The 57671-nt window shown below is 65.1% G+C and carries 47 protein-coding genes (2 of these 47 only partly in view); 23 read left to right on the top strand and 24 right to left on the bottom strand.

Going from position 1 to position 57671, the window contains the following annotated elements:
• The 4 genes from ACXYMR_RS03165 to ACXYMR_RS03150 all read right to left on the bottom strand — a co-directional run.
• Nucleotides 1-970, bottom strand: partial view of an efflux RND transporter permease subunit gene (locus tag ACXYMR_RS03165; protein WP_458941301.1) — the beginning only. Its footprint begins 2246 nt before the window's first position; 970 of the gene's 3216 nt are visible here — the first part of the coding sequence; its start codon is at nucleotides 968-970; its stop codon lies beyond the left edge, outside the window.
• Nucleotides 967-2040, bottom strand: coding sequence for an efflux RND transporter periplasmic adaptor subunit (locus tag ACXYMR_RS03160; RefSeq protein WP_458941300.1), 1074 nt, complete (start codon nucleotides 2038-2040; stop codon nucleotides 967-969). Before ACXYMR_RS03160 ends, ACXYMR_RS03165 begins: the two co-directional genes overlap by 4 nt.
• 141 nt (nucleotides 2041-2181) lie before the next feature.
• Nucleotides 2182-3363 (bottom strand): BaiN/RdsA family NAD(P)/FAD-dependent oxidoreductase, encoded by a 1182-nt coding sequence (locus ACXYMR_RS03155; protein WP_458941299.1) that lies wholly within the window; start codon nucleotides 3361-3363, stop codon nucleotides 2182-2184.
• A complete protein-coding gene (locus ACXYMR_RS03150; protein ID WP_458941298.1) occupies nucleotides 3360-4328 on the bottom strand; it encodes an alpha/beta hydrolase in 969 nt (322 codons plus the stop codon). Before ACXYMR_RS03150 ends, ACXYMR_RS03155 begins: the two co-directional genes overlap by 4 nt.
• 93 nt (nucleotides 4329-4421) lie before the next feature.
• Here ACXYMR_RS03150 and glpK point away from each other — a divergent pair, with 93 nt between their 5' ends.
• On the top strand, nucleotides 4422-5918 hold the full coding sequence (gene glpK, locus ACXYMR_RS03145; RefSeq protein WP_458941297.1) for a glycerol kinase GlpK: 1497 nt from the start codon (nucleotides 4422-4424) through the stop codon (nucleotides 5916-5918).
• Here glpK and ACXYMR_RS03140 read toward each other — a convergent pair.
• The 8 genes from ACXYMR_RS03140 to cysG form a co-directional block, all read right to left on the bottom strand.
• Nucleotides 5840-7081 (bottom strand): trans-sulfuration enzyme family protein, encoded by a 1242-nt coding sequence (locus ACXYMR_RS03140; protein WP_458941296.1) that lies wholly within the window; start codon nucleotides 7079-7081, stop codon nucleotides 5840-5842. The two genes, glpK and ACXYMR_RS03140, sit on opposite strands and share 79 nt — an antisense overlap.
• Nucleotide 7082: 1 nt before the next feature.
• Entirely contained in the window at nucleotides 7083-8021 is a 939-nt protein-coding gene (gene metX / locus ACXYMR_RS03135; protein WP_458941295.1) for a homoserine O-succinyltransferase MetX, read from the bottom strand.
• Between the two features lie 193 nt (nucleotides 8022-8214).
• On the bottom strand, nucleotides 8215-9042 hold the full coding sequence (locus tag ACXYMR_RS03130) for a ferredoxin--NADP reductase (protein WP_458941294.1): 828 nt from the start codon (nucleotides 9040-9042) through the stop codon (nucleotides 8215-8217).
• 32 nt (nucleotides 9043-9074) lie between these two features.
• Nucleotides 9075-10097, bottom strand: a complete 1023-nt coding sequence (locus ACXYMR_RS03125; RefSeq protein WP_458941293.1) for a cysteine synthase A — start codon at nucleotides 10095-10097, stop codon at nucleotides 9075-9077.
• 47 nt (nucleotides 10098-10144) lie between these two features.
• Nucleotides 10145-11257: a phosphoadenylyl-sulfate reductase gene (locus ACXYMR_RS03120; protein WP_458941292.1), complete on the bottom strand. Its 1113-nt coding sequence runs from the start codon at nucleotides 11255-11257 to the stop codon at nucleotides 10145-10147.
• Complete coding sequence (locus tag ACXYMR_RS03115; protein WP_458941291.1) at nucleotides 11244-12881, bottom strand: nitrite/sulfite reductase; 1638 nt, start codon at nucleotides 12879-12881, stop codon at nucleotides 11244-11246. Before ACXYMR_RS03115 ends, ACXYMR_RS03120 begins: the two co-directional genes overlap by 14 nt.
• The gene (locus tag ACXYMR_RS03110; RefSeq protein ID WP_458941290.1) at nucleotides 12881-13159 is read right to left on the bottom strand and encodes a DUF2849 domain-containing protein; all 279 of its coding nucleotides are present in this window, start codon (nucleotides 13157-13159) and stop codon (nucleotides 12881-12883) included. Before ACXYMR_RS03110 ends, ACXYMR_RS03115 begins: the two co-directional genes overlap by 1 nt.
• A complete protein-coding gene (gene cysG / locus ACXYMR_RS03105; RefSeq protein ID WP_458941289.1) occupies nucleotides 13156-14559 on the bottom strand; it encodes a siroheme synthase CysG in 1404 nt (467 codons plus the stop codon). The genes ACXYMR_RS03110 and cysG overlap by 4 nt, the downstream gene beginning before the upstream one ends.
• Before the next feature lie 115 nt (nucleotides 14560-14674).
• On the opposite strand from cysG, the gene gcvA reads away from it, so the two are divergent.
• Nucleotides 14675-15610: a transcriptional regulator GcvA gene (gcvA, locus tag ACXYMR_RS03100; protein WP_458941288.1), complete on the top strand. Its 936-nt coding sequence runs from the start codon at nucleotides 14675-14677 to the stop codon at nucleotides 15608-15610.
• On the opposite strand, the gene ACXYMR_RS03095 is transcribed toward gcvA, so the two are convergent.
• The 3 genes from ACXYMR_RS03095 to ACXYMR_RS03085 form a co-directional block, all read right to left on the bottom strand.
• Complete coding sequence (locus tag ACXYMR_RS03095; protein WP_458941287.1) at nucleotides 15607-15990, bottom strand: DUF302 domain-containing protein; 384 nt, start codon at nucleotides 15988-15990, stop codon at nucleotides 15607-15609. The two genes, gcvA and ACXYMR_RS03095, sit on opposite strands and share 4 nt — an antisense overlap.
• A gap of 143 nt (nucleotides 15991-16133) precedes the next feature.
• A complete protein-coding gene (locus ACXYMR_RS03090; protein WP_458941286.1) occupies nucleotides 16134-19187 on the bottom strand; it encodes a S8 family peptidase in 3054 nt (1017 codons plus the stop codon).
• Nucleotides 19188-19405: 218 nt separating this feature from the next.
• Nucleotides 19406-22288 (bottom strand): S8 family peptidase, encoded by a 2883-nt coding sequence (locus ACXYMR_RS03085; RefSeq protein ID WP_458941285.1) that lies wholly within the window; start codon nucleotides 22286-22288, stop codon nucleotides 19406-19408.
• A 335-nt stretch (nucleotides 22289-22623) separates the two neighbouring features.
• On the opposite strand from ACXYMR_RS03085, the gene ACXYMR_RS03080 reads away from it, so the two are divergent.
• From ACXYMR_RS03080 to ACXYMR_RS03055, 6 genes are all read left to right on the top strand, one after another.
• Complete coding sequence (locus ACXYMR_RS03080; RefSeq protein ID WP_458941284.1) at nucleotides 22624-24420, top strand: FAD-dependent oxidoreductase; 1797 nt, start codon at nucleotides 22624-22626, stop codon at nucleotides 24418-24420.
• Nucleotides 24417-26258 carry a 2-oxoacid:acceptor oxidoreductase subunit alpha gene (locus ACXYMR_RS03075; protein WP_458941283.1) on the top strand — a complete coding sequence of 614 codons (1842 nt, stop codon included), beginning with the start codon at nucleotides 24417-24419 and terminating at the stop codon, nucleotides 26256-26258. The genes ACXYMR_RS03080 and ACXYMR_RS03075 overlap by 4 nt, the downstream gene beginning before the upstream one ends.
• 1 nt (nucleotide 26259) lies before the next feature.
• Complete coding sequence (locus ACXYMR_RS03070) at nucleotides 26260-27312, top strand: 2-oxoacid:ferredoxin oxidoreductase subunit beta (RefSeq protein WP_458941282.1); 1053 nt, start codon at nucleotides 26260-26262, stop codon at nucleotides 27310-27312.
• 151 nt (nucleotides 27313-27463) lie between these two features.
• On the top strand, nucleotides 27464-28228 hold the full coding sequence (locus tag ACXYMR_RS03065) for a helix-turn-helix domain-containing protein (protein WP_458941281.1): 765 nt from the start codon (nucleotides 27464-27466) through the stop codon (nucleotides 28226-28228).
• Between the two features lie 91 nt (nucleotides 28229-28319).
• Complete coding sequence (locus tag ACXYMR_RS03060) at nucleotides 28320-28799, top strand: MarR family winged helix-turn-helix transcriptional regulator (RefSeq protein WP_458941280.1); 480 nt, start codon at nucleotides 28320-28322, stop codon at nucleotides 28797-28799.
• Nucleotides 28796-29716, top strand: a complete 921-nt coding sequence (locus ACXYMR_RS03055) for a S41 family peptidase (protein ID WP_458941279.1) — start codon at nucleotides 28796-28798, stop codon at nucleotides 29714-29716. The genes ACXYMR_RS03060 and ACXYMR_RS03055 overlap by 4 nt, the downstream gene beginning before the upstream one ends.
• A 66-nt stretch (nucleotides 29717-29782) precedes the next feature.
• Here the strand turns inward: ACXYMR_RS03055 and ACXYMR_RS03050 are convergent, their stop codons facing one another.
• Entirely contained in the window at nucleotides 29783-31525 is a 1743-nt protein-coding gene (locus ACXYMR_RS03050) for a M28 family metallopeptidase (protein WP_458941278.1), read from the bottom strand.
• 193 nt (nucleotides 31526-31718) lie between these two features.
• Here ACXYMR_RS03050 and ACXYMR_RS03045 point away from each other — a divergent pair, with 193 nt between their 5' ends.
• Together ACXYMR_RS03045 and ACXYMR_RS03040 are read left to right on the top strand one after the other, a co-directional pair.
• Entirely contained in the window at nucleotides 31719-33461 is a 1743-nt protein-coding gene (locus ACXYMR_RS03045) for an MFS transporter (protein ID WP_458941277.1), read from the top strand.
• Nucleotides 33458-34330 carry an alpha/beta fold hydrolase gene (locus ACXYMR_RS03040; protein WP_458941276.1) on the top strand — a complete coding sequence of 291 codons (873 nt, stop codon included), beginning with the start codon at nucleotides 33458-33460 and terminating at the stop codon, nucleotides 34328-34330. Before ACXYMR_RS03045 ends, ACXYMR_RS03040 begins: the two co-directional genes overlap by 4 nt.
• Nucleotides 34331-34446: 116 nt before the next feature.
• Here the strand turns inward: ACXYMR_RS03040 and ACXYMR_RS03035 are convergent, their stop codons facing one another.
• Together ACXYMR_RS03035 and kdsB are read right to left on the bottom strand one after the other, a co-directional pair.
• Complete coding sequence (locus ACXYMR_RS03035; RefSeq protein ID WP_458941275.1) at nucleotides 34447-35079, bottom strand: histidine phosphatase family protein; 633 nt, start codon at nucleotides 35077-35079, stop codon at nucleotides 34447-34449.
• On the bottom strand, nucleotides 35076-35858 hold the full coding sequence (gene kdsB, locus ACXYMR_RS03030; protein ID WP_458941274.1) for a 3-deoxy-manno-octulosonate cytidylyltransferase: 783 nt from the start codon (nucleotides 35856-35858) through the stop codon (nucleotides 35076-35078). The genes ACXYMR_RS03035 and kdsB overlap by 4 nt, the downstream gene beginning before the upstream one ends.
• Before the next feature lie 156 nt (nucleotides 35859-36014).
• Here kdsB and ACXYMR_RS03025 point away from each other — a divergent pair, with 156 nt between their 5' ends.
• Genes ACXYMR_RS03025 through argC form a run of 3 tightly spaced genes read left to right on the top strand, consistent with a single transcriptional unit; the run spans nucleotide 36015 to nucleotide 39285 of the window.
• A complete protein-coding gene (locus tag ACXYMR_RS03025; protein WP_458941273.1) occupies nucleotides 36015-37025 on the top strand; it encodes an N-acetylornithine carbamoyltransferase in 1011 nt (336 codons plus the stop codon).
• Nucleotides 37022-38359 carry an acetylglutamate kinase gene (locus ACXYMR_RS03020; protein ID WP_458941272.1) on the top strand — a complete coding sequence of 446 codons (1338 nt, stop codon included), beginning with the start codon at nucleotides 37022-37024 and terminating at the stop codon, nucleotides 38357-38359. Before ACXYMR_RS03025 ends, ACXYMR_RS03020 begins: the two co-directional genes overlap by 4 nt.
• The gene (argC, locus tag ACXYMR_RS03015; protein WP_458941271.1) at nucleotides 38356-39285 is read left to right on the top strand and encodes an N-acetyl-gamma-glutamyl-phosphate reductase; all 930 of its coding nucleotides are present in this window, start codon (nucleotides 38356-38358) and stop codon (nucleotides 39283-39285) included. The genes ACXYMR_RS03020 and argC overlap by 4 nt, the downstream gene beginning before the upstream one ends.
• Here the strand turns inward: argC and ACXYMR_RS03010 are convergent.
• Complete coding sequence (locus ACXYMR_RS03010) at nucleotides 39282-40826, bottom strand: ArnT family glycosyltransferase (protein ID WP_458941270.1); 1545 nt, start codon at nucleotides 40824-40826, stop codon at nucleotides 39282-39284. The genes argC and ACXYMR_RS03010 overlap by 4 nt on opposite strands.
• A gap of 327 nt (nucleotides 40827-41153) precedes the next feature.
• Between ACXYMR_RS03010 and ACXYMR_RS03005 the strand changes: the two genes are divergently transcribed.
• From ACXYMR_RS03005 to aguB, 4 genes are all read left to right on the top strand, one after another.
• The gene (locus ACXYMR_RS03005; RefSeq protein WP_458941269.1) at nucleotides 41154-44357 is read left to right on the top strand and encodes a TonB-dependent receptor; all 3204 of its coding nucleotides are present in this window, start codon (nucleotides 41154-41156) and stop codon (nucleotides 44355-44357) included.
• Nucleotides 44358-44450: 93 nt separating this feature from the next.
• Nucleotides 44451-45473 carry an agmatine deiminase family protein gene (locus ACXYMR_RS03000; protein ID WP_458941268.1) on the top strand — a complete coding sequence of 341 codons (1023 nt, stop codon included), beginning with the start codon at nucleotides 44451-44453 and terminating at the stop codon, nucleotides 45471-45473.
• The gene (locus tag ACXYMR_RS02995) at nucleotides 45470-46789 is read left to right on the top strand and encodes a serine hydrolase domain-containing protein (protein ID WP_458941267.1); all 1320 of its coding nucleotides are present in this window, start codon (nucleotides 45470-45472) and stop codon (nucleotides 46787-46789) included. Before ACXYMR_RS03000 ends, ACXYMR_RS02995 begins: the two co-directional genes overlap by 4 nt.
• A gap of 3 nt (nucleotides 46790-46792) precedes the next feature.
• Nucleotides 46793-47653, top strand: coding sequence for an N-carbamoylputrescine amidase (gene aguB, locus ACXYMR_RS02990; protein ID WP_458941266.1), 861 nt, complete (start codon nucleotides 46793-46795; stop codon nucleotides 47651-47653).
• Here the strand turns inward: aguB and ACXYMR_RS02985 are convergent.
• The gene (locus tag ACXYMR_RS02985) at nucleotides 47626-47823 is read right to left on the bottom strand and encodes a hypothetical protein (RefSeq protein WP_458941265.1); all 198 of its coding nucleotides are present in this window, start codon (nucleotides 47821-47823) and stop codon (nucleotides 47626-47628) included. The genes aguB and ACXYMR_RS02985 overlap by 28 nt on opposite strands.
• A 110-nt stretch (nucleotides 47824-47933) precedes the next feature.
• The gene (locus ACXYMR_RS02980; RefSeq protein ID WP_458941264.1) at nucleotides 47934-48569 is read right to left on the bottom strand and encodes a MarC family protein; all 636 of its coding nucleotides are present in this window, start codon (nucleotides 48567-48569) and stop codon (nucleotides 47934-47936) included.
• Nucleotides 48570-48747: 178 nt separating this feature from the next.
• Here ACXYMR_RS02980 and ACXYMR_RS02975 point away from each other — a divergent pair, with 178 nt between their 5' ends.
• From ACXYMR_RS02975 to ACXYMR_RS02965, 3 genes are all read left to right on the top strand, one after another.
• On the top strand, nucleotides 48748-49299 hold the full coding sequence (locus ACXYMR_RS02975; RefSeq protein WP_458941263.1) for a hypothetical protein: 552 nt from the start codon (nucleotides 48748-48750) through the stop codon (nucleotides 49297-49299).
• On the top strand, nucleotides 49292-49783 hold the full coding sequence (locus tag ACXYMR_RS02970; RefSeq protein WP_458941262.1) for a GNAT family N-acetyltransferase: 492 nt from the start codon (nucleotides 49292-49294) through the stop codon (nucleotides 49781-49783). Before ACXYMR_RS02975 ends, ACXYMR_RS02970 begins: the two co-directional genes overlap by 8 nt.
• A gap of 165 nt (nucleotides 49784-49948) precedes the next feature.
• Nucleotides 49949-51448, top strand: coding sequence for a sensor histidine kinase (locus ACXYMR_RS02965; protein WP_458941261.1), 1500 nt, complete (start codon nucleotides 49949-49951; stop codon nucleotides 51446-51448).
• An 83-nt stretch (nucleotides 51449-51531) separates the two neighbouring features.
• Here ACXYMR_RS02965 and ACXYMR_RS02960 read toward each other — a convergent pair whose 3' ends face one another.
• From ACXYMR_RS02960 to ACXYMR_RS02950, 3 genes are all read right to left on the bottom strand, one after another.
• A complete protein-coding gene (locus ACXYMR_RS02960) occupies nucleotides 51532-52578 on the bottom strand; it encodes a 1,9-bis(guanidino)-5-aza-nonane synthase (protein ID WP_458941260.1) in 1047 nt (348 codons plus the stop codon).
• Entirely contained in the window at nucleotides 52575-53819 is a 1245-nt protein-coding gene (locus ACXYMR_RS02955; RefSeq protein ID WP_458941259.1) for a type III PLP-dependent enzyme, read from the bottom strand. Before ACXYMR_RS02955 ends, ACXYMR_RS02960 begins: the two co-directional genes overlap by 4 nt.
• A gap of 166 nt (nucleotides 53820-53985) precedes the next feature.
• Nucleotides 53986-54468 (bottom strand): prepilin peptidase, encoded by a 483-nt coding sequence (locus ACXYMR_RS02950; RefSeq protein WP_458941258.1) that lies wholly within the window; start codon nucleotides 54466-54468, stop codon nucleotides 53986-53988.
• A gap of 69 nt (nucleotides 54469-54537) precedes the next feature.
• Between ACXYMR_RS02950 and phnC the strand changes: the two genes are divergently transcribed.
• From phnC to ACXYMR_RS02935, 3 genes are all read left to right on the top strand, one after another.
• Nucleotides 54538-55332 (top strand): phosphonate ABC transporter ATP-binding protein, encoded by a 795-nt coding sequence (gene phnC, locus ACXYMR_RS02945; RefSeq protein ID WP_458941257.1) that lies wholly within the window; start codon nucleotides 54538-54540, stop codon nucleotides 55330-55332.
• Nucleotides 55332-57350 carry a phosphonate ABC transporter, permease protein PhnE gene (phnE, locus tag ACXYMR_RS02940; RefSeq protein WP_458941256.1) on the top strand — a complete coding sequence of 673 codons (2019 nt, stop codon included), beginning with the start codon at nucleotides 55332-55334 and terminating at the stop codon, nucleotides 57348-57350. The genes phnC and phnE overlap by 1 nt, the downstream gene beginning before the upstream one ends.
• A gap of 251 nt (nucleotides 57351-57601) precedes the next feature.
• Nucleotides 57602-57671 carry the 5' end (the start) of an OprO/OprP family phosphate-selective porin gene (locus ACXYMR_RS02935; protein WP_458941255.1) on the top strand. It continues 1118 nt past the right edge of the window, so only the first 70 of its 1188 coding nucleotides appear in the window; the start codon lies at nucleotides 57602-57604; its stop codon lies beyond the right edge, outside the window.

The raw sequence follows: 57671 nt of genomic DNA, 5'->3' as shown, positions 1-57671 counted from the left end.
AGGTTGACAGGTCGAGGCTGAAGTCATGACGGACGGTTTCCGGCCAGTCGGCCGTGACCTCGGCGGTCAGGCGACGCACTTCCGCGCTCGTTTCCATGATGTTTTCGCCGGAGCGGCGTACCACCTGGAGCGTATAGGCAGGGTCACCATTGTAGCGCGCAAAGCTGTCGGCATCCTTGAAGGTACGGCGTACGCGAGCGACGTCCTGCAGGGTGACGACAGTGTCGCCGGAGGTGGCGATGGGAAGCTCCAGCGCGTCCTCGGCGCTTTCGAACAGGCCGGGCACCTTGACCTGGAAACGGGCTTCGGAACTGTCAAGCGCGCCGGCGGCGATCAGCCGGTTATTCGATTGCACCGCAGCGAACAGCTGGTTGTAGGTGACACCGTAGGTTTCCAGCAGGGCCGGGTCGATGGTGATTTCCAGCAGTTCCTCGCGCAGCCCCTGAATGTCGACCTGGAGGATTTGTGGCAGGGCCTCCAACTCGTCCTCCAGCTCGCGCGCCAGACGGTAGAGGGTGCGTTCCGGTGCCTCGCCATAGATCTGTACCGCGATGGTCGGGGCCTCTGCCGAGTTGAACTCCTGGATCACCGGCTCGCGAACATCCTCCGGAAATTCACGGCGTGCCATGTCGACGGCTTCGCGAACATCGAGCACGGACTGGTCTGCGTCGAAGGGCACGTCGAATTCCGCGACCAGCGTGCCGGAGCCTAGCGAGGCCGTGCCGTTGAGCTCGTCGAGGCTGTCAATGGTGCGCATCTCGGTTTCCACCGGGCGGACGATCAGGCGCTCCGCGTCTTCCGGGGAAATGCCGTCCAGCGGCACCACGACAATGACAAAGGGGAAGGGGATGTCCGGATCGGCTTCGCGCGGCAAGGTCACGAAGGCGACCAGTCCGGCAAGCAGGGCGCAGACGAAAATGGCGAGCACCATGCGGGCCCGGCTGATGGCGAAATCGACTATGCCGGTCATGGCGTCGACGCGGCGTCTGCGACTCGCACACGGGTTCCGTCAGAGACGAAGTCCTGGCCCAGCACGATGACCTGAGCCGGGTCTGGCAGGCCGGCGACCCAGACGTGGTCACCATCGTCGGATAACAGGCTGACGGGAACAAAGCGAACCATGTCGTCGCCGATTATAATGCGCACGCCCAGCTCACCATCGGAATTCAGGGCCAGTACAGAAGCGGGCAATTGGTGTGCCGGCTCGGGGGTCAGATCGAGCCGGATCTCGGCGGTAACGCCGGACCGGATGGCACCATCCGGATTATCCGCTTCCAGCTCAACGCGGAAGGTCCGCGTGGCCGGGTCGGCGCGGCGTTCGACAAAACGGATCGTCCCGCTCACCGTCTCCCCGGTGACCAGACGCGCCGTGCCGGCCATGCCCATCCGTATCGAGCCGACGTTGCGCTCGGCGACTTCGGCGATGATCAGGATAGGATCCAGTTCGACAACAGTGCCGCACGCATCGCCCTGGCGCAGATAATCGCCGATTTCGGCCTCGCGCATGTCGAAATAGCCGTCGAAGGGCGCCCGGATATTGAGGTTGTCGAGTTCCTCGCGGGCCGCAGAGAGGCGGGCCCGGGCAGCGTCGCGGGCGGCTTCGGTGGCAGCGACCTGGTTGATCGACCGGTGTCCGCGATTCGCCAGTTCCGTGGCTGCTTCGTGTTCGAGTTGGCGGGCGCGTAGCTCGGCTTCGGCTTGGCTCAGCGCTGCGCCACGGGCGTCGATATCGAGGCGGCAGAGGATGTCCCCCTGGGCCACGGGCCCGCCTTCTCGGGCGGGGGCCTCGGTAACCCGGCCGCCAGTCTCGGCCCGGACCACAACTTCGCGAGCTGCCGCGGTACGCCCGCGCAGAGTCAACCGGGCCGGCCGCATTTCGCTTTCGACGGTCCGGGTGACGACCTCGAAGGGCTGGTCGCTCTCGGCGAGATCGGAGGACGCACCATTGGCATGACCGCGAAACAACGTGCCGATCGTGAAGAGGACAATCACGGCGGCGAGTAATATTAGTGCGGCGCTGTAGGAACTGGTGATTTTCATCGTGTTACGCTTTGTGCGTCGCGTCGCGACCCAGTTGATCTCTGGCCAAATATCGACCGCTGTTCAGTGGCTTATCAATATCGCTCGCTCTGTCGAATAGCGAGCGGTTTCCAGTTCTCCCGCCCTGGTTGTTGCAGTGCATCAAGCCGCCTGTCCGGCGCTCCACCCTGATGACCATGCCCATTGAAAATTAAATCCCCCTAACCAACCGGTAACATCGACACATTCGCCGATGAAGTACAGCCCTGGCACGTCCCGGCATTGCTGGGTGCGGCTGTCGAGGGCGTCGCAGTCGACGCCCCCAAGCATGACTTCGGCGGTGCGGTAGCCTTCCGACCCCGTCGGGCGAATCGGCCAGGCGGAAAGACGGTCGCAGAATTCCTGCAATTTACGGTCGGACTGATCGGCAAGGTTGCCGGCCAGACCTGCCTCTTCGACCAGGAGCTGGGCCAGGCGGCGCGGCAGGACTTCTGCCAGTGCAGTGTGGACCGACTGCCGCCCATGGGCCTGTCGCGCCGCGCGCAGGCTGGCAAAGATGTTGGCATCGGGACGGAAGTGGATGTGCACTGTGTCGCCCTCCCGCCAGAATGACGATATCTGCAGGATCGCCGGACCGCTCAGTCCGCGATGGGTGAACAGCATGGCTTCCGAGAAGGCCGTGCCATCAAGCGAAACGCGGGCATCGACGGCGACACCGGCCAGCGTTTTGAAGTGATCCAGCTGCTCGGGGTCGAGGGTAAGCGGGACCAGTGCCGGTCGGGTCTCGGTCAGCGGCACGCCGTACTGGCGTGCTACGTCGAGTCCGAATCCGGTGGCGCCCATTTTGGGGATCGACTTGCCGCCGCTGGCGATGACCAGGGACGAGCAGGCCAGCCGGGTGCCATCGTCCAGGGTTACCCGAAACCCGTCGGCGGTTCTCTCGTGCTCGGTGACGGACGTCTGCAGATGCAATTCGACGCCCGCCTCCTTCATGTCGGACACGAGCGCCTGGATGATCTGCTTGGCGGACCCGTCGCAGAACAGCTGGCCGAGGGTTTTCTCGTGCCAGGCGATGGCATGGCTGTCGACCCAGGCGATGAAGTCCCACTGGGTGTAGCGCTTCAGGGCGGATTTCATGAAATGAGGGTTGCCGGACAGGAAGTTGCCGGGCCCGGCGTGGAGATTGGTGAAATTGCAGCGCCCGCCGCCCGAGATGCGGATTTTCTCGCCCGGCGACTTGGCGTGCTCGATCACCGTCACCGAGCGACCGCGACGTCCCGCCTCGATGGCACACATCATACCGGCTGCGCCGGCCCCGATAATGACAACGTCACGCGTGATCATGGGGTAGGCATTGCGCCTGGACGGGCTGTGTCGCAGACCCGGTCGAGCCAGTCGCAGAATTCGGCGATCGGCTTGTCGCGATCAATCTCGTTGATCGTCTCGTGCCGGAACCAGTCCCAGATGTGACACGTCACATCCCGCTGGCCAGCCTGATCCAGCCGCTTGGCAAGGTCGCGCACGGCCTTGCCGTTATCGCTGGCCGGGTCATCGCCGCCGCCGACCAGGTGTATGGGAAGGCGGTTGGGCAGGGCCTTGAGGTGCTCGTCTTCCTCCGCATAGGCGACGCCGTCGAGGAAATTTCGCCACAGCGACACGCTTGCGGCCCAGCCGCACATCGGGTCGGCGACATAGGCGTCGACCTCGTCAGTATCACGTGACAGCCAGTCGGCATCGCTGCGGCCTTCCGGGAACCGCTTGTTCCACGCCTTGAAGGTCAGGGCGTCTATGGTTCGGCTGGTGGCGAACTTGCCGCCGCCGAGTAGGGCCTCGACGGCCAATACGAAACGCATGACTCCCTTGAGCGGGCCGAGCGACATATTGCCGTTCCAGAAGGCGCCGCCAGCCACGGTTTGCGCGTTGCGCAGGACATAGTTGAAGGCGATCACCGAGCCCATGGAGTGGCCGAAGATGACGATCGGCAGGCCACCCCAGCGCTCGCGCGCCGCGACATGCACGGCGGCGACGTCCTGCAGGACCTTCGACCAGCCGTCTTCATTGGCGAAGCGACGCGGCGCCCCGTCGCGGGCCGTGGTCGCACCATGGCCGCGATGGTCGTGGGCGATGACATGATAGCCGCGCCGGCTTAGGTCGGCGGCGAAGCGGGCATAGCGCCCGGCATGTTCGGCCAGGCCGTGATTGAGATGCACGATGCCGCGCGGCGTGCCTTCGGCGTCGCGGGTGTAGACAGCGAGGTCGGCGCCGGTCGGGCTGACCATGCGGTGTTGCGGAAATTCGGGGTCGCTCATGCTCGCTCCTGTCCTTGACGCCGAGCCTAGCCTGTTTTCCTGTGCAGTGTCAGCGCCATGGTCAGACAGCGGCGCGGCGATGGGGAGGTGGCGATGAGCCAACAGCAAAAAGCCCTGCTGGCGATCGACCAGGGCACGACGAGTTCGCGGGCCGTGGTCTTTACACCGGACTATGAGGTGCTGGCCTCGGCCCAGCGCGAGTTTCCGCAGATCTATCCGCACCCGGGCTGGGTCGAGCACGATCCCGATGTGCTGTGGGCTACGGTGCGAGCCACCGCGCGTGACGCCCTGGCCGAGGCTGACAGGCTCGGCCATGACGTGATCTCAATCGGCATTACCAATCAGCGTGAGACCACCCTGGTCTGGGACCGCAGGACGGGTGAGCCGGTGCACAATGCCATTGTCTGGCAGGACCGGCGTACGGCCGAAACCTGCGCCGAACTGCGCCGGGCCGGACATGCCGGCAGCGTTCAGGCCCGCACCGGCCTGGTGCTCGACCCGTACTTCTCCGCGACCAAGATCGCCTGGATACTTGATCATGTGGATGGTGCGCGAGCGCGGGCGGAACGTGGCGAGCTGGCTTTCGGGACCGTCGATACCTGGCTCATCTGGAAACTGACAGGCGGCGAGGTGCACGCCACCGACGCCACCAATGCCAGCCGTACGTCGCTGCTGGATATTCATACCCAGACCTGGGACGAGGAGCTGGCAAGCCTGTTCGGAGTGCCGATGAGTATTTTGCCCGATGTGCGTGACAGCTGCAGCCATTTCGGCACCGCGCGGGCGGATGTGCTGGGCCGGGCCGTGCCGATCCACGGAGTGGCGGGGGACCAGCAGTCGGCGGCTATTGGCCAGGCGTGTCTGACGCCGGGCGAGATGAAGTCGACCTACGGCACGGGCGCCTTCCTGCTGATGAATACCGGGGCCGAGGCCGTCAATTCCAGCAACAAGCTGCTGACCACGGTCGCCTGGCGGCTTGGCGGCAAGGTCAGTTATGCGCTGGAAGGCTCGATCCTTTCGGCCGGGGCGACGATACAATGGCTGCGTGATGGGCTTGGCCTGATCGCCAAGGCTTCGGAAACAGAAGCCTTGGCCGCGGCGGCGGAGCCGGATAGCGGGGTTTACCTGGTGCCGGCCTTTACCGGGCTGGGCGCGCCCTACTGGGACGCCGGCGCCAGGGCAGCCATCATCGGCCTGACGCGGGGTAGCGGCCGGGCCGAGATCGCCCGGGCGGCGCTGGAATCGACTGTGCACCAGACCTGCGACCTGCTTGATGCGATGGCGGCGGACGGTGTCTCGGCCCGTCGCCTGCGGGTGGATGGCGGCATGGCCGCCAATGATGCCCTGCTGCAATGTCTGGCCGACATGACCGGCATCGAAGTGGTGCGGCCGGTGCAGGCGGAGGCCACGGCCTGGGGGGCGGCCTTCCTGGCCGGCCTGGGCGTCGGCCTGTTCGACAGTCTGGAGGCCGGGCGGGGCCTGTGGCGCGAGGACCGAAGCTTTACGCCGGATTATCCGGCTGCGGACCGGGCACGGCGCCGGGCCGGTTGGGCCGAAGCGGTGGCGCGGGTGCGCTCGGCGCCTGACTGAGAGGGGGCGTCTTCGGGCCCGAGCGCGGCCTGTAGCGCCCGGTCGAGGTCGGCGATCAGGTCTTCCGGGGCTTCCAGACCGACGGAGAGACGCACCAGCGCGTCGCTGATGCCCGCTTCCCGGCGTGCCAGCGGTGTCATGGCTGCGTGGGTCATCAGGGCCGGTATGGAAACCAGACTTTCCACGCCTCCGAGTGACTGGGCCAGGGTGAAGAGCTCGAGCCTCGCGAGAACGGCCTCGACACTCCTGGACTTGAGCTCGAAGCTGACCAGAGGACCAAAGCCGTCCTGTTGCCGCGCGGCAACGAGATGGCCCGGGTGGTCGACCAAGCCCGGATAATCGACCGTCGCGACCATGGGGTGGGCAGCGAGCCATTCGGCGATGATCTGGGCTGACGCGCTCTGGGTGCGGGCGCGCAGGGGCAGGGTGCGCAGACCGCGCAGGGCCAGGAAGCAGTCGAACGGCGCGGCGCCCACGCCGGTACAATTGGCCCACCATTGCAGACGTTCAAGGCGAGCCGGGTCGCGCACGCTGACCGCCCCACCGAGCATGTCGGAATGCCCGTTGATCAGCTTGGTCACCGATTGCACGACGATGTCGGCGCCGAGCTCCAGAGGGCGCTGCAGGGCCGGCGATAGGGCTGTGTTGTCGACCGCGAGCACGGCACCGGCGCTGCGGCATTGTTCGGCCAATACGGCGATGTCGGTGACGCGCAAGCGCGGGTTGGAGGGGGTCTCGGCGAGGACCAGCGCGGCTGGTCGCGTCAGTGCCGCGGCAACAGCGCCGGGGTCTGCGGTGTCGACATAGCCGATCTCGTACCGGGCACCTGCGGCCCGGGCGTCGAGCAGGCGCCGGGTGCCGCCATAGGCATCGTGCGAGCACAGGATGCGGGCGCCGGCGGGCAGGTCGTTGAGGATGAGGTCGATGGCGGCCATGCCGGAGGCGGTGATGATGGCGCCAATGCCACCGTCCAGGTCGGCAATGCTTTCCGCCAGCAGGGCGCGACCGGGATGGTCGGTGCGGACATAATCGAACTGCCCGGAGACCGACGGGGTCGTGCGACGATAGGCGGTCGACAGCGAGATCGGGGCGATGACGGCCTGGTGGGCGGGGTCGCGATTGAGCCCCGCCCGGACAGCCCGGGTGCGTGTGTCCTGAGCCATCTCAGCGCTGCAGCCAGTCGGCCAGGATGGCGCCGATGCGGCCGGTTTCCTTGAGGAAGGCGTCGTGTCCGTAAAGCGAGGACAGACTGACCAGGCGGCCATCGGGCGTTCGGCCGGCGGTCTCCGCGATCTGGTTGGCGGGGACCAGCCGATCCTCGTGAATGGCGACATAGGTGACCGGACAGGCGATGCGGCTGACATCCACGCGGTGGGTATCGAGCGAGCGGGACAGGGCTAGGAAATCATGTGGACAGACGCTGTCGGCATAGGCCTTCCCGCGTGCCTCCAGCCAGGCCGTGACTCCGGCGGCATCGCGCGAGCCGGGTTCGGGGGCATCGAAGCGGGCTTCCAGTTCGGCCGGGGTCCGGTAGGTGGTCATGGCAAGGCGACGGGCCAGGTCCAGCCCGGCCTCTCCATCACCGTATTCGAGCGCCTGCTCGACAATGGCGCGCTGGATCGAACGCCAGGCACGGGCGCTGGCGCCGGCCCGGTCGGCAGCCGAAATGGCAATGACGCCATCGACGCGATCGGGCGCCCGGGCGGCGAGCGCAAGGGCGGTCATGCCGCCATACGAGGCCCCGACGATCCGGGCCCGGGCAATCCCGGCCGCATCCATCAGCGCCAGCACAGCGAGCGCCTGGTCTTCCGTCGACGGACAGGGCGACAGTTCGCTGCCGAGATAATTCAGCGACAGGATGCGGTGACGTGTCGTGTCGATGGCGCGATCCGGCCCGGCCTGCTGGGCCCACCAGCCGATTTGGGCCGGGCTGGATGCGACGTGACGGTGCGCGGAAATGCCGCCGAGCACGACCAGAGCCGGGGCGTTGGCCGGGTCCGTGACGTGGCCGTGCACGATCACGGCAGTGTCGTTGGGCAGGTCGAGCTGGGCGTTCAGGTCGAGACCGTCAAGACGCGGCGGTGTGGCGAGGGCAAGGCTCATGATCAACATCCCGGCGCGGTCGGGTGCGGGCGCCGGGTGGATGGTCAACGGTCCTGATGGGATACTCCACGGGAGTTACGGGCCGTCTTCAATCCGCTTTAGCCGCACTTGTTCCGCGCCCGCAAGCTAGATATCAAATCGGCGCGCATTCCCGTATAAAGATATCTTTATATGAGTCAAGCCAGGTTCTGAATCACGTCGAGACGAAGGCTTTCTCGATGACAAAATCGGCCGGTGCGGCATTCGACCCTTCCACGAAGCCGTGCTCGAGGCAGATCGTCTTGACGTCCTTGAGGAGGCCGTCGGAGCCGCAGATCATGACCCGGTCGACGGCGGGATCGAGGGCCGGAACGCCGAGCCGCGTCGACAATTCGCCGGACCGGATCATGTCGGTGACACGACCCTTCACCGGCCCGTCATCGCGGGTCACCGAGGTGAAGTGAACCAGCTTCTCGCGCGCCATCTCGCCGATCAGTTCATCGTCCTTCACAGCGTCCACGAGGTCATTGCCATAGGCCAGTTCGGCCACCTGTCGGCAGGTATGGGTGAGGATCACCTCGTCAAATTTGTCATAGGTTTCCGGATCGCGGATCAGGCTGGCGAAGGGCGCAATGCCGGTACCGGTGGAGACCATGTAGAGGCGTTTGCCGGGTTTCAGCGCGTCCAGCACCAGTGTGCCGGTCGGCTTCTTGCCGAGCAGCAGCTCGTCGCCGGGCTGGATGTGTTGCAGGCGCGAGGTCAGCGGGCCATCGGCGACCTTGATGGAGTAGAAGTCGAGCGCTTCGTCCCAGAACGGGCTGGCCACCGAGTAGGCGCGCAACAGGGGTTTCCCATCCTCCTTCGGCAGGCCGATCATGACGAATTCGCCAGAGCGGAAGCGGAAGGTCGAAGGCCGGGTGATGCGGAACTGGAACAGCCGGTCGGTGTAATGCTTCACCGACAGCACGGTCTCGACGGACCAGGGGCCGGGCTTGGCGGAGATCGTGTTGGCGGGACGCGGGTTCGGGGACATCACATTCATGATCTTTTCTACTCGGATCGGGGCGTCGGCGCTCAGGTGGGCAGACGCGGCGTTTCGGTATCGGCCCAGCGCGGCACAGGCAAGCCCCTGCTGGCCAGGAATTCCGGATTGAACAGCTTGCCAGCATAGCGGGCGCCGCTGTCGCACAGCATCGTGACGATGGTGTGGCCTGGGCCAAGGTCGCGGGCCAGGCGCACTGCGCCCGCCAGGTTGATGCCGGCGGATCCCCCCAAAGACAGCCCCTCGGCCTTCACCAGGTCGAACAGGATCGGCAGCATTTCCGCGTCCTCGATACGATAGGCGTAATCGACCTCCAGCCCGACCAGATTGCCGGTAATGCGGTTGACGCCGATGCCCTCAGTGATCGATGAGCCTTCGCCCTTGAGCTCCCCGCGGGTGAAGTGGTTGTAGAGCGCACCGCCCGCCGGGTCGGCCAGACCAATTGCCACATCGGGCTTGCGGGCCCGCAGGGCGCGGGCAACTCCGGCCAGGGTGCCGCCGGAACCGACGGCGCAGATGAAGCCATCCACCCGCCCGTCCGTCTGTTCCCAGATTTCCGGGCCGGTAGTGGCCTCATGGGCTTCGCGATTGGCCGTGTTGTCGAACTGGTTGGCCCATACTGCGCCGTGCGGGTGGCTGGCATTGAGCTCCTCGGCAAGGGCGCGCGAATGGTGCACGAAATGATTGGGGCTGGAGAAGGGGGCCGCATCCACCTCGACCAGGCGGGCGCCCAGGCTGCGGATCGCCTGTTTTTTCTCCTCCGACTGGGTGCGCGGCATGACAATCACCACGTCATGGCCAAGAGCGCCGCCGACCAGTGCGAGGCCGATACCGGTATTCCCGGCCGTGCCTTCGACAATCATCCCGCCCGGCCGCAGGCTGCCGTCCCGGCGCGCGGCCTCGACGATGGCGAGCGCCGCCCGGTCCTTGACCGAGCCGCCGGGATTGAGGAACTCGGCCTTGCCGAGGATCTCGCAGCCGGTTGCCTCCGACAGGCCGTGCAGCCGGATCAGCGGCGTGTGACCGATCAGGTCGAGAATGGGCGGATTTGTCACGGAAACCAGAGTCCTCTCTCACGCCGGGGCGAGGCCCGGTCCTGTCGTCATTCTGCCGCCAGCGGCGCGGCAGTGTGGATGCCGCACTCGGTCTTGCTGCGGCCTCGCCAGCGGCCATCCCGCACCGATTCTCCGGTGTGAGCCGGGGCGGTGCACGGCCAGCAGCCAATAGAGGCATATCCCATATCCGCGAGTGGATGTTGCGGCAAACCGTGGCGTCGGAAGTAGGCTTCGACATCGCCGGCTGACCAGCTGGCAAGAGGATTGACCCGGACCCGCCCGCGCACGCTTTCCACTACCGGCAGGGCCAGGCGTTCGCCGCCATGGAAGCGCTTCCGCCCGGTGACCAGGGCATCGTAATCAGCGAGCACGCGGTTCAGCGGCCGCACCTTGCGGAGCGCGCAACAGGCGTCGGGGTCGCGCCGCCACAGTCGCTCATCGCCATCTTCCTTGGCCGCCTCGTCTGCATCGGGGGTCAGGACACGCACCCGGGTGAGGCCGAGGCGCTGGACCAGCTCGTACCTGTACTGTTCGGTCTGGGCGAACAGTCGGCCGGTTTCCAGGAATATGACCGGTGTGTCGGGCGCCACTCTTGAAATCAGGTGCAGGCCAATGGCGGCCTCGGCCCCGAAGGAGGAGAGCATGGCGATGCGGCCGGCCCACTGCGCCGAGATGGCGTCTTCGAGAATGGCGACGGCGTCCCAGTCGCGGTAGCGACGGTTGAGAGTGGCGATGTCAGCCGCTTGCCCATGTCCCATCTGCCGGGTGGGGCGGGGACCATTCACCGCTGGCTGGTAGACCGGTGTCAGACGTGAGCGGGCGCGATGCCAGTCGGAATCTCGATCGGTGCGGTCGGGGGAAACGCCGTCAAAGCCGGAGCGGTAGAGAGCCGAGGCCTGGTCGGGAATGAGGTCGCCAACGGCCCGCAGGCGGCCGGCAAAACCCGCTCGCTGGCGCAGCTGGGTTGCAAGGCTGAAACCGCGACCGTCCTTGAAGCTGGCGAAGCGAATGGCGATTTCGTCAGCCCCGGCAATCGCAGCGGCAGCCTCAGTCCAGGCCGTGTCGGCGGCAAGTTCAACCGTGTGACCACCGCCCGCGTCCAGCCTGGCCTGGTGCAGCCGGCAAGTGGCGCGCTGGGGTGCCAGGTCAAGCATTGGCATAGATGGCCTCCTTGAACGGGTGGGTACCAAGGCGGCGCAGCGTGTCGATGAAGCGCTCGCTCGCGCCGCGCAGGTCGAGATAGGCGTGCAACAGGCGGGCTACAGCGTCTGGTACAGCGTCTGCGGACAATCCCTTGCCGACAATGGTGCCGATGGCCGCGGCCTGATCAAAGGCGCCGCCGAGGGTGACCTGGTAGAATTCCTCGCCGCGCTTATCGACGCCGAGAATACCGATATGGGCGACGTGGTGGTGGCCACAGGCATTGATGCAGCCGGAAATCTTGATCGAGACCTCGCCCGCCGCAGCATCCAGACCTTCACTGGCGAGACGCGTGGAAATGGCCTGGGCGAGCGGGATTGATCGGGCATTGGCAAGATTGCAGTAGTCCAGCCCGGGGCACGCGGTGATGTCGGTGGCCAGACCCGCATTGGCGGTGGCGAGGCCAGCGCTTTGCAAGGCACGCCAGACGGTTTCGAGGCGGTCATTGCGAACATGTGGCAGGATCAGGTTCTGGTCTGGCGCGACGCGGATCTCGGAGAAGGCGTGCGCCTCGGCGAGGTCGGCGACTAGCTCCATCTGTTCGGCGGTGGCGTCGCCCGGCGTGCCGCCGACGGGTTTCAACGAAATAACGATGCTGGACAGCCCATCTGCCGCGTGGTGCCGACGGTTGCGGTCGAGCCACGCACGGAAGGCGGCCGGGCCTGTGCGGGGGATGGGGGCCGGGTGGTCGACGGCCGGGCGGCTGAAAAAGCCCCTGATGCGCTGGATCTCCGGGTGCGGCAGCTCGAGCTCGCCTGATCGTATGGCAGACCATTCGGTTTCGACCTGGCGGGCGAATTCCTCGGCGCCCAGCGCCTCGACCAGGATCTTGATGCGCGCCTTGTAGAGATTGTCCCGGCGGCCGTGCAGGTTGTAGACGCGCAGGATCGCGGTGAGGTAGCTGAGCAGGTCGGCCGGTGCGAGATCGTTCCGGATACAATGAGCCAGGCGCGGTGTGCGGCCCTGGCCGCCGCCGACCCATACTTCGAACACGGTGTTGCCACCGTCGCCGCGCGCCAGCTGGAGCCCGATATCGTGCAGTTGCACGCCGGCCCGGTCATTGCTGGACCCGGTGACGGCGATCTTGAACTTGCGCGGCAGCCAGGTGAATTCCGGATGGTCGGTGGACCATTGCCGGATGATCTCGGCCCATGGACGCGGGTCCTCGATCTCGTCGGCGGCGGCGCCGGCGAACGGGTCGGCCGTGGTGTTTCGGATGCAATTACCCGAGGTCTGCACGGCGTGCATGCCGACCTCGGCGAGCGCGGCCAGCATGTCAGGGATGTCGACCAAGGCCGGCCAGTTGAACTGGATGTTCTGGCGCGTGGTGAAGTGGCCGTAGCCGCGGTCCCACTGACGGGCAAGCCGGGCGAGGACGCGCATCTGGGCGGCGTTCAGCGTGCCGTAGGGAATTGCGACGCGCAGCATGTAGGCGTGCAGTTGCAGATAGACGCCATTTATCAGCCGCAGCGGCTTGAACTCGTCCTCGCTGAGCCGTCCGTCGAGGCGCCGCGCGACCTGGTCGCGGAACTCGGCGACGCGGGCCTCGACGAAGGCCTGATCATGGGTGTCATAGCGATACATCAGGAAGCCTTTGCGAACGCGCGGGTGGAGCCGGCGGACGGACCGTTCAGGCGAAGGGTTTCACGCCGCCACTTCAGGCCGGCGGGCGTGTTGTCTTCGATCTCGATCAGATAGGGCCCGACGACGCTGAGCTCGTCACCGGCGGCGCGGGCGAGTGCGGCGTCGATGTCGGCGTCGGCGAGGCGGATGGCGGCATCGATCTGGGTGGCCCAGTTCTCGTCACGTGTGCGGTACACGACGCGGCCATCGGTGAGGCGGTTTGCAGTGATGGTCTTCATGCCGAGTGCTCCAGGGCGGTTGGCAGGGAGGGACGAAGAGCAGCGTTGGCAGGGGCGGCTGCGATGGCGCCGACATAGATGATGGCGGGACCGGTGATTCCGGCGTCGCAAACCAGGTCAGCGAGGTCTTCCAGGCGGCCATGGACATGCCGTTCGCCGGGCAGGCTGGCGTTCTCGACGATGGCAACCGGGGTATCCGCCGCGCGACCGGCATCGAGCAGGCGTTGGCGGATCCGCGCGGCTGCGCCGACGCCCATGTAAAAGACGGCGGTCGAGTTGGCGGCAGCGAGGGCATGATCGTCGGCATCGGGGCCACCGGGCTTGACGACGCCGGACGCGAAAGTGACCGATTGGGCGTGGTCTCGATGGGTCAGCGAGAGGCCTGCCGACGCGGCGCCGGCGATGGCAGCCGTGATGCCGGGCGTGACCTGACACTCAAGTCCAGCGTCGAGCACCGCGTCGCGTTCTTCGCCACCGCGTCCGAAAATGAAGGGGTCACCGCCCTTCAGGCGGACAACGCGCTGACCCTTGCGGGCTTCGCGCACGAGGATGGCGTTGATCTCGTCCTGCGGTACTGGGTGCCGCCCCTTTGTCTTGCCCACGTCGATGCGGGCCGCATCGCGGCGGGCCAGGCTGAGCACCTCATCGGAGACCAGCCGGTCATGGACGATGACGTCGGCCTCTCGCAGCAGTCGGGCCGCGCGCAGGGTCAGCAGGTCGGGATCGCCGGAACCGGCGCCGACCAGGTGGACAATGCCGCTGGGGTCCGGTCGCGGCGAGTTGAGGTCGCGCAGCAGGGCGGCGCGGGCCCCGGCACGGTCGCCGTTCAGCACGCGATCGCGGGCCGCACCGCGCAGGGCGCGCTGCCAGAATGCCCGGCGGTCCTCAAAGCTGGACATCACGGCGCGCACGGAGCTGCGCAACTCGGCGGCCAGCTCGGCGAGCTGGCCGATACGGGCCGGCAGGACCTGTTCAATGGCGGCGCGCAGATCGACGGAAAGCACCGGGGCGGCGCCGCCGGAGGCGATCGAGACGACGATGCTGTCGCGATCGACGATGGCCGGGGTCTGGAAATCGGAGGCGGCCGGGCTGTCGACAATATTGACCCAGATGCCCAGGCGGCGCGCCATGCGGGCGAGCTGGCTGACCTGTCCTGGGTCGCCGCCGGCGATGAAAAGCAGGGTCGCGCCCCTCAGGTCCCACCGCGTGGGCAGGCGATGGTGGACCTCCGCATGCGGGGCAAGCCGGGGAGGAACCGGGTCGGAGCTGGCGCCGGTGAACCACTTCAACCGGGCCGGTGAGTCGGCGAACAGGCGCGCTTTCGGCTCGGCCATCGGGCCGTGACCGACCACGATGATGGTCCGGCCTGCAAGCGGAATGGAAGCTGGGAAAGTGCGCATGTCCGTCGTCCGATCTGGCGCCCGAGAGGCGCGACGACTTCAATATTTCTATTGCTATCCTCCCATTCAAACGACCATTATTGGCTTTTGAAGTTAGAAAATCTAAAGTCACTACATGGGCAGACCACATCGCCTTCCGCCGCTCAACGCCCTGCGGGCGTTCGAGGTCGCAGCGCGCCTTGGCAGTTTTGCCAAGGCGGCCGATGAGCTGTCGGTGACGCCGGGGGCGATATCCCAGCAGATCCGCGCCCTGGAGGCGCATGTCGGCACGTCCCTGTTCGTCCGCCAGGGGCGCGGCCTGGTGCTTAGCGAGGCTGGCGCTGCGGCCGCGGGTGTATGCCGGGAAGCCTTTGCCACGTTGGAGCGCGGCGTTGCCCTGATGCAGGCGCCGGCACAGCGGCGGTCGCTGACGGTCTCGGTGGCCCCGTCATTTGCCGGCAAGTGGCTGGCTCCGCGCCTGCACCGCTTCCAGGACGATCATCCCGGTATCGAGGTGTGGATCGCGGCCACCTCGGATCGCGTTGATCTCGCGGCCGGGGCGGCGGACCTGGCGATCCGCTACGGACCAGGCGGCGATACGAGCCTGCGCGTGGAAAAGCTGCTCGACGAGGAAGTGTTGCCGGTGTGCTCGCCGGACCTCCTGGGCGAGGCGGGCCGCTTGCGCTCCGCGGCGGACCTGGCGGGCCATACCCTGCTGCACGATGCCTCACCGGAGAGCGCGGTCGACGGCGCGGACTGGTCGGCCTGGCTGGCAGCGCGGCGCGTGCGCGGGGTGGATGTCAGTGGCGGGTTGAAATTCAACCAGTCGGCCCTGGTCATCGACGCCGCGGTTGCCGGGCGCGGCATTGCGCTGGCCAAGCGCACCCTGGTCCAGAATGATCTCGCTTCGGGCCGCCTGGTAGCGCTGTTTGCCGACGGCGCGGCCCCGGTGCGCTCGGCCTATCATGTCGTCACGGCTCGCAACCGGCCGCTGTCGCCGGACGCCGAGGCCTTCATCGCCTGGCTGCGCAGCGAGGCGCGCGTGCACGAGCATGCCGTCGACGAACTCTAGAGGCTGTCGATGACGCGGCGCAGCCGGTCGCGCACATCACCGGCTATGCCGGCCAGCGCGTCATTGTCGACGGCCTGCATCGAAGCGGCCGGGTCGACGGCGGCGACCTCTATGCCGCTGCCGGTGTCCTGAACGATGACATTGCAGGGCAGCATGGTGCCAATCTTGTCCTCGGCCTGGAGCGCCTTGTGGGCCATCTGCGGATTGCAGGCACCGAGGATGCGGTAATCACGGAACTCGACGTCGAGTTTCTTCTTCATCGTCGCCTTGACGTCGATCTCGGTGAGCACGCCGAAGCCTTCCTCCTTGAGCGCCGCCGTGACCCGGTCGATGGCGGCCTGGAAGTCGGTGTCGAGCGTCTTGGCGAAGTAATAGGTCATGGGGGCTCCGGTTCTGCTTGCATCCGAGGCAACGCGGAGCTCGGGCTGCACGTTCCCCTACCCACATGCCCAGACAGAGCGAAACCACCGCCCCCGGACAGGGGGAGCGGTGGCCTCGCAGGGATCACGATGGGCAATCGGGATCAGAAGTCGATCTTGAACCGGGCGCCGGAGACCAGGGCGGTCTCGTTGACCTGGATCTGACCTTCCGAGAGGTCGATGCGGCCGAAGAGTGACAGGTCTGCCCGGCCTTCGAACACCGGCGTGGCATAGAGCAGCTCGGCCTGCAGCGGGCGGGTCCCGCCCAGCTGCCAGATTTCGCTGGTCGTGCCCAGTTCGCCGGTCTCGCGGTCGATGACGCGGGTCGCGGTGTACTCCAGGCTGCCGGTCTCGACATGGAGCGGCTGGATCAGGCTGACGCGGACCGCGTCATGCTCGCCCAGCACGCCGTCACGCCGGGCCGTGATCTGGAAGGCGGTGGAGACCGGAGCCTCCGAGACCGCCAGAAGGCCGCTGTCGAAACGCGTCTCCCCGGTATGCGACACCGTGGCCGAGGAGCTCAGCGTCACGGCCATCGGCAGGACGGCTTCGGCCCCAAGGGTCACCGCATTGGTGGTAACCCCGCCTTCCAGCGCCAGCATGCCGGCACCCTGACCGCCGAGGAAGCCGGTGGCTTCGTCCAGTCGGGTATAGGTGGCGTGCAGGCTGACGCTGTCACTGACCTGGTGGCGCAGGTCGGTGATGAAGGCGATGGCCTCGTAGGCACTCAGACCGTTGATGACCGAGTTTTCCTCGCCGGTGAACGGATTGGTCCACAGACGTTCGTCATGGTTGGACGACAGGCCGAAGGAAAGTTGCGTGTGCTCGCCCACATCCATGCCGGCCATGGCATAGGCACCGCCGGAGGCGAAGCCGAGGATCGGGTTGACGCCGCCGGTTTCCGGGCGGTGGTCGGAGAACAGGCCGAACCCGGTCTGTTGGTTCAGGGCCAGGGCTCCTTCGCCGGCACCGAAGCGCAGCTCGCGGCCGCTTTCGGTATCGGTGATCCGCATGCCGGCCTGGAAGGACAGCTCGCCATCATGCACGGATGCCAGAGGATCGGTGCGCGACACGGAGGCTCGCATTTCCAGATTGCCGCGGCGGCTGACCATCAGATCCAGGCTCGCCGTGTCCGTGAAGGAGGTGCGGCCGTCCCAGGTGTAGATGCGTTCAGCCAGGTTGCCGGCGGCATCACCCTCGTCGACCGGACCGGTCTGTTCGGTCAGCTCGCTGAGGCGGATCTCGAAGTCGCGGAAGGTGTCGTTCAGCGACTGGAAAACCGCGACGGAATAGTCGTCATCGGCTTTGATGTCGACGTGGTCGAGGACGAGCGCCATGCCGTTGACTTGTTCCGCGATATCCTTGTCGTTGAAATAGTACAGGCTTTCACCGACGAACGGCGACAGCGACGCCTCCACGTCCAGCAGGCCGTGGCCATACACCGCGTCGACACCGGGATCGCCGAGATCACGGGCCGAGCGCAACAGGACGTCGGCCGTGTCAGCGGCGCCCAGCCACTCCCAGCGGCTGCGCACCAGCGCCGCTGCACCGGACACCATCGGGGCCGCGAACGAGGTTCCCGACATGCGCACCATGCCGCCTTCGCCGTCATTGACCAGGATCAACTCACCGGGGGCGACCAAGAAGCGGTCCATCAGCCGGTGTCCCTCGCCGCACTGGCCCTGGATCAGCAGGCAGGCTTCGCCCGGACGGTTGGAGAACGTTGATATTTCACCATTCGGATTGACCGAGCCGACGATCAGCATGTTATCCAGTACGCTGACGCCGTCCCAATCGACATTGGTGTATTGGGGTGCACCGGAATTGCCGGCAGCCAGTACGAACAGCGTGTTGTCACCATTTTCGCGGACAACATTCTGGCGGAACATGTCAGCCCATTCGTAGTGCAGGGTCCAGCCGGTCACGCCGAGCGACAAATTGATGACGTGAATTTCGTCTTCCTCGTCATAGAGCTCGTTGAGACCTTGGCGTACATCCCGCCAGCCGGCTGTGAAGCTTTCGTCGAACGGGTTGTAGATCAGAATCTTGGCTTCAGGGGCGACGCCCATGCCGCCTTCCCCGTCATGTTCATCGCCAATGAGCCCGGCGACGGCGATGCCGTGATTGATGCCAAGATAATCGTCATCGCCCAGTGTTTCGTCGAGCTGAAACGCGACGTGATCCTCCGGCAGTGAGAAATCGATGACGCCGACCCTGACATCCTTGCCTTCATTGGCGCCTTGGGAAAGGCGCGGCGACCAGTTGATGGTCGGCATCCAATGATCGACCCGGTCATTGCCCGAGAAGGACATCAATCCGTCATAGAACTCCAGGAAGAAGGCCGAGCGATCACGGGCATCCAGACGTTCCAGGCTGGCCGGATCGTTCAAGTCGATGCTGTAACGCTCAAACAAATTGGCGATGAAGCCATTGCGGAAGGCGTTGTCGGACGTGCTTCCACCTTCATCATCATCGTCATCATCGTCGCGATCCTTCCAGCCATCCTGGACGAGCTCGCCGAAAACGGCTTCGGTACGGTCCAGGAGGGTGTTCAAGTCGTCGACCAGGCGCGCATAGTCACCGGCCGACGCGTCGCTGAACGGATCGATGTCGCCCCAGAAGGCGGCGATATCGCCCCAGAACGGACCGATATCTCCCCAGAAGGGACCGATGTCGCCGTAGAAAGGCTCGATATCACCCCAGAACGGGTCGATGTTGCCGTAGAACGGGTCGATGGTGCCGTAGAACGGATTGATATCGCCCCAGAACGGTGAGATGTCGCCCCAGAATGGGCTGATGTCTCCGTAAAACGGATTGATGTCCCCGTAGAACGGATTGATGTCGCCGTAGAACGGGTCCAGGACGCCACCGCGCCGGTCAACGCCGCCGCCGATGTCCCCCATGCCGCTGCCCATCGCGCCGATCGAACCGCCCGCCGGGGCAGAGCCGCCAGGTCGCATCTCGTCGAGGATTTCCGGCAGGAAGACCAGATGACCGTGGCGCCCGGCTTCATAGCCGCGCTCGCCGGTCTCGTAGCGATCCATGTAGTTGAAACGGATGTTGTCGCGCTCGATCCCCGAGAGCTGCGCCGAGCCGGCGCTCGTCGCCAGCGTCGCTGTCGCCGCGGCGATCGCGATCATGGCGGTAGTCTGTTGCAACCGGTTTTTCATGGCATCCCCCATAGGTTATTTGCCGTATGCCATCATCCTCGCTGATCGATCCTAATGCGCTGGAAACAAACAAGGTTTACAAATCCTGAATCGGATCTATGTAAAATTTTTCGTTAATCCGAAGCGTCCCTGCCTGGCTGGGCCTGAACGAAAAAAGACCGCCGCCCGGTCAGGGCGGCGGTCCAGTCGAGGGATGGTATCGCGTTCTAGAAGTCGAGCTGGAAGCGGGCGCCGGTGGCCAGCGATGCCGCGTCGGCCTGGCGGGCATCACCCGACAGCTCGGTGCGCGAGAACAGGGCCAGGCTGGCGCGGTCGTTCCACAACCCGGTCGCGTACTGGACCTCGAAGTGGAGCGGACGTTCGCCACCCAGTTCCCAGCGATCGGTCTGGATCGCCATGGCACCGGTCTCCCGGTCGACGACGCGGCCGGAGGTGTACTCCAGGGCGCCGCTTTCCACGTGCAGCGGCTGGATCAGGCTGACGCGGATGGCGTCCCCTTCACCGATCACGCCGGTGCGGCGGGCCGAGATCTGCAGGGCCGAGGAGATGGTGCCGTCGCGGCTGGCCAGAAGCCCGCCATCAAAGGCTGCGGTGCGGGTCCGGGCCAGCGTGGCCGAGGAGCTCACATCGATGCCGAGCGGCAGGAGCGCATCGGCGCCCACGGTCACCGCGTCGGTCGACGAGCCGCCGCCGAAGCCCAGCTGGCCGGTGCCCTGGGCACCGAGGAAGGCGGAGTCCTCTCGCAGGTAGGTATAGCTGACATGCGCCTCGATACGGTCCGAGAAGGAGTGGTGCACATCGGTCAGGAAGGCGATCGCCTCGTAGGCGCCCAGGCCTTCGATGGCGTCGCGCTGCTCGCCGGTGATCGGGTTCGACCAGGTGCGTTCGGAATGGTTGGCCGAGACGCCGAAGGACACGCGGGTATTCTCGGCAACCGGCAGGCCGCCCAGGGCATAGGCCCCGCCGGAGGCAAAGCCGAGCACCGGATTGACGCCGCCGGTTTCCGGACGGTGGTCCGAGAACTGGCCGAAGCCGGCCTGGCCGTTGAGGGCGATGGCGCCTTCACCGGCACCGAAGCGGAACTCGCGGCCATTGTCGCGGTCGATCATGCGGATGCCGGTCTGGAAGGGCAGGGCCCCGTCGACCACGTGATCCCGCGGATCACGCTGTGAAGCGACCATGTGAACTTCCAGGGCACCGCTGCGGTCCATCAGGACGGCATACTCGCCGGTGTCGGTGAAGCTGGTACCCGTGTCGATCGTGCGGTCGATGAGATAGATCATCGCCTCCGACTGCTGACTGCGGGCCGAGGCGCCGCCATGGGTCACCTCGTCCAGCGACACCTCGAAGTCGCGGTAGGTGTCGTTGAGATCCTCGAACACCGTGACCCGGTTCTCCGAGGGCGTCTCGAAGGACAGGCGGCCCGGGACAATGCCCATGTCGGCCATGTAGACGCGATCACCCTCGGCATCGATGTGATACAGGGCCGAGCGGTCGAGCGGCGACATGGCGGCCGTGACGTCCAGCAGGCCGTGACCGTAGACTTCGTCGACGCCCGGGGCGCCCAGGTCCTGGGCCGACTGCAGCAGTACGTCGGCGACATCCGGGCCGGTCAACCACTTCCATTCCGAGTAGACCAGGGCCGCGGCACCGCTGACCAGCGGGGCGGCGAAGGAGGTGCCAGACTGGCGCACGAGGCCGCCATTGCCGTCATTGACCAGCAGCAACTCGCCCGGTGCGACCAAGAAACGGTCCATCAGGCGGTTGCCGGCCTGGCAGCGATCGCGCACCGTCATGCAGGCGGTGCCCGGGCGGTTGGAGAAGCGCGAGATCTCGCCCGTCGGGCCAACCGAGCCCACCAGCAGGATGTTGTCGATGATGTTGCGGCGGTTGACGTTGATATCGACGCTCTGGCTCGAGCCGTCATTGCCGGCAGCAAAGACGAACAGCACGTCGGGGGCCTTCTTGGCCAAGGTGCCGCTGCCGATTATGTCGGCCCAGCGCGGGTGCAGTGTCCAGCCGGCCACGCCCAGTGACAGGTTGACGATGTCGGGCTTGGAGCCGACGAGGCGGTTGATGCCTTCCTCGACATCACGCCAGCTAGCCGTGTTGCTGCCATCGAACGGATCGAAGACCATGAACTTGGCCAGCGGGGCCAGGCCCATCGTGCCGGTGCCGTCATGCGGCGCACCGATCAGGCCGGCGACGGCTGAGCCGTGCCCGAAATCCGTCACCCGTTCACCACTGCGGGTCCGCGTGTAAACCACGTCGTCCTCCGACAGGGCGAAGTCGATCAGGGCGATCTTGACGCCTTCACCCTGACCGGCGGCCTGGGAGAGGGCGGGCGACCAGTTGATGGTCGGCATCCAGTGGTCGACATGGTCGACGCCGGAATAGGCCATCAGCCCGTCATAGAAATCCAGGAAGAAGCGGGCGCGTTCGCCGCCCGACATTTGCGCCAGGCTGCGCGGGCTATCGAGTTCGATTCCGTGTTCGTCCAACAGGCGTTCCATGAAGGCGTCGCGGAAGCTTTCGCCCGTCCGGCCCTCAAAGCTCGCCCCGAACAGGGCCTCGGCCTCGCGGAACATGCGTTCGATGCCCTCGGCCACACGTTGGTAGCCGGCGCGGTCGCCGCCTTCGGCATTGATCTCCGACCAGAACGCATCGATATCGCCCCAGAACGGGCCGATGTCGCCCCAGAACGGCCCGATGTCGCCCCAGAACGGATTGATGTCGCCGTAGAAGGGGTCGATATGGCCGTAGAACGGGTTGATGTCGCCCCAGAACGGCTGGATGTCGCCGTAGAACGGGTTGATGTCACCCCAGAAGGGCTGGATGTCGCCCCAGAACGGCGAGATGTCGCCGTAGAACGGGTTGATGTCGCCGTAGAACGGATTGATGTCGCCGTAGAAGGGGTCGATGTGGCCGTAATGAGGGTGGATCAAGGTGGTGCTGTTGCCACCTCCGCCGCTCCCCGGATTGGGGTCCTCGTCCTTCTTTTTGCCAGCAAAGGCCGGGCTCGCGGCGGTCACGGAAATCGCGAGCGCCAGAACCATGGCTGTGGATCGTGTCAGAGTTGCTTTGGTCATGTCCCCGGCCCTTCCAAGTCCGCTAGGTATGACCCTCACTTTCGCGCGAATTTTATAAAAACCCGTTGGTAATCTGGGTAAACAAAGCCTTAATCGAACTTGGCGTTAGCAAAGCGTGAACGGATTGACGGGGCGCCTGGTCAGGCGCTCGCGGGCTGCCGGGGGGCTTGCCGGGCTTGGGGATTGCGAGCCAGCACGGTGACCAGCCAACTGCGGTGATGCGGCGAAATCGCTTGACCCTGCCCGGTGAACCGGTGCGAAAATGCCGATCAGACAATGGCGCCGGTTGTTAATTCGAACCAGCGATAGCGGGCCCGCCGGCCCGGGGTGAGGACATGAAGCCAACCGATACGCGCGATCCGGACTATTATCACAAGGTCGTGGATTGCCAGTGGGCCTGTCCGGCGCATACGCCGGTGCCCGAATACATCCGTCTCATCGCGCAGGGAAAGTTCACCGAAGCCTATCTGGTCAACCGGCGCTCGAACGTGTTTCCCGGCATTCTCGGCCGGGTCTGCGACCGGCCGTGCGAGCCGGCCTGCCGACGCGGGCGGGTCGAGGAGGAGCCGGTGGCGATCTGCCGCCTCAAGCGCGTCGCTGCCGACCATCGCGACGAAGTCAAACACCTGATTCCGCAAAAGCCGGGGAACAGCAATGGCAAGAGGATCGCCCTGATCGGCGCCGGCCCGGCCTCGCTGACGGTCGCCAATGACCTGGCCCCGCTGGGGTATGAATGCACAATCTTCGAGGCCCACCACCGTCCCGGCGGGCTGATGATCTCCAACATCCCCGCCTTCCGCCTGCCGGAGGAAGTGCTCGACGAGGAGATCGACTACATCCTCGACATGGGCGTCGAGCTCAAGACCAACCACCGCATCGAGAGCCTCGCGGCGCTGCTCGACGAAGGATATGACGCGGTCTTCGTCGGCTCCGGGGCGCCCAAGGGCAAGGATCTGAACATTCCCGGCCGTGACGAGGCGGCCGACAATATCCATATCGGCATCGACTGGCTGGAAAGCGTCGCCTTCGAGCATATCGACAAGATCGGCGAGCAGGTGCTGATCATCGGGGTCGGCAACACGGCGATGGATTGCTGTCGCTCATCGCTGCGTCTCGGCGCCAGCGACGTCAAGGTCATGGCGCGCAAGCCGCGGCAGTTTTTTAAGGCCTCGCCCTGGGAGCTGGAGGACGCCGAGGACGAGAATGTCGAGATCCTGGTCAATCATTCGCCCAAGCGTTTCGTCACGGAGAACGGCAAGCTCGTCGGCATGGAGTTCGAGCTCATGGAATACGAGCTCGACGAGACCGGCCGGATCACCGAGACCCGCGTTGCCGGCAGCAAGGTCATTCCGTGCACCGATGTCATCCTCGCCATTGGACAGGAAAATGCCTTTCCCTGGATCGAGCGCGATATCGGCATCGAGTTCGACAAATGGGGTGTTCCGGTGGTCGACGAGACGACTTTCCAGTCGACCCGTGCCGGTGTCTTCTTTGGCGGTGACAGCGCCTTTGGTCCCAAGAACATCATCTGGGCCGTCGAACACGGCCACCAGGCGGCGATCTCCATCCACAAGCACTGCTTGGGAGAGAGCCTCGAAGACCGGCTGGGCCGCGGGCTCAATCTCCAGTCGGCCAAGATGGGCGTCAATGAGTGGATGTATTCCAACGCCTATGAGGGCGCCCACCGCCGCGACATGCCGATGGTCGAGCTCAAGAAGCGACTGGCCGACCGCAAGCAGGAAGTCGAGCTGGGCTTTGACGCCGAGCGCATCGTCACCGAAGTGCAGCGCTGCCTGAACTGCGACGTGCAGACCGTGTTCGAGGCGCCGCTGTGCAAGGAATGCGACGCCTGCATGGACATCTGCCCGGTCGACTGCCTGTCGATCGTGCCCAATGCGGAGGAGGCGGAGCTGCGCGCCCGCCTCAGGGTGCCCGCCACCAATACCGAACAGGCCCTTTTCGTGTCCGAACCGCTCAAGGACACCGGACGGGTGATGATCAAGGACGAGAATTTGTGCCTGCACTGCGGCCTGTGCGCCGAACGCTGCCCGACGGCAGCCTGGGACATGCAGGACGGGGACATCCTGATCCCGCATGTCGAAGACGAAATCCGCAAGGTCGCGGCGGAATGAAGGACGTTCTGGACATGACGGCAGAGGCCAAGGGCGGCGTGCGGGTCAATGACTTCGTCATCAAGATCGCCAATGTGAACGGTACAGGCTCGGCCAGCGCCAACGGGCTGCTGATGAAGGCGATCTTCCGCATGGGCGTGCCCGTGGTCGGCAAGAACCTGTTTCCCTCCAACATCCAGGGCCTGCCGACCTGGTACGAGATCCGCCTGACCAAGGATGGCTACACGGCGCGTTCCGGCACCGCGGAATTCATGGTGGCGATGAATGCGGAGACCTACAAGCGCGACCTCGCCGAGGTCACGCCCGGCGGTTTCCTGCTGTACGATTCCACCTGGCCACGCCCCGACCTGCACATGCGCACCGACATCACTGCCATCGGCGTGCCCCTGGCCCGGATGTGCAATGAGAAGTTCGAGAATGCGCGCACCCGCGTGCTGATGAAGAACATGGCCTATGTCGGGGCAGTCGCCGGTCTCACCGGCATCGACGTGGAAGTGATCCGCGGCCTGGTGACCGAGATGTTCGGTACCAAGGCGCACCTGATCGACGCCAACATGAAGGCGATCCAGATAGGCCTGGACTATGTCCGCGAACATTACGCCGAGCCGCTGCCTCTGCGCGTCGAGGCGATGGACGCCACCGACGGCCACATCATGATTGACGGCAATACCGCAGCGGCGCTGGGCTGTGTCTATGCCGGAGCCACGTTCGGCGCCTGGTATCCGATCACTCCGTCGACTTCGCTGATGGACGGCTTCAAGGCGTTCTGCGAGAAATTCCGGGTCGACAAGGAGACCGGCACCAGGGATTTCTGCATCATCCAGGGCGAGGACGAACTGGCCTCGGTCGGCATGGCCATCGGTGCTGGCTGGAACGGGGCGCGCGCCTTCACGCCGACCTCCGGGCCGGGCATCTCGCTGATGAGCGAGTTCATCGGCTTTGCCTACTATGCCGAAGTGCCGGTGGTGCTGTTCGACGTGCAGCGCGCCGGACCGTCGACCGGCCTGCCGACCCGCACCCAGCAATGCGACCTCACGCTGGCCGCCTATGCCAGCCATGGCGACACCAAGCACATCCTGCTGTTTCCGGCGGATCCGAAGGAATGCTTCGAGATGGCGGTGCAGTCCTTCGACCTGGCCGAACGCTTCCAGACCCCGGTCTTCTTCATGACCGATCTCGATATCGGCATGAATGACTGGATGGTGCCGGAGCTCGAGTGGGATGAGAGCTACCGACCCGATCGCGGCAAGGTGTTGTCGAAGGACGAGATTGAGGGGCTGGAGAAATTCTACCGTTACGAGGACCGCGACGGCGACAACATCCCTTACCGGACGCTGCCGGGCGTTCACCCCAAGGGCGCCTATTTCACCCGCGGGTCGGGGCACAACTGGAAGGGCGGCTATACCGAGGATGCCGACGAGTACAAGGAAGTGCTCGATCGTCTGACCCGCAAGTGGAAGGATTCGGCCCGGGCCGTGCCGGGCCCGGTGATCCGCCGCTGTGAGAATCCGACCCGACGCGCCATCGTGTCTCTTGGCGGCTGCGACGGTGCCGTCATCGAGGCCATGGACCGGCTCGCCGAGCAGGGCATCCACCTCAATTATCTGCGCGTTCGGGGCTTCCCCTTTGCCACGGAGATCGAGGACTTCATCGCCGAGCATGACGAGGTCTTCGTGGTCGAGCAGAACCGTGACGCCCAGCTGCGCTCTCTGCTGATCAACGAAACCGCGGCGGACAAGGCCAAGCTGGTGCCGGTGCTCGATTATGCCGGCATGGCGGCCAATCCCAAGTTCATCATCGAGGGCATAACCGCCCATCTTGCCACTGAGGAGGCCTGACATGACCTCGATGCCGAAACCCTTCATCGACAAGCATTTGCCGAAAAACAAGCTGGGTCTGACGGTACGCAATTACGAAGGCGTGATGTCGACCCTGTGCGCCGGCTGCGGGCATGACTCGGTCACGGCGGCCCTGGTCCAGGCTTTCTGGGAGCTCGACCTGGCGCCGGAAAGCGCGGCCAAGGTGTCCGGCATCGGCTGTTCGTCCAAGACCACGGCCTATTTCATGGGCCAGTCGCATGGCATCAATTGTGTGCACGGTCGCATGCCATCGGTCGCCACCGGGGCCAATGCGGTCAATGGCAAGCTTCACTATATCGGCATTTCCGGCGACGGGGACTCGCTGTCGATCGGCTTCGGCCAGTTCGCGCACGCCATCCGGCGCAATCTCAACATGCTCTACGTGCTCGAGAATAATGGCGTGTATGGTCTGACCAAGGGGCAGTTCTCGGCCTCGGCGGACTATGGCTCGAAAACCAAGAAGGGCGTGGCCAACGAGCAGACGCCGATCGACCCGTGCGTCCAGGCGCTGACGCTGGGGGCCGGCTTCGTGGCCCGTGCCTTCTCCGGCGACAAGTCGCAGCTGATCCCGCTGATCAAGGCCGGGCTGATGCACAAGGGCTTCGCGCTGATCGACATCATTTCGCCCTGCGTGACCTTCAACGACCATCCCGGCTCGACCAAGAGCTATGCCCATACCTACAAGTACTACCATCCGCTGGTGCACACCGACTTCGTGGCCCATGCCGAGGAAATCACCGGGGAGTACGGCGCAGACGGTGCGATGACCGTGCCCTTGCACGATGGCGGCACGCTGCGCCTGCGCAAGACGGAGAGCGCCTATGATCCGCGCGACCGGGCCCAGGCCATCGAGACACTTCTGCTGGGCGGCTCGGACGGCGAGATCCGCACCGGCCTGCTCTACCTTAATGAGGACATGCCCGACATGCATGCCGCCAACCGGCTGCCCGAGACACCGCTCAATGCGCTGCCGCACGACAAGCTGTGCCCGGGCAGCGCGGCTCTCAAGGCCGTGCAGAAGCGCTACCGCTAGGGTGCTGCGGAACTGAACGCGAAGAGGCCCGTTCCTGTTAGCGGGCCTTTTCTGTGACCGGATTCCGGTCGGGGCGCCCGCACACCTGCTGACGGATATCGCGTCAATGTTCGGAAATCTTTGACGTTAAGGTCAAATGCGCCGAAAGTGAGTGCGCAGGCTTTGCACTCGGGCGCCGAAGTGCGGTCGGTCCAGGCGTCGGGCGTATCCCGCGTGCCGGTACCGGCTGACATGTGAAGGCCGTCGGGTGTGCTGTCCAGAGGGGGTGAGATTAGTGCAAGACGTGAACTTGTCGGTGTCATCAAACAAAGTGAACTGGCCTTCGGTTATCCGGAATTTCCGGATGTCGAAACGGTTGAAGCAGGCTGCCCTTGCGGCTGATCTCGGCGTCACCCAGGCCATGATATCGCGCTGGGAGAACGGCGATTCCGAGCCGCCGGAACGGATCAAGCGCCGCATGGCGGAACTGGTCCAGGACGCTTTCGTGATCGCCCCGGCGCCAACCTGGGCCGATCTGGTCACCCTCAATCCGGGCATCGAACTGGTGACCGACTCCATGGGCATGATCAAGGCGATATCGCGTGGCGCCCTGGAGTTGTTCGGCGTCCGCCGCAATGAGATGGAAGGGCGTAACATAAACGACTTTCTGGGGGGCGACTTCAAGGAAGCCCTGGCCAGCCTGCGCCGCGAGGGCATGTTCCAGAACAATCTCGCCTACGCCCAGAGCCTCGGCTCGCTTGAAGCCAATGTGTCATCAGGTTTCAAGGCTCTTCTGTGTGACTTCATTCACTGGCCACGCATTTCCGAGGCCCGGACCACGTATTGCGTGCACACCGGAGCGGTCCTGAACGAGAAGCAGTACACGGCCCGGCTGGAAGAGCGCAGCGAGAAACTCGTTCTGCGCCGAACTTTCTAGCGATTTCAAAAATATAGAGCGCTTCGCATGCCTCGGTTGACATCCTGGAGCAAACTCCATAAGCAATCATATAACTGCTTATGGAGTTGACATGACGCAAGTCAGGCAAACCTTGGGAACCCAGGTCCGCCGGTTGATCGAACTGCTCGATGGGGATCTCGCCGGGGTCTACCGCGACCTCGGTCTCGACTACCGGCCGCGCTACACGCCCGTGATGCGGCAATTGTTCAGGGAGGCGCCGCTTTCGGTGGGCGACCTGGCCCGCCGCTCCGGGCTGACCCAGCCGGCGGTCAGCCAGACCCTGCGCCAAATGCAGAGTGCAGGTCTTGTCGAGGACCACGCCGATCGCGATGGCCGCGTGCGACTGATCGCACTGACCGATGCGGGCGAGGCCCTGCGGGGGCCCCTCAATAAGCAGTGGCAGGCGACTGCGAGAGCCGCCGCCGCCCTCGACGATCAACTCTCAACACCGCTTTCGGCCGTGCTGGCCGAAGCCATTGCGGCTCTCGAAGCCGACCCTTTTGCTGACCGCATCCGGCGGCTGACCCAATCCGAGGACACCCCTTCATGATTACCTCCCTGATCGCCGCCCTGTCGTTGGCCACCTGTCCGGCCCTGGGCGAGCTGGAAAACGAGCTCCAAAGCCTGCTCGCCGAGCAGTATATCCTTCCGGAGGTCGGCCAAGCCGCCGCCGAGGCGATCGATCGCGGGCTGCTGGAAAGCGCCTTGGCCAGCGACAGCTTCGGGCGCACGCTCACCCTGCACATGCGTGATGTGACCGGTGACATGCACTTTGCCTTCGACCGCGTTGATCCGAATGCCGAGGGGGAACCCGACTGGGAGGCGGAATGGCTCGCCGAAGCGCCGTCGGTGAACTATGGCGTGGCGGCCGCTGAAGTGCTGGAGGGCGATATCGGTTATCTCCGGCTCAGCACCTTCTATCATGTCGATATCGCCGCGCAGGCATATCTGGACGCATTCGAGACAATCCAGCACAGCCGCGCCCTGATCATCGACCTGAGGGGGAATAGCGGCGGGGAGGGCTCCTCCGTCGACACCGTCCGGCGCTACGTCACCGGCCGTGATGATTACGTGCGCCTGCAGTTTGTTGACCGGGCCGGCATTGATCATGCCGACGCCTGGTACGGCGAATTCGAGCCGGCGGCCCTAGGGGCCCGCTGGGCCGCCGACAAGCCGGTCTATGTTCTTATCGACGAAAACAGTTTCTCGGCCGCGGAAGATCTGGCCTACGGGCTGAGGAATGACGGCCGGGCGGTGCTGGTCGGGACGGCAAGCGGAGGCGGGGCCAATCCGCCTGAGACCTTCGACCTGCCGTGCGGCGTCAAGGCCTGGATGCCGACACGACAGCCGATCGATCCGCGCACCGGGAGCAATTGGGAACGCGTCGGAGTGCAGCCTCACATCCCCGTCGAGGGGGATGCGCTGGAGCACGTGCTGGACCTTCTCCGGCAGTCCCGTGCGGAGTAGGCCATCGGTCAGAAAAAAGGGCGACCCGGCCGGGTCGCCCTTTCTCTCTCTTCCGGTGCGGCAGGATCAGTCTTCGGATCCAGCCCGCTGGGCGTCGCGAAGACCGCGGAACTCATTGCCTTCGTACCAATTCGGCCAGGCATCGCTGTCGGCCAGAGCGCGGCCGACATTGTAGAACAGCTCGGTGCTTTCCATGATGCCGGACATGTCCCAGTCGGCCGAGTATTCGTCTGCCGGACCGTGATAGCGGTTCTGGGTATAGTCCTGGCCAGCGGCTTCACCGGCTTCGCGGCCGCCTTCCACCAGATCAACGCCGCCATCGGCGTACAGCATGGGCACGCCCTTCTTGGCCAGCGAGATGTGGTCGGAACGGTAGAAATAGCCGGCCTGCGGATTGGGGTCGGCGACGATGTAGCGGTCCTGTGCTTCCGCCTGTTCGGTCAGCACGTCTTCCAGTTGGGAAGCGCCGTGACCCACGACCACGACATCGCGCGAGCGACCGGTCGGCAGGATGGCGTCGATATTGATGCCGCCCACCGTTTGGCTGAACGGAACGATCGGATTCTCGCCGTAATAGGCCGAGCCCAGCAGGCCGGATTCCTCGGCCGTGACCGCGAGGATCATCACCGAGCGCTCCGGCGGGTTGGCGGCAAAGGCCTCGCCGGTCTCGATGATGGCGGCCGTGCCGGTGGCGTTGTCGACGGCGCCGTTATTGATGGCGTCCTCGCCCGGGCCGGCATTGGCATTGGTGCCGAGATGGTCCCAGTGCGCGGTGTATAGGACGTACTCGTCCGGACGCGTGGTGCCCGGAACGACACCGACGACATTGCGGCTGTCCATGGTGCGGGTCGAGTTGTACAGCGTCGCCGAGGCGGTCAGCCCTTCCATCGGCACCGGTTCAAATCCGGGCTGGGCGGCAGCGGCGGTCAGCGCGTCGAAATCGAGGCCGGCGAGGTCGAACAGGCGGCGGCCCGTATCCTCGGTGACCCAGCTCTCGAAGCCGGCAAACGTGCCCTCGCCAGGCTCGCGGGCCAGGTCGAGCTGGGCGCCGGACCAGGACCCTGAAACCACGTTCCAGCCATAGGAGGCCGGCTCGGTCTGGTGGATGATGATGACGCCGTCGGCGCCCTGGCGGGCGGCTTCCTCGAACTTGTAGGTCCAGCGCCCGTAATAGGTCATGGCATTGCCGTTGAAGAGCCCCATCTCCGGATTGGCGAAGCCGGGGTCATTGATCAGCATGACCACGGTCTTGCCCTCGACATCGAGCCCTTCATAGTCGTTCCAGTCATACTCCGGAGCCACCACGCCGTAGCCGACAAAGACCAGCTCGCTGTCCTCGACCGCGACTTCGGCGTCCGCGCGCTTGGTCCAGAACACGACATCGTCGCGCATGGTCAGGCCGAGGCCCTCGCCATCATCGTGGATGTCAAATGAGGAGCGGGTCTCGTCCAGCGTCACTTCGAGAAGCGGGACGGGCTGGAAATAGCTGCCGTCATAGCCCGGTTCGAGACCGGCATTGCGCATCTCTTCGGCGATCCAGTTGGAGGCATCGATACCGCCCTGGGTCGCCGGGGCACGGCCGGCAAAGGAATCGTCGGCGAGGGTCGAGATGCGATAGCGCATATCGGCCTCGGAAATCTCGGCCACGGTGGTCGCGTTGACTTCCGTCCCGGCGTCATCGGTCGCGGTGGCGACATCCGTCTCGACTGCCGGTTCGGCGTCGGTGGTCATTTCGGTATCGTCGGCGCCCGGGCTGCAGGCGGCCAGTAGAAGACTGCCGAGGGCAGCGCTGAAGGCAAGGTGTTTCATGATGATCCCCGTCAATGCGTTGGGCTTGGTCTGAAATCTGTGGCACATCCTGCATTGGCAGGACTGCGAGACAAGATGATAGCACAGGGTCGCGGGCCGCAAATGGGGTTTGACCAAACCTGAATGACCATTCATGTTCGGTTTGACGAGGGTAAAGAAGGCGCTGGGAGGCGTCGCCTGTCGGGGGAGTGACATGGCCGAGACACACGTGGAATCCAAAACCGGGGCGGACCGCCTGCCGAGCGGCAGCTATCGCGGCGTCGTCATGCTGCTGCTCTTCCTGGTCTATGCCTTCAACTTCCTCGACCGGCAGATCATTTCCATCCTCGCCATCCCGATCAAGGAAGAGCTGGCACTGAGCGACGAACAGCTGGGCCTGCTCGGCGGCATCGCTTTTGCGCTGCTCTACTCGACCCTGGGTGTGCCGATCGCCTGGTTCGCCGACCGGTTCAACCGAACCTGGATCATGACAGTCGCACTGACCGTGTGGTCGGGCTTCACGGCCGTCAGCGGGCTGGCCCAGAACTTTACCCAGCTCTTTCTGGCCCGCGTCGGTGTCGGCATCGGCGAAGCCGGCGGCGTGGCCCCGGCCTACACCATCATCGCCGATTATTTTCCGCCCCAGAGCCGGGCGAGGGCCTTGGCCATCTACTCGCTCGGCATCCCGGTCGGCAGCGCCTTCGGCGTGATTGCCGGCTCGCAGATCGCAGGCGGCGGCATTTCCGATGATCTCGACTGGCGCTCCGCCTTCATCATTGTTGGCATTGCCGGCGTTGTCCTGGCACCGATCTTCAAGCTCATCGTGCGCGAACCCAAACGCGGCCAGTTCGACGACGTGCCCGCCCACGACATGCGTGCGCGGCAGGTCACCAAGGCCTATACACCGGAGCGCGGTCGTCTGCTGTCGAAAGCGGCGGCAGTGATCCTCGCCCTGCCGAGTCTGCTGTCCCTGTTCAACATGCTCGTCTTCAACGCCACACCGGTGCAGTCGGTTGGCGTGCTCATCGCCACCGCTGTCGTCTCCGCGATCTGCGGCTGGCTGGCCGGACGCTGGATTGCGCAGCACTCGAACTGGCTGGCGCTCGGCTTCGGCCTGTCCGTCCTGTTCACCCTGCCGGGCCTGATCGCATGGGGCCTGCCGGTCATGCTCGACGGCGCCGGCTTCGGCACGTCAGCGATTGGCTGGCTTGCCGGGCGGGCCATCGCGGGCCTGCTCGTGGGCTTCTTCTTTGCCGCCTTCCGCGATTTCATGGAGCTCGCACTCGGCAAGCCGAGCTTCTGGCTCTTGATTCTCGGCGCCTCGGCCTCGTCGATGATGGGATATGGCGTGTTCTTCTGGCTGCCCTCCTTCTTCGCCCGCTCCTTCGAGCTGTCGCTGACCGAGACCGGCTGGGTCTTCGGCGGCGTGCTGTTCGTGGCCGGCAGTCTCGGCATCTTCCTGGGCGGAGTGATGGGCGACTGGATGGGCAAGCGATCGCGCGCCGCCTTCGCCACCGTGCCGGGCTTTGCCTTCCTGGCCTGCGCGCCACTCTACTGGGCCGGCATCCTGTCGCCCTCGGCAGCGCTGGCCGCCGCCTTGCTCTTCATCCCGACCGCGCTTGGCCTGGCCTGGCTGGGGCCGGTCCTTTCGGCGTTCCAGCACCTGGTGCCGCCGCACATGCGCACCAGTGCCTCCTCGGTCTTCCTGCTGATCAACAACCTGCTGGGCATTGGCGGCGGCGTCTACGTGCTGGGGCGACTGTCGACTGTGCTCGAGCCGACCTATGGAGAAGGCTCGCTGAAAGTGTCGATCCTGATCGGCGCGTGTCTTTACCTGGTCGCTGCCTTCTTCATGTTCTGGGCCGCCCGCTACCTGCCGCGTGACTGGCAGGGCGAAGGCTCGAGCAAACCCGCCCCCCTTGCCGAACCACCGACGGAGGCCGAACCGATCGCATGACCGAGCCGCGTTTTACCGAACACTTCTTCACCACCGCCGACGGCCCGCGCGTGCATTACCGCGACTATCCTGCTGTCGGGGCGGAAACCGGACTGCCGGTGCTGTGCCTGCACGGACTGACCCGGAACGTGCGTGATTTCGAAGACCTCGCCCCGGACATCGCTGCTCTGGGCCGGCGTGTCATCGTGGTGTCCCAGCGCGGGCGCGGGCAATCGGATCCCGACCCGGTGATCGAGCGCTATGAGCCGGTTACCTATGCTGGCGACATGCTGGCGCTGCTCGATGCGCTGGACCTGCCGCGCGTGGTCTTTGTCGGGACTTCGATGGGCGGGCTGATGACCATGATCATCGCCGGCACCCAGCCACAGCGCATTGCAGCCGCGGTGATCAACGATATCGGACCGGAAATCTCCCTGCCGGGGCTCGAGCGCATCAAGGCCAACACGTCGAGTCGAGACCCGGTGACGAGCTGGGCCGAGGCCGCCAGGCGGACTCGCGAAAACAATGTCGCGGCCTTCCCGGACCGCGCCGACGACGACGCCTTCTGGGACGATTTCGCGCGCAAGACCTGGATCGAGCGCGCCGACGGCACGATCGAGCTGGAGTATGACGGCAATATCCTCGCCGGGCTGGGTGGAGGTACCGCCCCGCCGACGATCTGGGAGTTCTGGAAACCCTTCGCCGATATTCCCACTCTCTTGGTGCGCGGCGGCATCACCGATCTGCTGGCCGAGGCGACAGTGGAGCAGATGCTGGCCGAGAAGCCGGACCTAGACGTGGTCGAAGTGCCAAATGTCGGTCACTGCCCCTTCATGACGGAGCCGGAGGCCTGGGCTGCGATCAGGGCTTTCCTGGGACGGGTAGAGTAGGTGGCCCGACAGGAGGTCGCGGCGTTGCGTCCTGCAACTGCGGTCGCATGAACGGTAATCTCTATCCGACAGCTTAGGGCGCCAGGCGCGGCATCAGGCTCGTGCCACTCTATCCGCTACCCGAACGCCTCCGCCAGCAGCTCTGCCTCCGGCTTTTCGTTCCAGAACAGCCGGATTCCGGCCCGTCCCTTGATCTCCGCCCCGCACACATGCCCCGTCTTCACCTTGGCATTGGCGTCCTCGCCCATCAGGGCGGCGTGCATGTAGCGCAGGATGCCGTTGGAGGTGATCACCAGGGCGAGCCCGTCAGTCTCGGCGGCTTCGGCCATGGCGGCCAGGGCGTTGTCTTTCAGGGTGGCCTCGTCGGGACACCAGTCGACGCCGGGCGGTCGGGTGTGGTGCTGGTCCCACAGGGCCAGAGTGTCCGCACCGAACTCGGCCTCGATTTGGGCGTTGGATTTGCCGCCCCAGGACCCGTAGTCGATTTCCTTGAGGCGCTCATCGATCTCGATGTCGGCCTCGAAGCCGGTCAGCTCGGCGACGATCTCGGCGGCCCGGCGGGTGCGCGCGAGCGGACCGGCGATGATGCGGGCTGGCCTGAGGCCGGCCTCGCGCAGGGCTTCGCCAAGGGCGCGGGCCTGGGCTTCGCCGGTCTTGACCAGCGGCAGGTCTTCACGTGCGCCGACCCACACCGGCGTGTCGCCGGGACCGAAGGTGTTGCCGTGGCGGGCGAGTAGGACGCGGCTCATGGCACCAGCTCGCCTTCGCGCTCGATGATGCCCTCGACCACCGGCACGTCTTCCGGCGCGTCCACCGACCAGGCCGAGCGGCCGCGGTAATCGGTCGGCACAACGCGGATCGGGATGCCGTTCTCGAGCGCCCTGAGCTGCTCGAGGCTTTCCGCCTGTTCCAGCGGCGAGGGGTCGAGTGCGACCAGGGTTTCGAGAGTTTCGCGGCGATAGCCGTACAGGCCGATATGCTGCCAGGTCGGGGTGCCGGCTTCGGGGTGGCGCTGGAAGGGAATGACGCCCTTGGAGAAGTAGAGCGCGTCCATGTCCTTGCGGAACACAACCGTGGTCCCGCCGACTATGCCCTTGGCCTTCATGTCGCGCATGCGTGCCGCGGTTTCCTCGGGCATCTGCACTGCCGGCGTGGCCATGGGCAGGCCGGGATTGGCGCGCATGGCCGAGGCGACATCGCCGATGACCCAGGGCGGTATGAGGGCCGCGTCGCCCTGCACGTTGATGACAATCTCGGCGTCGCTGTCGAGGCGCCGCACGGCGTCGAGGGCACGCTCTGTACCGTTGCGGCAGGTACTATCGGTCATCACCGCCTCGCCGCCGAAGCCTGCGACGGCCTCGACGATGCGCGCATCATCAGTGGCCACAACGACGCGGTCGACGCCTTCCGCAGCGCTTGCCGAACGCCAGACGCGCTCGATCATCATGCGCCCGGCGATCGGCGCCAGCGGCTTGCCGGGAAAGCGGGTCGAGCCGTAGCGCGACGGTATGACGGCGATGACGGACATGGGCGGGCTCCGGTTGAGATCGGGCGCACTGTGCCGTCAAACCCGGCCCGGCATCAATATCGCGCCCGCAGTCGGGGTCGCCCAAGCTGTCTATGGACAAGCCCTCCGGCGGGCCTTAAGGCGCAGGCATGTCCTATCCGGCAGCAGGATTGCCTCATGCGCCATTTTCTCTCTACCGCCGACTGGTCCCGCAATGAGCTGCAGGACCTGCTTCACCGCGCCAGCGCGTTCAAGGCGGGGGTGGAGAGCCGATGCATGCAGGGCAAGTCGATCGCCCTCGTCTTCTTCAATCCGTCCCTGCGCACCCGGACCTCGTTTGACATCGGTGCCTGGAAGCTGGGCGGCAAGGCCATCGTCCTTGACGCCAAGGGGGCGACCTGGCCGCTGGAATTCGGTGACGGCGTGACCATGGACGGCAGTGCGGAAGAGCACGTGCGCGAGGCGGCGCGGGTGTTGTCGAGCTATGTCGACCTGATCGCCATCCGCTGCTTTCCCGAGTTCAAGGACTGGCCGGCAGAGCGCGCGGACCCGATGATCACGGCGTTCGCGAAGCACGCCACGGTGCCGGTGATCAACATGGAGACCATCGTCCACCCGTGTCAGGAGCTGGCCCTGATGCGGGCCTTGCAGGACCGCATCGGAGCGGTCGAGGACAAGACCTTCCTGCTCACCTGGGTCCCGCACCCCAAGCCGCTGAACACGGCAGTGGCCAATTCGGCCCTGCTGATCGCCTCCAAGTTCGGCATGAATGTGCGCGTCCTGGTGCCCGACGAGGTCTACCGCCTCGATGACCGCTACATGGACGCCGCTGCCCGCTTCGTCGCCGAGGGCGGCGGCTCGGTGTCGATGACCAGTGATGTCGACGCCGCCTATGACGGTGCCGACGCGGTCTATGCCAAGAGCTGGGGCGCGCTGCCATTCTACGGCAAGTGGGAAGACGAGGCGCCGTATCGCGCCAAGGGAGCTGACTTCATGGTCACCCCGGACAAGATGGCGCGCACCAACAACGCCGTGGTCAGCCACTGCCTGCCGATGCGGCGCAATGTGAAGATTGCGGACGCCGTGGTGGATAGCGACGCCTTTCTCGGCATCGAGGAGGCGGCAAACCGGCTGCCTGTGCAGATGGCAGTGATGGAGCGCTTGCTGACTTCCGGGAGTGGATCATGAGCGCTTCGACCGGACCGGGCGTGCGCCAGACGATTGTGCAATTGCTGTCGCAGATGCGCGACGGCAAGGAGATCCGCGAATACCTGCAGCGTTTTTCCGGCGTCGACCAGGAGCGGTTTGCGGTGATCAAGGTGGGAGGTGCGGTGATCGAGGAGGATCTCGACGGTCTCGCCTCGGCTCTCGCCTTCCTGCAGACCGTCGGTCTGACGCCGGTCGTGGTGCATGGCGGCGGGCCGCAGCTGGACCGGGCCCTGAGCGAGGCCGGTATCGCCACCGAACGCGTGGACGGGCTGCGGGTGACGCGTGCCGAGGCCGTGCCGCATATCCGCGACACGCTAATGCGCGCCAACCTCGCCGTGGTCGAGGCCGTGCGCGAAGCTGGCGGCCGGGCCGCGGCGGTGCCGCGCGGCGTGTTTGAGGCGGAGCTGGTCGATGCCGAAAAGCTGGGCCGTGTCGGTCAGCCGACCCGGGTGCACCTGGAGCAGGTGGCTGCGGCAGCACGGGCCGGCCAGGCGGCGATACTGGCCTGCCTCGGCGAAACCAAGGACGGTCAGCTGGTCAATATCAACGCCGATGTCGCGGTGCGCGCCCTGGTGCACGCCCTGCAGCCCTACAAGGTGATCTTCCTGACTGGCACGGGTGGCCTGCTCGATGAAGACGGCGAGATCATCTCCTCGATCAATCTGGCCACCGATTACGAGGCGCTGGTCGCCGCCGACTGGGTGCATGGCGGCATGCTGCTCAAGATGCAGGAGATCCGGCGCCTGCTCGACGACTTGCCGCTGTCCTCCTCGGTCTCAATTACGCGACCGACAGAACTGGCGCGCGAATTGTTCACTCACGCAGGGGCCGGCACACTGATCCGCCGCGGTGAGCACATCATGACGACAGACGACAAGGCCAAGCTGGACATCGACCGCCTGGACGCCTTGGTCGGCAAAGCCTTCGGGCGCCGTCCGGTGGCGGGGTATTGGGACGGGCTCGAGCTGGACCGGGCCTTCGTCTCTGACAGCTACCGAGCGGCGGCGCTGACCACGAAGCTGGCCGGACATGTCTATCTCGACAAGTTTGCCGTGCTCGATGCGGCGCGCGGCGAAGGACTGGGGCGCACGGTGTGGCAGCAGCTCGCCGAATACGCGCCGGAGATGATCTGGCGCTCGCGTACCGAAAACCCGGTTAACGGCTTCTATTTCGAGGCCTGTGACGGGGCGGTGCGGCGCGATGAGTGGACGGTGTTCTGGCGCGGGCCGCAGAAGCCGGCCGAGCTCGACACGGTGATCGAGGCCGCCTTCGCCCTGCCACCGACGCTGGGGCCAAGGGAGGACGGGGCATGAGCTTGCGGGTCGGACTGGTCGGCGCGCGCGGTCATACCGGGCGCGAATTGCTGCGCCTGATCGCCGGGCGCGATGATCTCGAGCTCGCCTATGCCAGTTCGCGCGAGCTGGCGGGACAGGCGGTGGCAGAGATGGCGCCGGAAGTGAGCGGTGACCTCAACTTCGAAGCATTGGGGCCCGCCGATGTCGCAGCGCGCGGGGCCGACGCCGTGATCCTCGCCATGCCCAACGGGGCCGCGGCGCCCTTCGTGGACGCCCTGCCGGAGACAACACTGATCGTCGACCTGTCGGCGGATTTTCGCTTTGATACAGGCTGGGTCTACGGGCTGCCGGAGATACACGGCCGCGAGTGCCTGTCTCGGGCCCGGCGCATTGCCAATCCGGGCTGTTATGCCACCGCCGGCCAACTGGCCCTGGCGCCACTGCGCGGACGCCTGGCCGGTCCGTCGACCGTGTTCGGCGTGTCGGGTTATTCCGGGGCCGGCACCACGCCCTCGCGCAAGAACGATCCAGCGGCGCTGGCCGACAATCTCATGCCCTACGCCCTGGCCGGCCATATCCACGAACGCGAAATGAGCCATCACCTGGGCTCGGATGTGCGCTTCACGCCCCACGTTGCGGCTTTCTTCCGCGGCATCGTGGCGACGGTCCACGCCGACCTGTCCCAGCCGGTCGAAGCGGCAGAACTGCTGGCTCTCTATCGCGAGTATTATGCCGGCGAAGCGCTGGTCGAGGTCCGTGACACGATCCCGGAAGTGCGCGACGGGGCCGGGTGTCCCGGTGCCGTGATCGGCGGCCTGGCAGTGGCTGATGGCGGCTGGCGGGCGGTCATCGTCGCGACGCTGGACAACCTGCTCAAAGGCGCCGCGGTGCAGGCGATGCAGAACCTGACCCTGGCCCTAGGCCTGCCGGAAGCGCGCGGCTAGTCGTCCAGCGCGGCGTCGCGAGCACGCCAGCGGGTTTCGTAGGCGGCATCGCGTGGCACACGCTGCTGGCCTTCGGCGTGCCACAGGGTGAAGTCGCGGGTGCGGTCGCCGTCGAGCGGGATGGCCAGCGTGCCACGGCTCTCGAATACCTCGAAATCGTCGCGCATCCGGGCCACCTCCAGGGGCCGGTGCGAGACGATGAGCAGGGGGCCGTCCTCGTCCGGGGCGAGCGGCCAGACCTGTTCGGCGTGGTTGATGGGGCCGGCATAGCGCCACCACATGCGCATGCGGCCGTCCAGCTCGGGGGCATAGCGCTGGGTCTGGTGGAAGATATTGCGGTCATCGAACACGATGTAGCGGTATTCCTCACCGGCAGCCGCCTCGATGGCGGCGGCGGTTTCCGGCCAGGCCCGGATGCGCTTGGTGGCATTGTCGGCCCCGATGGCCTCGACCAGCGCCGGGCTTGCCGCGAGCGTCATGACCCCGACGCCGATAAGGGTATGAATGGCGACAGATCCTGCCAGGACCCAGCGACGCCAGACCGGGCCGCGCATCAGGAAGGCGGCGACCAGCAGCGTGCCGGCGACATAGGCCGAGGCGGCCCAGTTGGCGTGGGCGCGGCTGATGAAGGATTGCAGGGAGACCACAAGCAGGGGCGGCAGCACGTAGAATACGAGGAGCAGGGCGGTGCGGTCGCCACCGCGCACCCGGCGGAGCGCCTGGACGCAGATGACGAGCAGGACCGGGAACAGAATCGGCCCGAAAACGCCGAACTGCTCGCCGACGAAATCGGCCAGCTCGGCGGGGTGGAACAGGTCGCCGCCCCAATTCGCGTTGGCCGCGGTATGCGACACGGTGGCGAAGTCGTTGGCAGCGTTCCACAGCAGGTTGGGAGTCAGGCAGGCCACGACGACGAGGCCGGCGATCAGGCCGTTGCGGCCGACCAGGGTCCGGCGCAGAGTCGCGTCGACCACGAGTCCGATCGCCGTGCCGACCACGAAATAGATCATGGCGTATTTCGACAGGAAGCCGAGCCCGATTGCGAGGCCCAGCGCGGCGGCCGTGCGGGCGCCGGCGCCGCGGCGCAGGTGCAGCAGGGCTAGCAGGGCGCCGGAGAAACAGGTCAGCAAAAGGGCATCGGTCGACATCACCACGGCGGACAGCCAGACGCCCGGCATGGTGATGTAGATCAGGGCGGCGGCGAAGCCGGTGCGCCGGTCCCATATCAGCCGGGCTGCGGCATAGAGAAACAGCGCGGTGGCAGAATGGAGCAGGGCTGCCGGCAGGCGCACGGCAAAGTCGCTGTCGCCGAGCAGGGCGGTCGACAGGCCGATCAGCCAGGCGATCATCGGCGGCTTGGAGAAATAGCCCCAGTCGAATTCGCGTGACCAGACCCAGTATTGCGACTCGTCGGCGTAGAGCGCGACCGGGCTGAGCACGAGCGCCAGCAGGCGCAGCGCCAGAAGCCCTCCGATCAGGGCGAGCGTGGCATGATACCAGGTCCGGGAATCAGGGGCACGGGCAAAGTCGGTGTCGAGCATGCGGGACGGGTACCAAGCTGTCAGAAGTGTAACATTTTCGCCGCAGCCTATGCGCTTTTAGCGGTGACGGGTAAAGGGCGCGACGGAGAAAAATCCGCGCGCCAGCTGATCCTCAAATCCCGGATATTGAGGTTTTGCAGGGCTCTACATACTAGTTTTGCGATTCCAACCGGTCACAAGTGAGTTCGCAAGCGGACGATTCACCATCCTTTGTCACAAAACGGTCGTGTTCCGTGTCTTGGAAAATTCGCCCGTCCAGCGTAGGAGGCGCGTGCTTCGTACCGGGAGCTCTGCTCTCTTCCTATCGACCTACCGGGGACAAGACCCATGTCGTTTTCCAAAAAGCTTTCTCTCAGCGCGGCGTCCATCGCCCTGCTGGCCGCGGCGCCTGCCGCGGTCTACGCGCAGGACACCACGTCGGATATTCGCGGTGAAGTGACCGCGAACGGCGCGGCCGTCGCGGGCGCCACGATCACCATCCGCCACGAGCCGACCGGCTCGATCACGCGGACGACCACTGGTGCAGGTGGCGCCTTCAACGGCCGCGACCTGCGCGTCGGCGGTCCTTACACGGTCATCATCCAGGCCGACGGCTACCAGCCGCAGCAGATCGAGGGCCTGGTCCTGTCGCTCGGCGCGCCGCTGAACCTGCCGGTCTCCCTGGAAGACGGTTCCTCGGTCGAAACCATCGTCATCACGGCGAGCGCCTCGACCTTCACCGACCTGAACACCGGCCCGTCCGCGCGCTTCAACGCTGACGACATCAACGGCCTGCCGTCGATCTCGCGTGATCCGCGCGACATCGCCCGCCTGAGCCCGTTCGCCAATCTCGACCCGGAAAACGGCGACGCCATCTCCCTGGCCGGTTCCAACAACCGCTACAACTCGTTCACCGTTGACGGTGTCGCCCAGAACGACCTGTTCGGCCTCAACTCGTCCGGCTTCCCGGCCGAGAACCGCGGCCCGGTCTCGATCGATGCGCTGGCCGCCCTTTCGGTTGAAGTCGCTCCGTACGACGTCCAGTACGGTGGCTTCTCCGGTGGTACGATCAACGCCGTGACCCGTTCCGGCGAGAACGATTTCCACGGTTCGCTCTACTTCTTCCGCACCGATGACAGCCTCGTCGGCGACAAGACCGAAGACCTGACCCTGAGCTCTTCGGAATTCTCCGAAGAGACCCTCGGTGGCTGGCTGTCCGGACCGATCATCCAGGACCGTCTGTTCTTCTTCGTCTCGTACGAAGAGTTTGACCGCATGGAGCCGCTCGGCGAAGCCCCGCTCGGTGGCCCCTCGGCCCTGTTCACCGAGAGCCGTGTCACGCAGTCGGAAGTCAACGACATCCTGTCGATCATGGACTCGGTCTACGGTCTTGACCTGACCAATTTCGACGAAGCCGATCTGGGTTCCACGGACGAGAAATTCCTGTTCTCGCTCGACTTCAACGTGAACGAAGATCACCGCGTCAAGTTCACCTACAACACCTCGGAAGGCTCCTCGATCCAGGAGCGCAATGACGGTGCCTCCATCGGCACGCCGTCGACCTGGTACAATCGCTCTGAGTCGCTGGAATCCTTCGTGGTCCAGGGCTTCTCCGATTGGACCGACAACTTCTCCACCGAGGTGAAGATCTCCTACTCGACGCAGGAAACCGGCCAGGATTCCTATGACGGGTCCGATTTCGCGAACTTCCAGATCCGTACGCCCACCGGCGGCACGGTCTCGGTGGGTCCGGACTTCTTCCGTCACGCCAACGCCCTGTCGAACGAGCTGTGGCAGTTCAAGCTGCGCGGCGAGTACATCTACGGCGACCACGTCTTCTCGGCCGGCTTCGAGCGTCAGGACCAGCAGATCTTCAACCTGTTCGTCCCGGGTTCGGAAGGCTCCTACGAGTTCGATTCGATCACCGACCTGCGCAACCGCGTGGCCTCCAGCCTGTTCTACAACAACGCCATCACCAACGACGAGAACGACGGTGCGGCGAACTGGGAATATGCGGTCAACACGCTGTACGCCCAGGACGAGTGGACGGTGTCGGACGACCTGACCCTGATCTTCGGCCTGCGTTACGACACCTACACGGCGTCGAACAACGTCACCGACAACCCTAACTTCCAGGGCCGTTACGGTTTCTCCAACACCACGACGATTGACGGTCTCGACATCCTGATGCCGCGGTTCGCGTTCAACTACGCCGTGGGCGACCGTTTCGCTCCGGAATTCGGCTCGTTCCGTGTTGCCGACGTGGTCGTTCGCGGTGGCTTCGGTCGCTTCGCCGGCGGTAACCCGTCGGTCTGGGTGTCCAACAGCTACTCCAATGACGGTGTGACCATCGACTCGGTCTTCGTGCCGGGCCCGATCACCAATGTCGACGCCACCACCATCCCTGCTTCGGCCCAGGCTGCCCTGGTCGCCGGCGACGGTTCAGTGAACGCTCTGCACCCCGACTTCGAGATTCCGTCCGTGTGGCGCTCCTCGCTCGGTGCCGACGTCTATTTCGACATCGCCGACATGAACGACTGGCGCTTCACCATGGAAGCCCTGTGGGACATCCAGGACGGTGCTCCGTTCTGGTATGACGCCAACTGCCCGGCGGTTCGCCAGTCCTTCGACGGTCGTCCGATCTATGATTGCGAAACCAGCCGCCAGGACATCCTGCTGAACAACACCGACAAGGGTCGCTCGCTGATCCTGACGGCTGAAATTCAGAAGGATTTCGACAACGGTTTCTCCTTCTGGGCCGCCTACACCCACCAGGACGTCACCGATGCTCACTCGGGCACTTCGTCGACGGCCACGTCCAACTACTCGGACTATGCCAGCTTCGATCGCCAGAACCCGTATTCGGCCACGTCGAACTACGAGATCGAGCATGACTGGAAAGCTCGCGCCTCCTGGCGTCACGCTTTCTTCGAGGACTACGAGACCCGCGTCGAGCTGTTCATGACCCGCCGTTCCGGCCGTCACTTCAGCTACACCTACGGCTACTCGAATGGTCCCAACGGCGAGTACCGCCGCCAGTCGCCGTTCGGCTACAATGAGAGCGCTGCGGATGACGAGGGCGATCTGTTCTACGTGCCGCAGGTGGACAGCCGCGGTATCGTGACGGCGACGTCGGACCCGAACGTGACCTACACGCCGGGCTTCGATTTCACGGCCTTCAACGACTATCTGCGTGAAACCGGTCTGGGCCAGTACGCTGGCGAGATCGCTCCGCGCAATGGTTTCGAGAGCCCGTGGTCGACGATCTTCGACCTGCGCTTCCAGCAGGAGGTTCCGGCCTTCTTCCCGCAGGCCGCTCGCGCCATCTTCTATCTCGACATCGAGAACGTCGGTAATCTGATCGATAGCGACTGGGGTCGTTTCGAGCAGGTGCGCTACGAGTACTTCCAGCCGGTCGTCGAACTGCACGACATCACCCCGACGGGTGCCTATGTCTACGACGACAGCCGCGGTGTGCCGCACTCCAACGAGAGCCGCGTTTCTCGTTCGTCGCTGTGGCAGATCCAGCTGGGTGTTCGCTACCAGTTCTAAGCGAACGCACTATCGAAACAGGAAAAGGGCGACCCTCGGGTCGCCCTTTTTTTGTCGCTCGCATGGCTCCGGCGGACATGCTAGAGGCGCCGCATGAGCGATTTTTCCATCCCCCACGAAACCCGCACGCCCGAACGTATCTTCACCTGCTGGCCATCCGACGCCACGCTGTGGGAAGACAATCTCGAGCCCGCCCAGGCCGAGTTCGCGGCCTTTCTGGCGGCCCTCGCCGAACCCGTTGGTGACGGCGACGCGCCGGAGCTTGTCATTCTCGCCGCCAGTGACCAGGCCGAGGCCTCGGCCCGCGCCGGCATGGGGCCGCGGGCCCGGGTTGTACGCGAAGCCTTCGGGGATGTCTGGGCCCGCGATACCGGCCCCGTTTTCCGTCGCCAGGACGGGGAAAGCGTGGCGGTGCGCTTCAGGTTCAATGGCTGGGGCGGCAAGTACGATCTGCCCGGCGATGACACGGTGGGCGGCGCAATCGCGCGTCTGGCGGGAGCACGCGAAGTGCATGTCGACTTGGTAGCCGAAGGTGGCGCGCTGGAGTTCGATGGCGAGGGCACCGTGCTGACGACGCGACAATGTCTGCTCAACCCCAACCGCAATCCCGGGACCACCGAGGACGAGATCGAAGCGCGGCTGAAAGCGGCGCTCGGCGTCGAGCGTATCCTGTGGATCGATGAGGGGCTGCGGGCCGATCATACCGATGGCCACGTCGACAATATCGCCCGCTTCGCCGCGCCGGGCGTGGTGGTGTGCCAGGCGCCGGCCGGCGATGATGATCCGCAGGCCGGTGTTCTGGAGGCGATCGAGGCACAATTGCGCGCCATGACCGACGCCCGGGGCCGGCGCCTCGAGGTCCACACCATTCCGTCTCCCGGGCGTGTCGATCTGGGGGATGGCGAGATGGTACCGGCCAGTCATATGAACTGGGTGATCGGCGCCGCAAAGGTTGTGGTGCCGACCTATGGCACGACGAGTGCAGGGGCGGCTCTGGATGCCTTGCGCCCCTTGTTTCCCCGACACGAGGTTGTCGGAGCCCCGGCAAGTGCCATATTGTCGGGTGGGGGGGCATTTCACTGTGTGACGTGTCACCAACCCGGAGTACGCGATTGAGTCGGACTTTCGCCTGGATCACCACGTTCTGCCTCGTCCTTGTGTCCTTCTCGGGAAACGCCGCCGCGCCGCTCTCGTATGAAGGGTTTGACGAAGACGCGGAGCTGCGCGCGCCGACCCTGATCGACGCCCGTGCGGAAGACGAAGATGCCAGTCCTCCCCAGGTCGGCCTGCCGGGTGACGCGGTGCTGGCGGACCGGGCCGATATCGAGGACCTGCCTGACCTGTCGCCTCCGGTGCAGGTGCCCGACTACATCGCCACACTGCAACAGCGACTCGACCAGGCAATGCAGGACGACAAGGTGGTCGGCCTGGCCGTGGCGGTGCTGGAAGCCGGCCGTCCGGTGCTGGTCTATACGCGCGGCGAAACGGCGGCCGGCACGGGTGACCCCGTAACGCCGCAGACCGTGTTTCGCGCGGCTTCCGTGTCCAAGACCTTCACCGGCACCCTGCTCGGCATCCTCGAAGAGCAGGGGCTGCTCAACCTCAATGCCCCGATCCCCGGCGAGGTCATGCGGGTCCAGGGTGTCCGCCAACCCAGCCTGTTGGAACTGGTCAGCCACCGCTCGGGCCTGCCGCCCAACGCCTATGACCTGAAGCTCGAGGAAGGCCAGAACATCCAGCGCATCCGCGACCAGCTCCTCAATGTCAATCGGGTGTGCTCGGTGGGCGAGTGCTACACCTACCAGAATGTCGCCTTCGCCGCCGTCGAGGCCCCGATCGAGGCGGCCACCGGCATGACCTACGCCCAGGCCCTGGAAACCTTCGTGTTTCGCCCCTTCGGCCTGCCCAGCGCCTCGGTCGGGGTGGAGATGATGGAATTGTCCGACAGCTATGCCCGTCCGCACCGCGGCTGGCGACGCAGCCGCAATGTGGCGGGCGACCCTGCGTCGGCCTACGACAATGTGGCGGCCGCCGGCGGGGTCAATGTCTCACTCGAGGACATGATCCGCTGGGCCCAGGTCCAGCTCGGTCTGGCGCCCGGCCTGTCGCAGGATGTCCGCGAGCGCATCCACGAGCCCATCACCGATAGTCTGACCGAGACCCGCCGGCGCGGCATGCTTCGCGAACGCGTCTCCCAGACCTGGTACGGGCTCGGCTGGCGCATCTATGACTGGGAGGGGCGCACTTTGGTCTTGCATCAGGGCTATCTCTCGGGCTACGGCGCGCAGATCATTCTCGAGCCGGAAACCGGCTGGGCCTTCGTGGCGCTGTGGAATTCGGACAATCGGCCGGCCTGGTGGCTGTGGCCGACTGCCATGGACCTGCACGCCGGAACCGGCCCCGGTAACTGGCTGGACCGACTGGAGGACTAGCGCTTGGCTCGTCACATTCGCATCGCCGCGCTGCAAAGCGCCTTCACGACCGATTTGCAGGAGAACATCGACCGGGTGTCCGGCATGATCCGCGAGGCGGCGAGGGATGGAGCACAAGTCGTTCTGGCTCCGGAGCTGTTCCAGAACCATTATTTCTGCAAGTCGCAGGACGAGAAGTGGTTCGCCACCGCCTATCCGGCCGATAGCCATCCCTGTGTCATCGCGCTGCAGAAACTGGCGGCCGATCTGGACGTTGTCCTGCCAGTGTCGATCTATGAGCGCGATGGGCCGCACTATTACAACTCGATGGTGATGATCGATGCGGGGGGTGAAATCCTCGGCACCTATCGCAAGAGCCATATCCCGGACGGGCCGGGCTATATGGAGAAGTTCTACTTCCGGCCCGGTGATACCGGCTTCAAGGTCTGGGACACGGCGGCGGGGCGCATCGGCGTCGGCATCTGCTGGGACCAGTGGTTCCCCGAGGCGGCCCGGTCGATGGCGATGATGGGAGCGGAGGTCCTGCTCTATCCGACCGCGATCGGCTCGGAGCCGCATGATGACAGCCTGGACACCTCGGCGCGCTGGCAGCGGGCCATGCAGGGCCACGCGGTGTCGAACGTGATCCCGGTGATGGCCGCCAACCGCATCGGCGACGAGGACGGCCAGGTCTTCTACGGCTCCTCCTTCATCGCCGACCATAGCGGCGAGAAGGTCGCCGAGCTGGGCAAGACCGAGCGCGGCATCATACATGCCGAGTTTGATCTGGATTTCCTGCAGCGCCACCGCGCCGCCTGGGGCTTTTTCCGGGATCGCCGACCGGACCTGTACGCGCCCTATTTCTCGCCGCGCTCCGCCGTCTGACGGCGCGGTGTCGGTACGATCAGGGCGAACAGGATGGTCAGTCCGATGATTGGCCAGGCATAGGCGATGGCTTGGTCGGTCTGCCCGTTGACCAGGCTCCAGGCGACCGCTGAAAAGCCCGCCGCACTGGCGGCGCCGGCAATCAGCATCATGGCAAGTCGAAAGCTCATGGCCTCCTCCGATACCGGGATCCGGAGCCGCGATCTCGGCGGCTGCCGGAACTCCCTTGGTATCAGAGAGACGCTAATGGACGGTTTCCGGTTCCATCCAAATTGTCGGATCAGAACAGCGCGCCCCGGATCCCGTCGAAGATGAACTGGGCGGCGAGGGCGGCCAGGATGACGCCCAGGATGCGGGTAATCATCGCTGCCATCGACTCGCCGATCAGCTTCATGACCGGGCCGATCAGCAGGAACACGACCAGGCAGAACACCAGGATCACGCCCGCGCTGGCGATCACGATACCCTGCTGGGCGAAGTTCTCCGCATCAGCCATGAACAGCATCATCGTGGCGATGGCGCCGGGGCCGGCGAGCATCGGAATGGCCATCGGGAAGACCGAGATGTCGTCCCAGACTTCCGGATGGGTCTCGTGTTCCTCGGTCAGCTTCTCGGCCCGCTCCTCGCGGCGCTCGGTGCGCTTCTCGAAAATCATGTCGAGCGCCATCAGGAAAAGCAGGACACCGCCGGCGGCGCGGAAGGCGTCCAGGCTGATATGCATGGCCGTGAGCAGCCAGTCGCCGAGCACGGCGAAGCCCAGCAGCACCCCGGCAGAGATCACCACGGACTTGATGGCCATGCGGCGGCGATGGCTCTTCGGGGCGCCATCGGTCAGCGCCGCAAAGATCGGTGCCACGCCGGGCGGGTCAATGGCGACGAAGAAGGTGACGAGGGCGGAAGTGAATAGCTCAAGCATGGTGCGATCCTGTATCTGACGCCCGCATAACGCCGCAAGTGCCGAAGGTCACGGGTTTTCTTGTCGGCACGGCTGCAGGATGGCTATGCAGAATGGCGGTGACAGGACTGCCCTGTCGGGCTGTGCCCCGGAAGCGTGCGGGGTATCGTGATCCGGTTGGGCCATTTGGGGACGAGGAATGCCGGATTGGTTGACGCCTGCTCTGGGCACGCTGGATATCGCTGCCTTCGCGGCACTTTTCATTGGTGTGATGTGGAATGCCCGTGAAACACGGCGCTCTACCTATATCAACCTGGAAACCGAAGCGTTGAACATCTTCCGCTTCGAAGCGGAGTACCGGGCCATTCTGGCGCCGGTATTCAACGAAAGCGACGACGAGCCGGCCGAACTCGATGACGAGGCCGCCGTGGTGGCGAACAATTACTTCCTCCAGATCCTCAACCTGTTCGAGATCGCTGTGCGGTTGAGGCAACGCCGGAATCTGGACTCTATGGTCTTCGGGACCTGGGTGTCATGGTTCCTGGAAGTCTCGGAAATGGGCTGGTTCCGCCGCAACTGGCCGGAATATCGCTTGCATTACTCGCCGGACATGCGCGGTATTTTCGACGCCTATTTCCGTGCTGTGCCGGATCTCAGCATCCCGTTTGAAGAGCGCCAGAAACTCTTCTTCGAGGCGGCCGGAAAGCAAATGAACTGCCGTACCGTTAAAAGGTGGCTAGACGATGCATGACTTGGATATCTGTCCGCTGGACAGCGGCGGTGTTGCCGACGCGGCGGGCTGGGCTGCCGGGCAGCTGCAATCCTTGCCGGAGTATATTTCGCATGGCGAGATCGCCTCCGGCCGCAGTCCCGATGGTGTTGCCTGGGCCAAGGACCTGGACCGCCTGCTCGAGCGTGATTTCGCCGCCTGCATGGCGAGCGGTGGATGGGTACTGGAGGCGCGCCGGGCGGGGGATCGTGTCGGGCTGTGTGCGGTTTACTGCAGCGATGAGGACGGTCCCCTGGTGGCCACCATCGAGGATCTGATTGTCGAGGCGGGTCAGCGGGGCGCGGGCATCGGGGGGCGGCTGTTGGCTGTGGCCGAGGAACGAAGCCACGGGATCGGTGCCGAGCACATCCTGCTGGAAAGCGGGCTGGCGAATGGCCCGGCCCATGCATTCTTCGAGCGCCACGGCTATCATGCCGTTTCCAAAGTCTTTCTCAAAAGGCCCTAGGCGATTCCGGCGACCTCGTCCTGCCTTCCGCCGGACAGGTTTTTGAACAATGGGCGGAAGCCCTTAAGCCCTTTTTGATCGTGACTGGACAAAATATTTGTCGCCGGGCTCCAATATTGCCCGTATTCTCGTCATCGTCGCTCCCCATGGTGTGGAGACCAGCCGATGCGGACGCCCAGTACCAAACGCCAATTGACTACCGGCCGCAAGGCTGGCGGGGTCGGTGTGCGCGGGCCGGAGGGGGCGTATGACAGCCTGTTCGAGCACAGCCTGGACTGCGTCAAGCTGGTGGCCGCCGACGGCAGGCTGCTGCGGATAAATCGTTGCGGCTGTGACAGCCTGGAAATCTGCGACCCCAGCGAGGCGGTCGGGCAGAACTATTTCGAATTCTGGTCGGGCACCGACGCGGCTAACGCCCTTGCCGCCGCGCGCGAGGCGACCGAGGCCGGGTCAGGGCGATTCACCGGCACCTATTCCAGCCCGTCAGGGCGGATCACCCATTGGGACGAGATGATCACTGCCATCCGCGACCCGGACGCCGCCGATGCCGGCTACCTGATCATCTCGCGGGATGTCACCGAGGTAACCCGTCGCCTGTCCCAGCAGCATGCCCTGGCCGAGCTGGGCTCTGCAGCCTTGGGCGAGGAAAGCTTCGACGACTTCCTGCAAGCGCTCACCGACACGGTTTCGCGGGTGCTCGACTGCCCCATGGTCAAGGTTCTGCAGTTTGCCGATGATGCCGACGTGCTCCAGCTGAAAGCCGGGGTGGGATGGAATGACGGTCTGGTCGGCAAGGCCATGGTCGGGACCGAGCGTGATTCCCAGGCAGGCTACACCCTGCTCGTCAATGATCCGGTTGTCGTGCGCGACCTCGAAACCGAGACCCGGTTTTCCGGGCCGCTCCTGCTGCGCCAGCACAAGGTGCGCAGCGGCATGAGCGTGGTGATCGCCGGAGTCGGGCGACGGCCCTACGGCGTATTCGGTGTGCACGCGCCGGTGTTGCGCGAGTTCGAGGACGCCGACCGGAATTTCCTGCAGGCGGTGGCCAACATCATCTCGGCGCGCTGGCGCCAGGAATGCGCCAGCCGCGATCACCAGGCATTGCTGCAGGAAATGGCCCACCGGGTCACCAATTTGCTCCAGGTCGCCGATTCGCTGTTCAGGCAGACGTTCGAGTTCTCAACCGATATTGCGGCGGCCAAGCGTACCTATTCGGCGCGCCTCGCCGCCATGGGCCGGTCGAGTGCGGCCATCACCCGCGGCGGGCTGGACACGGTCAGCCTGGCCGAGCTCGCGGCCAACGCGCTCAATCCGTTTGGTGAGCTGATCAGGGTTTCCGGCCCCGATATCAGCATCAAGGGAGAACTGGCCTTTGATCTGGGACTGATTTGGCACGAGCTGGCCACGAACTCCGCCAAGTATGGCGCCTTGAAGACCCTGGACGGACAGGTTGATCTGAGCTGGGACGTGGAGGGCGAGGGCGAGTGCAGGATGTTGCGGCTGCACTGGCGCGACTCATCGCAGCCGGCCGCGCAAAGTCCTGACAATGGTGGAGGCTTTGGCAGCAAGTTCATGGCCCAGCTGGTCAAGGTCAAACATCGCGGGACCATCAAGGTGAGCCAGGACACCGCCTACCATTGCGAGATCAGGCTACCAATCGTCTAGACCGACCGCTTGGTTGGCGCTGGACAAAAAAAAGCCCCGGCACCAGTGCCGGGGCTTCTTCGTGTCTGGCATGGGTGTCCGGATCAATCGCCGAACATGTCGCCATAGCGGTGGCGCGGGCGCTGTTTCCAGCTGCCGCGGTGGTAGACATCGGAGGCAATGACCGGGGCCACGGTGGACGCTTCGGCGAACACCATCTGTTCCAGCGCCACGTCGACCTTGCCCCAGGAACAGGCTTCCTTCAGCGTCGAGGACGAGCACGCGCCGTCGCGCACGTCGGCCACGGTGATCTGCACCGCATAGGCGTGCATCGGCACTTCCTCGCCGAGGATTTCCGCGCACACCACGGTGTCCTGGGCGAAATTCTTCGGCACCCCGCCGCCGACCATGAACAGGCCCGTCTTGCCGGCCTTGATCTTGATGTCGGTCAGCTCGCGGAAGTCGGCCACGCTGTCGATCGACAGGTAGGGCTTGTTCGCCTTCATGCGCTGGACCTGGTGCTTCACCAGGCCGAAGCCGGCAGAGCAGTCGGAGAAGGCCGGGCAGAAGATCGGCACGCCCTGCTCGTAGCATTCCTGCACCAGCGAGCCTTGCTTCTTGGCATTGCCGTCGGCGAGCCACTTGCCCATCGCCTTGATATAGGAGCGTGACGAGCGCGGCCCCGGCTCGAGCATGTCGGCGATCTCGAGCGTGGCATGGTCGGTCGCCTGCAGCTCTTTCTCGTCGATATAGGTGTCGTAGATGCGGTCGATATAGAGGTCGCGCAGCACCCGGTCGTCGGGGATTTCCTTGGCCTGGTAGTGCTTGAAGCCGAGCGCCTCGAAGAAGTCCATGTCGACGATCGAGGCGCCGGTCGAGACGATGGCGTCGACCATGTTGTGACGCACCATGTCGCGCCACACATGCATGCAGCCGCCGGCCGAGGTGGAGCCGGCCAGGGTCAGGATGACCGAGCAGTCGGGATCCGCCACGGCCTGCTGCAGGATGCGCGCGGCCCGGGCTGCATCGCGCGAGGTGAAGGACATCTTCTCCCAGCTGTCGATGAGTTGGCGGCCGTCAAAGGCGGTGATGTCAATATGCTCCACCGGGCTGGAAAGCAGCTCGGCCTTGCGATTGGAGGTGTCGCTCATGCGCGTCTCCTGAGTTTGGGGCGGCGCCGACGGGCACGGGCGAAGTTGATCACTTCCGCGCCTTCATCGTCGGCCTGAACGGGTTGGGCTTGAGCCTCGAACATAGACGGCCATGGCATATCCTCAACCATGACCCGTTCAATGGCTCCGAAGCCGTTGAAATCAGTGGCCAGTGCGGTGCCGTAGGCGCCGAGCATGCCGATCTCGATGATGTCACCCTCGGCGATGTCGGCCGGCAGTTCGAAGGGGCCGGGGATGGCATCCATCGAGTCGCAGGTCGGGCCGAAGAAGCGGAACGAGGCGGTCTCCTCGTCGATCTTGCCATTGGCGCGGTGCACCCGGACCGGAAAGGGCCATTTCGAGTGCGCGGCGTCGAACAGGCGGCCATAGGCTCCGTCATTGAGGTAAAGAGCGTCACCCTTGACCAGCTCGACGCGGGTCAGGACGCTTTCGCCCTCGGCCACCAGGGCCCGGCCGGGCTCGCACCACAGATCGGCGTTCTCGAGGACCATCATGTCCTCGAAGGCTTCCTCGATTGCCGAGATGTATTCCGACATCGGTGGCGGGGCCATGCCCGGATAGATCGAGGGAAAACCGCCACCGACATCGACGATGTCCACGGTGACACCCGCCTGGGCGATCATCCGGGAGGCTTCCATCATGGCCGACCGGTAGGCCGACGGTTGCATGCACTGGCTGCCGACATGGAAGCTGACGCCCAGTTCGTCGGCATGGGCCCGGGCTGAGCGGATCAGTTCGGCGGCCTCATAGGCCGGGACACCGAACTTGCCGGCCAGCGAGAACATGGCGCCGTCATTGGACACGGCCAGGCGAACGATCAGGATCAGGTCCTGGGCGTAGTTGGTCTCCTGGATGATTTTCTGCAGCTCGGCCTCGCAGTCGAGCGCAAAGATGCGGACGCCAAATTCGTAATAGGCGCGACGGATGGACTCGCGGCTCTTGACCGGGTGCAGGAAGGCCATGGTGGCCTCCGGACAGCGCTCGGCGACGAGACGGATTTCCGGGATGGACGCAGTATCAAAAAACCGCAAGCCGGACGCATACAGCGCATCCACCACCCAAGGGCTCGGATTGGCTTTGACGGCGTAAAGAACCTCGCCCGGGAAATTGTCCTGGAACCAATGGCTCGCTTCGGCAACGCGATCCGGACGTGCGCAGACGACCGGGCTTTCTACGTGCCGGGTACGGACCAGGTCCAGGGGCGTATGGAACGTGTGCAATTCACGTGACCCCCTGTTGGCAGTGAAACCCAATCCGGCTTTGTCGCCTCCGCCGGGAATTGGGCGATTAAAGTCAAACTCCGAGGGTGTAAAGTGGGAAATTTCCGTTGCCGGTGCAAGCGCTTGTCTACAGGTCGCTGAATTGTCCGGAATGGCCTTGTATAGCTTAGAAAACGAGTGGCAGTGGCGTATCGTAAACGCGTATGCTCCAGGCCACGCCGATGGCCAGGGCGATCCAGGGGCCAAAGGGCCAGGGCTGGGCGCTGTCTGGCAACCGCCGGCGAACCGCTGAAATGGCGAGGATGAAGACAATTGCCGAGAGGCTGGCGATCAGCACGATAAGCGGCAGCATCCACGCCCCGCACCAGGCCCCGCCGGCGGCCATCAGCTTGGCATCGCCGCGGCCCAGCCCGTCCCGTCCCCGCAGCGCCCGGTAACCATGTTCGATAACCACGAGGCTGACATAGCCTATTGCGGCGCCGGCGATGGGTGCCCATACGCTCCCCCACAGCCCGGCATTGACGACCAGCCCCAGCACGATCAGGGGCAGGGTCAGCCAGTCGGGCAGGCGATAGGTCCGGGCATCGATCCAGGCCAGCGCCGCCAAGGCCGTGAACAGGGCAATGCTCGCCATCAATGTGAGAAACATGATGCTCCTGTCACAAAAGTGTTATGCGTGTGGGCGACAAGGGGCCCGCCGCGAATGGGAATGCAAACCATGACAGACGCCACCCTGGCGCTTCACGCCGAAAATGTCCGTATGACTTTCGGGGAAACCAAAGCGCTCGACAATGTGAGCCTGCAGGTCAGCCCCGGCGAAATGGTCGCCCTGATCGGGCCGTCCGGATCGGGCAAGTCGACCCTGCTGCGCGTCGCCGCGGCCCTGCAGCAGGCGGATGCCGCGTCGGGTCCGGTCAGCGTGCTAGGCCGGACCATGCAGTCCGGCGGCAAGGTGACCAAGCGAATCCGCTCCAACCGGGCGCGCCTCGGCTTCATCTTCCAGCAGTTCAACCTGGTTGGGCGGCTGAGCCTGTTTGCCAATGTCCTGCTCGGCGCCCTTGGCCGGCTGCCGGTCTGGCGCGGCGCCCTCGGTATCTATCCCAACGCCGACAAGCAGAAGGCCATGGACGCGCTGGAGCGCGTCGGCATGGACAGCTTTGCGGCTCGTCGCGCCTCCAACCTGTCCGGTGGACAGCAGCAGCGCGGCGCCATCGCCCGCGCCCTGGTCCAGGGTGCCGAAGTGCTGTTCGCCGACGAGCCGATCGCCTCGCTCGACCCGGTCTCGGCCCGCAAGGTCATGGAGTTGCTGCGCGAGCTCAACCGTACCGACAATCTCACCGTGATCGTGACCCTGCACCAGGTCGATTACGCCAACCAGTTCTGCGACCGCATTGTGGCGCTCAACAAGGGGCGGATCGTCTATGACGGGCCAAGTGACGGGCTCGACCGCGCCAAGCTGGTCGAGATCTACGGTCCCGAATTTGAAACCGCCTTCTACGGGGGCGACGACTGATGCGCTTTCTCACTTCCCTTCTGACTCGCCTCGCCCTGCTCACGGCGGCCAGTGCCGCGCTTGCGGCCTGCTCGGCCAGCGATGCCCCCGAGGTGGAAACCGGAGCGCCGCCGGCGCCGATCGCTGGCGAGCAGCGCACCTTGCACTTCGGCATCATCGCCACGGAATCCTCGTCCAACCTGGAAACCAACTGGCGGCCCTTCATTGCCGCCATGGAAGAGTGGACCGGTTACGACATCGAGCCGTTCTATGCTTCCGACTATGCCGGCATGATCCAGGCGATGCGCTATGGCAGCATCGAAGTGGCCTGGTTCTCCAACTTCTCCGGCCTGCAGGCGGTGCGTCTCGGTGGCGGTGAAGTCTTCGCCAAGGCGACCTATCCGGACGGTTCGGAAGGCTACCACTCGGTGCTCCTGGTGCCCCAGAACAGCCCGATCCGCTCGATCGAGGACGTGCTGGAGTGTGATGGCACGCTCGACTTCGGCATGGGTGACCCCAATTCGACCTCCGGCTTCCTGGTGCCGTCCGCCTTCATTTTTGCGCCGCGCGGCATTGATCCGGCCGAGTGCTTCAACTCGGTGCGCAATGCCAATCACGAAGCCAATGCGGTCGCGGTGGCCAACGAGCTGATCGATGTCGGCACCAACAACACCACCAACATGACCCTGCTGCAGCGCACGCGTCCTGAGATCGCGGCGCGCCTGCGCGAGATCTGGCGCTCGCCGGCGATCCAGACCGACCCGATCATCTGGCGGTCCGACCTCGACGAGGAAGCCAAGCGGCGCATCCAGTACTTCTTCATGAATTACGGTCGCATGGGCTCGCCGGAAGACATTGCCGCGGCGCGCGAAGTGCTCGATCCATTGTATTTCGGCCTGTTCCAGCCGTCTTCCAACGCCCATCTCGATCCGATCATCCAGCTGGAAATCGTCCGCGACCTGACCGAGGTCCGCAATGATCCGGACCTCGACGAGGCGACGCGGGCAGCCCGTATTGCCGCTCTCGAGCAGCAACTCGCCGATGTCGAGGCGGGCAATACCAGCCTCGTTTCCCAGGCCAATACCTTCGACGCGGCCAGCGAGCTGGCTGGCGAAGCTCCCGGCGGCGAGCCGGGCGGAATGGACTGGCTGGCCGGTGCCATCGCCCTCGTCCTGGTAGCCGGACTGCTGACCGGCCTGCTGTGGGCGTCCTCGCCACGCGGCCCGGGTCCGCGGGTGCCGATCGGTGAGCGCGTGGCCAATGCGGTGATCGCCGCGGGGGTCATCGTGATCCTGGTGTGGAGCTTCGACAGCGCCGACATGGACCGCTCCTACCTGCTGGTCGAGAACGCCGACGACATGGGTGAGTTTGTTGCGGGCTTCTTCCCCAACGATACCGACAGTGAGGCCCTGGCCTCCTATTGGGACAATCTCATGGACGGTTTCGAGGAAGCCATCCCGCAGATGATCGTCACCGTCCAGATCGCCATCTGGGGTACCTTCCTGGCGGTGCTGGCGGCCATTCCGTTCGGCCTGCTGAGTGCCCGCAATGTGGCGCCCAACTGGGTGGTGCAGCCGGTGCGTCGCCTGATGGACGTGTTCCGCTCGATCAACGAGCTGATCATCGCCCTGGTCTTCATCGCCGCGGTGGGCCTCGGTCCGCTGGCCGGTGTGATGGCGCTGGCGGTACACACCACCGGCGTGCTGGCCAAGCTGTTCTCAGAAGCGGTCGAGGCGATTGATCATGGTCCGGTGGAAGGCGTGCGGGCGACCGGCGCGGCCCCGCTGCACGAAGTCATCTGGGCGGTCATTCCCCAAGTGGCCCCGCTGTGGACCTCCTTCGGCCTGTACCGCTTCGAATCGAACGCCCGGTCGGCGACCGTGCTCGGCCTGATCGGCGCCGGCGGCATCGGCCAGATCCTGTTCGAGGCGGTTCGCGCCTTCGACTACCAGCGCACGGCGGCAATCGTCATCGTCATCGTCGTGGCGGTCAGCGCCATCGACCTGATGTCGCAATTGCTGCGCAAGCGTCTGGTCTAGCGAACCGGCCCATGGCGAATGGATCAAGGCCCGCAGTATTGCTGCGGGCCTTTTTTCTTGCCCGGAGTCGCCTTGCCGTCGCCGATAAAATAAAACAAACCTGTCACCGGCCTGTAGCAAAAGCGTCATCAAGCTCGATTAACACGGTCGACGACAAGACCAGTTTGTCACTTGTTTCACTTGCCGACCGCAAGTCGCCGCGTTCCCCTCCGGGCCGGTGACTGGCAGAGGCTGATCACAGGATTGATGCCGTGACCCGACTGCTCACCACCACCGCGATCGCGACCCTCGTCAGCGCCACGTCGCTGGCCCCCGCCCATG

It is taken from the genome of Maricaulis sp. CAU 1757 (assembly GCF_054482675.1).
The sequence above is the reverse complement of the archived record's forward strand: the minus strand, read 5'-3'. Positions and strand labels throughout refer to the sequence as shown.

What these genes read in the sequence shown, in the direction of transcription:
- ACXYMR_RS03160 (WP_458941300.1), bottom strand. Translation starts at nt 2,040, where the DNA reads ATGAAAATCACCAGTTCCTACAGCGCCGCACTAATATTACTCGCCGCC.
- ACXYMR_RS03155 (WP_458941299.1), bottom strand. Translation starts at nt 3,363, where the DNA reads ATGATCACGCGTGACGTTGTCATTATCGGGGCCGGCGCAGCCGGTATG.
- ACXYMR_RS03150 (WP_458941298.1), bottom strand. Translation starts at nt 4,328, where the DNA reads ATGAGCGACCCCGAATTTCCGCAACACCGCATGGTCAGCCCGACCGGC.
- glpK (WP_458941297.1), top strand. Translation starts at nt 4,422, where the DNA reads ATGAGCCAACAGCAAAAAGCCCTGCTGGCGATCGACCAGGGCACGACG.
- ACXYMR_RS03140 (WP_458941296.1), bottom strand. Translation starts at nt 7,081, where the DNA reads ATGGCTCAGGACACACGCACCCGGGCTGTCCGGGCGGGGCTCAATCGC.
- metX (WP_458941295.1), bottom strand. Translation starts at nt 8,021, where the DNA reads ATGAGCCTTGCCCTCGCCACACCGCCGCGTCTTGACGGTCTCGACCTG.
- ACXYMR_RS03130 (WP_458941294.1), bottom strand. Translation starts at nt 9,042, where the DNA reads ATGAATGTGATGTCCCCGAACCCGCGTCCCGCCAACACGATCTCCGCC.
- ACXYMR_RS03120 (WP_458941292.1), bottom strand. Translation starts at nt 11,257, where the DNA reads ATGCCAATGCTTGACCTGGCACCCCAGCGCGCCACTTGCCGGCTGCAC.
- ACXYMR_RS03115 (WP_458941291.1), bottom strand. Translation starts at nt 12,881, where the DNA reads ATGTATCGCTATGACACCCATGATCAGGCCTTCGTCGAGGCCCGCGTC.
- ACXYMR_RS03110 (WP_458941290.1), bottom strand. Translation starts at nt 13,159, where the DNA reads ATGAAGACCATCACTGCAAACCGCCTCACCGATGGCCGCGTCGTGTAC.
- cysG (WP_458941289.1), bottom strand. Translation starts at nt 14,559, where the DNA reads ATGCGCACTTTCCCAGCTTCCATTCCGCTTGCAGGCCGGACCATCATC.
- gcvA (WP_458941288.1), top strand. Translation starts at nt 14,675, where the DNA reads ATGGGCAGACCACATCGCCTTCCGCCGCTCAACGCCCTGCGGGCGTTC.
- ACXYMR_RS03095 (WP_458941287.1), bottom strand. Translation starts at nt 15,990, where the DNA reads ATGACCTATTACTTCGCCAAGACGCTCGACACCGACTTCCAGGCCGCC.
- ACXYMR_RS03085 (WP_458941285.1), bottom strand. Translation starts at nt 22,288, where the DNA reads ATGACCAAAGCAACTCTGACACGATCCACAGCCATGGTTCTGGCGCTC.
- ACXYMR_RS03080 (WP_458941284.1), top strand. Translation starts at nt 22,624, where the DNA reads ATGAAGCCAACCGATACGCGCGATCCGGACTATTATCACAAGGTCGTG.
- ACXYMR_RS03075 (WP_458941283.1), top strand. Translation starts at nt 24,417, where the DNA reads ATGAAGGACGTTCTGGACATGACGGCAGAGGCCAAGGGCGGCGTGCGG.
- ACXYMR_RS03070 (WP_458941282.1), top strand. Translation starts at nt 26,260, where the DNA reads ATGACCTCGATGCCGAAACCCTTCATCGACAAGCATTTGCCGAAAAAC.
- ACXYMR_RS03060 (WP_458941280.1), top strand. Translation starts at nt 28,320, where the DNA reads ATGACGCAAGTCAGGCAAACCTTGGGAACCCAGGTCCGCCGGTTGATC.
- ACXYMR_RS03055 (WP_458941279.1), top strand. Translation starts at nt 28,796, where the DNA reads ATGATTACCTCCCTGATCGCCGCCCTGTCGTTGGCCACCTGTCCGGCC.
- ACXYMR_RS03050 (WP_458941278.1), bottom strand. Translation starts at nt 31,525, where the DNA reads ATGAAACACCTTGCCTTCAGCGCTGCCCTCGGCAGTCTTCTACTGGCC.
- ACXYMR_RS03045 (WP_458941277.1), top strand. Translation starts at nt 31,719, where the DNA reads ATGGCCGAGACACACGTGGAATCCAAAACCGGGGCGGACCGCCTGCCG.
- ACXYMR_RS03040 (WP_458941276.1), top strand. Translation starts at nt 33,458, where the DNA reads ATGACCGAGCCGCGTTTTACCGAACACTTCTTCACCACCGCCGACGGC.
- ACXYMR_RS03035 (WP_458941275.1), bottom strand. Translation starts at nt 35,079, where the DNA reads ATGAGCCGCGTCCTACTCGCCCGCCACGGCAACACCTTCGGTCCCGGC.
- kdsB (WP_458941274.1), bottom strand. Translation starts at nt 35,858, where the DNA reads ATGTCCGTCATCGCCGTCATACCGTCGCGCTACGGCTCGACCCGCTTT.
- ACXYMR_RS03025 (WP_458941273.1), top strand. Translation starts at nt 36,015, where the DNA reads ATGCGCCATTTTCTCTCTACCGCCGACTGGTCCCGCAATGAGCTGCAG.
- ACXYMR_RS03020 (WP_458941272.1), top strand. Translation starts at nt 37,022, where the DNA reads ATGAGCGCTTCGACCGGACCGGGCGTGCGCCAGACGATTGTGCAATTG.
- argC (WP_458941271.1), top strand. Translation starts at nt 38,356, where the DNA reads ATGAGCTTGCGGGTCGGACTGGTCGGCGCGCGCGGTCATACCGGGCGC.
- ACXYMR_RS03010 (WP_458941270.1), bottom strand. Translation starts at nt 40,826, where the DNA reads ATGCTCGACACCGACTTTGCCCGTGCCCCTGATTCCCGGACCTGGTAT.
- ACXYMR_RS03005 (WP_458941269.1), top strand. Translation starts at nt 41,154, where the DNA reads ATGTCGTTTTCCAAAAAGCTTTCTCTCAGCGCGGCGTCCATCGCCCTG.
- ACXYMR_RS03000 (WP_458941268.1), top strand. Translation starts at nt 44,451, where the DNA reads ATGAGCGATTTTTCCATCCCCCACGAAACCCGCACGCCCGAACGTATC.
- ACXYMR_RS02985 (WP_458941265.1), bottom strand. Translation starts at nt 47,823, where the DNA reads ATGAGCTTTCGACTTGCCATGATGCTGATTGCCGGCGCCGCCAGTGCG.
- ACXYMR_RS02980 (WP_458941264.1), bottom strand. Translation starts at nt 48,569, where the DNA reads ATGCTTGAGCTATTCACTTCCGCCCTCGTCACCTTCTTCGTCGCCATT.
- ACXYMR_RS02975 (WP_458941263.1), top strand. Translation starts at nt 48,748, where the DNA reads ATGCCGGATTGGTTGACGCCTGCTCTGGGCACGCTGGATATCGCTGCC.
- ACXYMR_RS02970 (WP_458941262.1), top strand. Translation starts at nt 49,292, where the DNA reads ATGCATGACTTGGATATCTGTCCGCTGGACAGCGGCGGTGTTGCCGAC.
- ACXYMR_RS02965 (WP_458941261.1), top strand. Translation starts at nt 49,949, where the DNA reads ATGCGGACGCCCAGTACCAAACGCCAATTGACTACCGGCCGCAAGGCT.
- ACXYMR_RS02960 (WP_458941260.1), bottom strand. Translation starts at nt 52,578, where the DNA reads ATGAGCGACACCTCCAATCGCAAGGCCGAGCTGCTTTCCAGCCCGGTG.
- ACXYMR_RS02950 (WP_458941258.1), bottom strand. Translation starts at nt 54,468, where the DNA reads ATGTTTCTCACATTGATGGCGAGCATTGCCCTGTTCACGGCCTTGGCG.
- phnC (WP_458941257.1), top strand. Translation starts at nt 54,538, where the DNA reads ATGACAGACGCCACCCTGGCGCTTCACGCCGAAAATGTCCGTATGACT.
- phnE (WP_458941256.1), top strand. Translation starts at nt 55,332, where the DNA reads ATGCGCTTTCTCACTTCCCTTCTGACTCGCCTCGCCCTGCTCACGGCG.